Source organism: Paenibacillus sp. MER 180, from assembly GCF_023713665.1.
GTDB lineage: Bacteria > Bacillota > Bacilli > Paenibacillales > Paenibacillaceae > Paenibacillus_B > Paenibacillus_B suaedae.
Genome location: NZ_JAMAVT010000001.1, coordinates 461,374 through 519,044 on the forward strand (window position 1 = coordinate 461,374; position 57,671 = coordinate 519,044).

Below are 57,671 nucleotides of genomic sequence, written 5' to 3' on the forward strand. Positions count from 1 at the left end.
TCTTCTCGATCGTGGTTGCCACGATGATTTTGCCCGCACAGGTTCAGTTGATCCCGCAATATATCATCTTCACAAAGCTTGGGTGGGTGAATACGATTTTGCCGTTAACGATCGGAGCTTTCTTCGGGGCGCCCTTCTTTATCTTCCTGCTGCGCCAATTTCTAATGGGTGTACCGACAGAACTGTCTGAGGCGGCTAAGATAGATGGGGCTTCTGAGATTCGAATTTATATCCGAATTATCCTGCCAATCCTGAAGCCCGCCCTCGTTACCGTGGCATTGTTCTCTTTCGTATGGTCGTACGTGGATTTTATGGGGCCGCTTATTTATTTGAACGACTCAGCCAAATGGACGATAACGCTTGGCCTGCAAGGCTTCCAGCAGGATCACGGGGCTCAGTGGGAGAAGCTCATGGCCGCCTCCACCATTATGACACTGCCGATGATCGTCCTCTACTTCTTCGGGCAGAAATACTTCATGCAGTCTGGCTCAGCCTTAACCGGATTTAAATAAGTGGGAGGGAAATCGAATGAATCGCACCACAACGATGCATAAGCCGCGTACGATCTACATGGCAGGGATATATGCGCTCGCCTTACCGGTACTACAATAAAAATGGAGCTCCGCATGTATGTATCGTGGGCAATCTATCGTTATGGTTGACAAGGAGAATCACTAACGGTTAAGTAAATAGGCTGCCCCCTGCCTTCTAACATTAGGGGCAGCCTATTTGGCTGTGGCGGCGTCACTCCGTTCCATTCGCCAATAACTGATCTCGCACTTCGGTTAGGGCGAATCCCAACAAATTATCGCCCCGCCATTTCATCGGATTCTCCACATCTGGATGATCCTTAGCCATTCCAATACCCCAGATGCGGTCAACTGGGCTTGCCTCCACTAAAATCCGCTGCTTGCTCGCCTTGAGAAACGCACACAGTTCCTCATTTTGCGAAAATTTCGCGAAGTTGCCTCGCTTCACGATGTCATAGCATTCGCGGCTCCACACCTCGTTGTCAAAACGTTTCACGGCGCGCCCGAACGCCTTCATTTGCTTCGGATGCTTCGCGTTCATAATGGCTTCCAGCATCTCGTTATCACCGAACAGCCTTGCCTTTTCTGCCATCATATACTGTTCCGTGCAGCTATATTTATCGCCATCTACTGTAAAGCTAGCTGTCCACCATTGGCTGAAGCAGCTTTGATTGATGCTTCCGTCAGCAGGAGGCGTATGCCCCCAGAAGAATAAGTACTTGAACTTCTTCCCCGCTTGGTGCGCTTTCTGTAACGCTTCAAGATTATATATCATCTCTGTCACCTCTAATAAATCACTCATTCTTATTAAACTTCCCTTTTAAATGCCTATAGATATTCGCAATGTTTATATGGAAACCCTTACCTTCATATTTTGTGAGTGAAATAGCTCCACCGAGAATTTTTTCACTATCCTCGGTTTTATTTTTTAGCGTTTCCGTTAACAAAGACTGTTGAAGTATTGAAGCATCTAAAACTTGTTGCTGCTGATCTATTACTGTTTGTTGATATTGAATAGTACCCCTTTGACTTTGTGTCAAAGCATTTGCAAGTAATATCTGACTCCTGAGATGTTGAACCTGGGCCAAGAGTTGTTGCTCCTTGATTCCAATGTCCATACTTATTAGTTGTATATCCTGCATGCTACCAGGTAGATTGAGGTACATATCTAGTGCCTCCCGAATATGCTGTAAGGCAATATCTTTAGATTCTGGAGTAACCGAAAAAAGTACCTTACCAGCCTCATGAGTAATATCAGTGGCGGCTTTAATCCCTAGATTCCTCAAGAAGTCTGCAAAATAAATAAGGTATTGTTCGCACGGAACTCGAACCTGTTCGGGGAAATCAAAAATGCTTACAACTGCATTTCCTCTTGATTTCTCAATAAGCAAATTGCTGACTTTATTGTATATATCATCTATCAAAGGCCTCTTATTATCTATTGTTTCCTTTATAGTATGGGTACTATTGATATCTTCAATCTCAATACTAAATCCATTATTATCTGGATCCAGACCAGAATACTCTAGTCCATATTCCTTGTGATCATGTATAACTTCCCTTAGCGATTTATCTAACTCCTTAATGCTGAATGAATTTTTCCACTCATCAAGTTTACATTCGTGGGTGAATAAAATGACAAAGTCAGGTCCCTTGATAGGTTCTCTTAATAATAAAAGCCTAGAAAATGTATCTACAAAATTCAATTTATAACACAATTCTAAAGTCTCCAACTCCCTGGGAATTTCAGAAAATCTCATTAAAGATATCTTTTCGGCTAGATGTTCATCAAAAATTTCAACGCTAAAACTAGAACTAGTTCCACTTACTCTGAAGTCCTTCTTCTTTATAACTATTCCATCCACATATAACAAAACACTACTTTCATCCTCGAGAAATTTTATTTCCAACATAATCCATCACTCCCTTTTCTCTCGTGAGCATCGTTATTCAGTTAAACTCGAACTGCTTGGTATTTATTTACTCATCATACCATTCAATACATTTGCTCAATAAGTAAAATAGTATATTGAGGCTCCTTAACCTATCAATTGATAACTTATTTCAAATCTCTTGCAATATTATTAAGCGCCACTTACCATTTGAAAATACAACACTGCAAAAAGATGATAGAGAAGTCTCCCGACTTAAACTTCGGCAACACCTGGGGCCACCCTATCAATCAGCTCTGTATTCGTAGAAGTCATTGTGATCCTCCTCAAATCAATCTCACTCCTATAGACGGGATAACATCTGGAAAACCGTCTTTGCTACCAGTAAGTTTCAAGATAGTTTGCATCAATCCTTCACGGTCACTATTGCATTGCGCATATTTCTTCACACGTAATAGTGATAAAATAAAGTATCCATATATAAAACGCATGTCGTGCGACATTCTTTTATCAACCGAGCCACATCTACATTGCACATACAAAGGAGCGTACAACCATGACAGACGCAACAACTTGGAAGAACGGTGCTCACGGACATAGATTCATTGCATCCTTCAGCGGAGGAAAAGACAGTACATTGGCACTCTATAAGGCCATGCAGGGCGGAGAAGCAGTCGGCTTAATCGTCATGCTTGAAGAAGAGGGCAAACGTTCCCGCTCTCACGGCATGCCGCCTGAGCTTATCCGTGCACAAGCCGAGTCCATCGGGCTGCCTATATTTGCAGGTGCGGCAAGCTGGACAGACTATGAGTCCGTATTTATGGGGCTGTTGGCGCATGCGAAGGAGCAAGGCGCCGAAGTATTAGTGACGGGAGACTTGGACGTACCGGAACACGGCTGCTGGCATGATCGAGTGACAAAGAATGCAGGGTTAGGCTTAGGAATGCCTCTCTGGGAAATGGATCATCTGGGGGCAGTTCAGGAGTTCATCAGTCTCGGATTTGTTACGATGCTGGTGACAGTCAATCTGTCGAAGGGCATGAAGGAAGAAGATTTAGGACGTGTGCTGACTCACGAGTTCGTGGAGGAGCTTCTCGCACGCGGAATTGATCCATGTGGTGAAGGTGGAGAGTTCCATACGACCGTAATCGACGGCCCTCTATTTGAGCATCCGATTCCAGTTCGCAAATGTGAGATCGTAAGGGACGGAGATTATGCATTTTTGCCTTTGGAGCTACAGAATTCGTAGATCAGCAATAGTTGCTTGAACATAAAAAGCACAGTGCTTAGCCACTCGCTAGGCGCTGTGCTTTCTCTATCCATGATTACGCCTTATTCCTGAAAGATCGCCTCTACGACCTGCAGCGCCGAGGCTGCACGCGGCCAGCCTGCATAATACGCAAGGTGTGTTATCACTTCCACGATTTCTTCCTGCTGCAGTCCATTCTCTACCGCTAGTCGCAAATGATAAGGGAGCTGTTCCATCAATCCGCCGGCAACTAGCGCGGAAATCGTAATCAGACTCCGATCCCGCAGCGATAATTGCTCCCGTCGCCACAAGTCCCCGAACAACACGTTCTCCGAGTAATCAACAAATGCCGGAGCTAATTCTCTTAACGACTCGCTTACCTGTGGTTTAATTGCTCGATGTGCCATGCTAATCACCCCTCTTTGTCTGACGATCCAGCATTTGAGCAATGCCATTGCCGAACGACCAATCATCGAATTCATTATCAACAAGCACGACAAATACATCTTCTTTTCTTATACTCACCGTGTTCGACAACTCCTCAGCCAGCATCGCATAAAAGCTTGTTTTTTGCTGTTCCGTCCTCCCCGATTTAAGTGTGATATGGATATAGAGCAAGCCATCGCTCCGTTCAACATTCAAGTAATTCTTGCTGTAGAAAAATTCCCCCGCCCTATGGGCATGAAAGACTTGAAAATAATCATCTTCCGGCACATTGAAGTGCCTTATTAAAGCGCACATGGTTGACTTACTGATTTGTTCAAGTAGGCGGGTGTCATATTGCTCCTCCATGTAACTAACCCGAATGAATGGCATATCCGATCGACTCCTTCTCTGAGATGCCTCCATTGTACGCCCGCTAATTTCATTTGTATAATTGAATAAAATCATGATCTTATTCGATTATTTCGATAGAGGTGACAACAAACAAATGGATCTCAAAGAACTAACCGCATTCAAAACCATACTTGAAGAAGGGACTTTCTCCCGAGCAGCCGAGAAGCTGAATTACGCGCAATCTACCATTACGAGTCAAATTCAACGCTTGGAAAAAGAGCTGGGCATACCCTTGTTCAACAGAGGCTGGGATGCGGAATTGACCCGTGCCGGCCACATGCTGGCAGCGGAGATTGACAGTCTCATTCAGCATTGGAACTATATCTCGGAACAGGCGAAGGCATTGCAGCAGGACGAAATTGGGTCTGTACGGATTGGAGGAATTGAATCCATGATGGAGACGGTGTTCCCTAATGCATTGCGGAAGCTCCGAGTGCATAAGCCGAACATGCAATGTCACGTTGTGGCGGGAAATACCGATTTCCTTTCCCAATCTATCCTGCAAAAGGAGCTGGACTTTGCCATCTGTGGCGAGCCTTCCGACGCGTCTCACTTCTATTTTCAGCCGCTATATCACGAGAGGATCACGTTCATTGCAGATCAGGCGCATCCTTTGTGTGCACAGGAGAACACCTCATTGGAAGAGGTTCTCCATTACCCAATCATAGCTGGCGGACCAAACTGCTTATATTCGCTGCGTTTAGCAAAGCATTTCGCCAGATTCGAATCATCACCTAACCTGAACACTGTAAGTCAGATTTCTTCAATTCCACACTTTGTGAAGAATACTTCTGCCGTGGGCGTCGTATTGGATACTACACCGCTGGCGAAGGAGGTCATAGCAATTGATGTCACCATAGCCGATCCCCTGATTCAAATCGGCTTCTTGCAGAGGCGAGGCGCCCAGGAATATATGCAGTCGTCCTCTGCTAATCTGCTCATGCAGATCATTAGAAAGGAAATTGAGAGAGGCAGCAGACAAAGGTAAGTCTTATCTCAGCAAAATAAAAAAGAGCACCTGCTTTTATCCAAGCAGATGCTCTCCGACTACCATGATTCGTTATCCTTGTGCGAGCAGCTCTTTGAGCTGCTTGATTTGTTTGCGCTCTCCTGCAATCACAAGCGTCATATTGGGCGTAAGCTGTACCTCAGGATCGGGATTGATATACTGTTTTCCTTTTTCAATAGCAGCCAGGATCGTCGCTCCCGTGCGCTGGCGAATTTGCAGCTCGGCAATAGATTTATTAATGCATGGAAAGGACGGCCCCACCTTGCACCATTCAATGACCAGTTCATCAAGCTCCACTTGGATAGTATCCAACGCCTTCGGCTTATAGCTCATGCCGCCGATAATAGACGCAAGCTGTCTTGCTTCTTCATCCTCCAGTGTCACTTGGGAAATGCTCTGCTCTGGATCATTATCTTCGAAATGGTATACTTCTCTTCTGCCATCATCATGGATAACGACGACTACTTTATCCCCCGACGCAGCTTCCATCTGATACTTTTTCCCGATACCCGGTAGTTCCGTTTCCCTTATCGTTGCCATATGGCCTGACATCTCCCTTCAATCCTATTTATTTGGTACGTTTGCTTTTTCTTTGTTATTGCTCCATTTGAATATGCGGTTCAGACCACTATACACATGTTTCGACTCTTTCGCCAGCAGTGGGCCAACTATAGCCAGCACGAGTACATACAGTGCGGAGAAAGGTTTAAGTAAAGGCATCAAACCGGCTGATATACCTAAGTTCGCCACTATAATGGTGAATTCCCCCCGTGCCATAATAGTAAGTCCAATATTCGTCGAAGCCTTATAGGATAATCCTGCCTTACGTCCTGCCATCCAGCCTGCAACCATATTGGACACCACCGTGAGCAGCACAGCCCCTAGTGCCATCCATGCAGCATCACCCAGCGTCAGCGGATCTATGCTTAGACCGAAGCTGAAGAAGAATATCGCACCGAAGAAATCCCGGAAAGGAACAACCAGATGCTCTATTCGTTTGCTGTGCTCTGATTCTGACAATGCAAGTCCAAATAAGAGCGCACCGATAGCCTCAGCTACATGCAGAGTTTCCGAGAACCCGGCAATGAAGAATAGCAGGGAGAACACGACTATAATAAAGATTTCGTTCGATGTGATATTTAACAGCTTGTTCAATACTGGCGGCCCCACTCTTGCGATGATGAAGAATACGAGCATATACCCCATGGAAATCCCTACGGAGAGCAGAACTCCGCCAATAGATGTGGCCCCTCCAAGTAGAAGGCCGGACATAACGGATAAGAACACGGCCAGAAAGAGATCATCGAACAAAATCATGCCCAATATCAGCTCTGTTTCGGAGTTGCCTGTACGTCTAAGATCAACCAAAACCTTGGCTACGATGGCAGTGGAGGATACAGACATCAGCCCTGCAATGATTAGCGTTTCATACAGCGGAAAATTAACCAAAAATCCGTAAGCCATTGCCAGCACAAAGTTCAGTACGACATATACGGTACCACCAAATACAATATTGCGCCCAGACTTAATTAACTTCGAAACCGAGAACTCTAGACCAATGTAGAAGAGCAGGAATAGTACTCCCATCCGCCCGAGAAAAGCTATTATGTACTGACTCTCTATAAAGGTTAAGTCGAACAAGCCAATCACTGGAGCATGCGGTCCGACCAACATACCGAGAACGATGAGGAATGGTATGATCGAAAACTTTAGTTTCCCAGCGATTAGCGAGGCGGCGGTAACTAACAGCAAGGCGGTTCCAACCTGAAAAATCATATGATCCATATGGCGGCTATCTCCTTCTTTCAAAATCCTGTAGCCTTATCCTGCGCAACAATATTCCTTGCTATCCAAATTCGAACAATATGACACCTGTCATCCTAATTCCTTTACAGCTGTGAATATTCCACCGCCCCTCTTCCCCACTACAATAAAGCTGCATGATGAATATGAGGGAAGGATGAGTAATTGTGGAACAACGTCAGGAGAGAATCCGTCTGCTCGATATATTGCGGGGATTCGCAATTCTAGGCACATTGGGGACAAATATTTGGATATTTGCACATCTAGGAGATTTATCTTATCTCACTACGTACGCGTATACGGGCTGGTGGAAGCTCGATGATCTGCTCCGCATGATCGTATTATTTTTCGTAAATGGCAAGATGCTCGGCTTATTAACGATCATGTTCGGAGTAGGCATGGAAATGAAGTATCAGCAGGCGAAACGCGCAGGCAAGGCCTGGCCGGGCGTCTATATGTGGGTGCTTCTTGTTTTGCTATTGGAAGGCTTGCTTCATTTTATTCTCGTAATGGAGTATGACATCTTAATGAGCTACGGCATAACAGGCATGATTGCCGCCTTCATTATTCGTGGTGGCGATCGCGCCATATCCAACACGATGAAAGTGATTGGCAGCGTACATGTCATCGCAATTTTGGGTATGCTTCTGCTTGGGCTAATGGGCGCCAATATGTCACTGGGGAACTTTGATCAGGTGGCCACTCTCTACAAGGACGGTTCATGGCTGGAGCAAGTCCAATATCGACTATCTCATTTCGCACAGCTTCGCTTTGAGCCCATTTTTGTCATTCCGTTGAATGTGTTTCTGTTTTTACTCGGCGTTCGCCTTATGCGCTCCGGAGTGTTCGCTCCAGATGAGAATGGGCAGCGACAACGCAGCAAGCTTTTGAAGCTGGGCATCTACGTCGGGGTGCCATTAAACCTGCTTATCTTCATACCCGGCGGCATTTTCGACATGCCCGTCCGCTATTTATTTGCTCCCTTTCTGTCAATTTGGTATATAGCGCTCATTGGTAAAGTGGTACAATATAACCAATTAGATCGGCTGTGGCGCCTGCTTGAAAACACAGGGAAGATGTCGTTAAGCTGCTATGTTATGCAAAATGTGATTGCATCCGTGCTCTGTTATGGCTGGGGCTTAGCATTAGGCGGCAAGTTGAATTCGTTAACCATTATCGCAATCTGGGTTGAGATCTCCGTGTTCCAGCTATGGTTCGCTTCAAGGTGGCTGCGGATCTTCAAGCTTGGCCCTATGGAGTCTGTCCGCAAGCGTGCGGTAGGCATTTTTCAGTCTAGGTGAATCTGGAGGCTATCGATGAAGATCTACCCAAGAGATCAGATGAAACAGTTTCTGCTCATAGATGTAATTGCGATCGTATATTTGTGCTATTTTGTCCTGAGCACGCGTTCCGATCTTGGTCTCTTGGGATCCCTTATGATCCTAAGCTTATTTTTGATTTCTTTCTATATTGCATTATGGCATCGGAATATCTATCTGCTGGCAGCTGTTGTATCTGGTCTCGGCACGATTGCGGTACTCAGTATCTTTATTGACCCCAATTTTCTCATGTTCGGATTTATATTTGCCGATCTGCTGGGCAGATCGAAATCCAAATGGCAAATCGGCGTCGGAACTGCAGCCATAGCCCTTATGTACGCGTTTGTCGCAAGATGGGGAGTAAGTGATTTCTATGCCAGGTATATAATGCATCTCCCCATTATCATTATCCAGATACTCCTGCCTTCTATCCTATACATAAGAGCGCGAGCAGCCAGCCTGCAAGGCCAGCTGGATTCTGCCAATGAACAGCTTGAACAATATGCCCTGCAGGAGGAAAGACACCGCATCGCACGCGATCTCCATGATACGCTGGGACAAACCTTAACGATGATCAAACTGAAAAGCGAGCTGGCTGCTAGATGGGTAGATAGAGACCCTAAGCATGCCAAAGAAGAGCTGAACGACATCCTCAACACCTCGCGAATTGCCCTTAAGCAAGTACGGGAACTCGTTTCCGAGATGAAGTTCATTTCACTGACAAGTGAGCTGACACATTCGCGCAAGCTGCTGCATACGGCTGGCATTGAGCTTGAAATTATAGAGCATGGCCCTCCCCCGCTGCTATCCAGTGTCGAGGAAACGATGATTGCTCTCTCTGTGCGGGAAGCAATTACAAATACGATTAAGCATAGTCAGGCGCAGCACTGCACGATACAGCTTCAAATGATAGATAACAGGTACACCATATACATAACTGATGATGGTGTCGGGCTAAGCGACAAAGAAGGCGGAAATGGCATCCTGTCAATGAAGGAACGAATGCACGCGCTGAACGGCACTCTTACAGTGGAATGCTTGCCTGCCGGAGGGACTGCGGTTGCAATGATGCTCCCCCTCCATCATCTCGGAAAGGAGAGTGCAGCTACATGATTCGCGTTGTGATTGCTGAAGACCAGCAGATGCTGCGAGGTGCCTTTGCCTCATTGCTGAAGTTCGAAGACGATATTGAAGTATTGGCGGAAGTGGCGGATGGGAAGCAGGCATGGGAAGCCATACAGCAGCATAAGCCTGACGTATGCGTGGTAGATATTGAAATGCCGCACATGAACGGCTTAGAGTTGGCATTGCAAATCAGAAACGCCGGGCTTCCCTGCAAAATTGTGATCGTTACCACCTTTGCACGACCTGGTTATTTACAAAAGGCAATGAATGCCCAAGTGAATGCCTATCTGCTTAAGGATGAACCGATCGACTATCTCATTGAATCCATTCGTAGGGTCATGGCTGGAGAACGGGTGATCAGCACCGATCTGGCTGCAGTGCTCTTCATGAACAACGAGAATCCATTAAGCGAGAGAGAAGCGGAGATGCTGCGGCTTACGAAGGAAGGCATGACGACAAGCGAAATCAGCAAATCCCTCTTCCTGACGATTGGCACAGTACGAAATTATCTATCTTCTGCCATTCAAAAGCTGGATGCTGAATCGAGACAGCAGGCCGCATCCATTGCCGAGGAGAAGGGATGGCTTTGAACCATCCCTACAAAAACTCTCCGACAGGGAGATCAAGATTGATCGTCGTGTTGCGGAGTACCTTCTTATGGGCAATAGCCTTTGCCGAAAACAGGCGCATCAGCACAGCGACCTGCAGCGAGTCGCTCGTCAACGCCCTTTCATCACGACTGCCAATAAGGCTTACATCGGGCACAGCCGGCCAGGAGCCGGCTTGATAGTAAAAACCAGCCAGATCTGGATGGCATGTAAATAAGCCAAGATCCACGCCGCTCTGCTCCATCCATCGGGTAGCGGCAGCGACCGTTTTTAACCCATATCCCTGACCTCGATAGTCAGGGTCAGTCGCTACACAGCTAAGTCCTGATAGCCTGAACTTCTCTCCCTCATGCTCGATCGCTTTGGAGACAACTCCCGTATAGCTGACTAATTTTCCATCTGCATAGGCATAGAAGGAACGCGCATTCAGCGCTTCATGATGGGCAGCCGGTATCGTATCCTCCAGCAATCCATCCTCCTCCGGCCATACGCGATGCAGCAAGACGGCAATCTCTCTCCGTAGGGTTGCAGGTGCCTGATTATAATTTATTGATTGTATGATATCATCCGCCAATAGTAGCTTCTCCTTTACGTGAAAGGTCTGGAGGCGACAAATCCCCACTCCCACTCTATTATCCACGAAACAAAAGGCCCACACAAAGGATGTGTGAGCCTCCATCACATATACGATTATAATTTTACCGCGAACACCTCGTATGGCTTCATCGAAAATGTAGTAACGTCGATTTCAGCGCGATCATAGTTGCTCATAATGATCTCGGATACCTTACCATCGACAGCGATTCCATGCTCCTGCTCGGATATGTTTGCTGCCACGAGCCATTTCTCGCCTTCATAGATGCGGTAGTATGCAAATACCTCTTCAGGCGTATGCTCAATCAGTTCGAAGTCGCCCCATACGATAATCGGATTCTCTTGGCGCAGCTTGATTAAGCGCTGGTACGTATAGAAGATCGAATTCGGGTTGTCGAGATTACGCTGCACGTTAATTGTCTTGTAGTTGTCGTTCACATGCAGCCAAGGCGTACCCGTTGTAAAGCCTCCGTTCTTGCTGTCATCCCATTGGATTGGCGTACGAGCATTGTCTCTCCCTTTGGCATTGATCGAGGCAATAATGTCCTCTGCCGCGTATCCCTTGGACAAACGGTCATGATACATATTGATAGATTCAATATCCTCTACCTCATCAATGCTCGACACAGGGCGATTCGTCATCCCTATCTCTTCACCTTGATAAATGTAAGGCGTCCCCTTCATCATATGGAGAAGCACAGCGAACATTTTTGCACTTTGCTCATGGTATTCCTTATCATTTCCCCATCTGGACACGATGCGCGGCAAGTCATGATTGTTCCAGAACAAGCTGTTCCAGCCCTGGTCCCCTAGCGAAGTCTGCCACTTCGCCAGCACTCGCTTCAATTCCGCAATTTCCAGTGGCTTCAGATCCCACTTATCCTTGCCCTCCTGTTGATCCAATCCGACATGCTCGAATTGGAACACCATCGACATTTCCTTGCGTGCCGGATCGGAATACAGCTTTGCGATTTCCGGCGTCGCGCCCCAAGTCTCACCAACTGTCAAGACGTCATGGGAGCCGAATGTCTTTTCATGCATTTCCTGCAAATACTCATGCAGCTTCGGTCCGTTGCCCGTAATTTCTTGATCCGGAATTTTGCCGATGAGATCGATGACGTCCATGCGGAAGCCGCCGACACCTTTATCCAGCCAGAAGTTCATCATGTCATACACTTCTTGGCGAACCTTCGGATTCTCCCAGTTCAGGTCTGGCTGGCGCTTGCTGAATAGGTGCAGGAAATACTGGCCGCTCGCTTCATCGAACTCCCATGCGGGGCCACTGAATATAGAGCCAAGTCCGTTCGGAACGCCACCGTTCACCGGATCACGCCAAATGTAGTAATCGCGGTACTCATTGTCTTTGCCTTTTTTCGCTTCAATGAACCATCTATGCTCGTCAGAGGTATGGTTTACGACAAGATCCATAATGATCTTGATGCCCGCCTCATTCGCCTTCGCAATCAGCTCATCCATGTCATCCATTGTGCCGAACTCGTCCATAATATCTTGATAATCGCTAATGTCATAGCCATTATCATCATTCGGCGATTTATATACAGGGGACAGCCAGATTGCAGTAATGCCTAGCAGCTTCAAATAATCGATTCGATTGATGATCCCTCTCAAATCACCGATGCCATCTCCATCGCTGTCTTGGAAGCTGCGCGGATAAATTTGATAGACAACGGCGGTTTGCCACCATTTCACGTCTTTTGCTTGTTTCATTGTTTCACTCATCGGACACCAATCCTCTCGGGTTGAAATATGAAGCTATCTGAACTAAACGTAAACGTTTACGTAATACATAAAAATCATCTCTATTTCATTGACGTGCAATTGCACATGGATATACTCGTCATTACTTTGCATTTAATGATTTGACCGACTTGCGTACCACTAATTCATGGGGTATCACTTCGGACTCAATCTGTATCCTATGCTGAATCGCATCAATTAATTTCCGGCAGCCTTCTCTTCCCATCTCATACAAGGGCTGCGCAACTGTCGTTAACGGAGGTATCGACATACGCGACACCTTGGAGTTATCGTAGCCGACCACGGACAACTCCTCTGGCACCCTAATGCCGTGCTCAAAGCATGTCGATATAATGCCGAGTGCAGCCTCATCGCTTGCGCAGAATACTGCGGTAATATCGGCTTCCTCTGCAAGGAACTCCTGCATGGTCTGTTTGCCGGATTCGAAGCTGAAGTCTCCGGGCTTAATCAGGTTCAAATCTACCTTGATCCCCAGATCACGCAATGCATGCGTATATCCATCGATTCTCGGGGCACCAGATATCGGATCTCTTGGATTGGCTCCGGCCATCCCTATCTTCCGGTGTCCATGCTGGGTGAGATACTGAACTGCGGTATATGCAGCACGGAAATCATCCACTTTGAGATAAGGTACATCTTCCCTATCCGACTTGGTAGATAGCAAAATAAAGGGAATACCCAGTGATGACATAGCGTCGATTGCAACCTCTTGCAGATCGATGGACACGATAATGAGTCCATCTACTCTGCGCTCTCCCATCAACTTCAGACAATCTTGAATTCGGGAGCCATGGCTGCCGGCATGAGTTAGAATTACACTGTAACCATGCGCATACGAAGTGTCCTCAATCCCTCTAATAATATCGCCATAAAAGGAAGTCGCCACATCCGGCATAATGACACCTATCGTATTGGTCGACTTCTGTACCAAGCTTCTTGCATTTTCATTTTTTCGATATCCCAATTCCTTGGCAACGGCGATAACCTTCTTCTCCGTCTCTTCGTTATATCCGCCAAGATTATTAATGACTCTCGATACGGTCGCGGTAGAGACACCAGCAACTCGTGCGATATCCTTGATTGTAGCTGCCATCTAACCACCTCTCGTGGGTAAACGTTTTTCATAATTCGAAACTGAATAAGACCAGTGAAAATATTATCTGTTAGTTAAACGTTTACGTAACCAATATTAGTTTCCCAGCGCTGTTAAGTCAATGCTTTTTTTGAAGCGTTTTCAGTCATTGAAATCTATGTCCTTCTTACCTTTATGCCAAGAGATGCACTGCTACTCTAGCTTTAGCATTTGCCGCACATTTCGGTGAAATTGCTCCTTACGATTGCTCTTATAAACTGGACATCTCTGTGTAGGCACATTCGTCATCTGCCGATCCTGATACTTGAGCATGCTCTCCTGTGCGCACAAACATTGTCTTTGCGACAGCGAAGAAGGCTTGTACGGCTGGCGACGTGCATTGGAGAGGAGGACTGGCTAAGGCCACTTTACGCCAACTCGATTGCTTAAGATTACCGATACCGATGTTGGGCTGATTTTTGAACGACAGCTCAGGCCCGATGGTAACACCAAGCCCTTCCTGAACCATGCTGGAGATGGTGTTACAGTCCTGCACCTCGAAGCGGATACGGGGAGTAACTTGAGCTTGCTCAAAAATTTCCTCTACATTTGCGCGATAAAGCCCTTTTGGCATAATAAAGTCCTCTTCCTGCAGGTCATGCACATCAATTACAGCTTCATGCTGAAAGCGATGATCTGCAGGGAAAGCGACAACCATCTTATCCTTGACTAAGGGTACGATATGCAAATTCAGTTCCTTGTTCTGCTGGATGACGAAGCCGATATCAATGACCCCTGTCTCGAACCATTCCAAAATCTCCTCATAGGTTCCTTCATAAAATGTAAAGGCAATGTTGGGATGCTTTTGATTGAACTTCGAAATGATGCTTGGCAAAATATTAGCTGATGCGCTGGGAAAACTGCCGATCCGGATCGTGCCTGCCTCCAGATTGGAAGCCAAGGCGGCTTCTTGCTTGATGATTTCCATTTGGTTCAATATTTCTCGCATCGGTATCAGCATCTTCTGGCCAACCTCTGTCAGCAGAAGACCTCTTCGACGATCACGAATTAATAGTGCAACGCCCCACTCCGATTCCAGACTAGCTACTGCGTGACTTACGGCAGACTGGGTCATATTCAGCTTTCCCGCTGCTTTCGTAAAGCTTCCCTGCTCCACTACATGGGAGAAAACTTCAAACCTGGCTATTGTCATAAGTAAAACCTCATGTCATATATGAATAGGATTTGTTTGATTCATGCTAACACGGGATATATACTGATGCAAGAAATCGATATTCATACTTGGCGCGCGCCCTGACAGTAAAGGAGACCAAGTTGATGAATCGTGTAGGCATCTATTTATTGGCGTTAGGCGCTTTTATTATCGGAACAGTGGATTTTATCACGGTGGGGATTTTGAATATGATAGCTGCGGACATGAATGTGTCCATTGGGATGGCAGGCCAGCTTGTCACTATTTTTTCTATTTCATTTGTTATCGGATCATTGATCCTCGTAGCGTTGACGATCCGATTTGAACGGAAAAAAGTATTGTTATATTCCCTTGCTATCTTTTTGGTTGGCAATCTTACAGCGTTTCTAAGCACCCGATTTGAAATGCTTATGGTTTCACGCGTTCTTCTGGCTACTAGCGGCGGTCTGTTCACCGTCATCGCTACCGTGTTCGCTGCTAAGCTGGCCTCGCCTGGCAAGCAAGGTGCTGCTATTGCTACAGTGACTACTGGCTTTAGCGCTGCACTTGTGTTCGGAATGCCCATTGGCACGCTGCTAACGTCATACATGGATTGGCACTTCATATTCCTTATCATAGGTGCAATCACCGTGCTTCTCTTTATCATGCTTGGACGGATGATCCCGACTGCTCCAGGGCAGGCACCCATTTCGCTAAAACAGCATCTGCTGATTATGAAAGATAAGCGAATCTTCAGTGGTTTATTAACGACATTATTTTGGATCATTGGGTATACGATTACGTTTACTTACATTTCTCCGCTTTTACAGGAGATAGGGCATTTTTCCGTTGAAATGATTAGTACGGCACTCCTTGTTTTAGGGATATTTGCCTTTATCGGCTCTCGCTTCGGCGGCTATGCATCTGACAAATGGGGCACAGCCGTAACGATTCGATCCAGCCTCATCCTGCACGTACTGGCGCTGATTGCTTTGCCTGTGGCGTTTGGTTCGACTTGGGGGGCTATGGTCACAATCATGATATGGGGTTTCTCTTCTTGGACGACAACCACAGCCAATCAAATCTATCTCATTTCCTTAAAATCGTCCGCTTCCGAAATCATATTAAGCTATCAGACAGCCGTATTGAACATTGGCATTTCCTTAGGCGCGGCCGTAGGAGGCGTACTGGTTGAACGAGTGCCGATTTTCCACTTCGGTTGGATTAGCAGTGTAATGGTGCTTATTGCTTTCGTTACAGCGTCCTATTCCTTCCTGTTAAGCGAACGTACGAAGAATCGAATGGGGAAATTCGAATTATGCTGTGAAACCAAATAAGAACATACAGAAGCCCACATAAGCTGTGTTCAGCATATAGTGGGCTTCCTCGTGCGTTTCCAAGAAATTTTCTTCGGTAGATCAAAAAAATCACAAATTGTTCACTTATGTGGTGGTGTTTGCTTTCTCTATAATGACGAAGTCTAAAAAGAAAGGATGATCAAATGCCGACAACAAAAAAAGAGCAGCTCTATTTCGGCCTAATGATGTGCTCCGGGATGGTCGTATTCATGACGTTTTATAACCTATACATGCACGGCCTGCTCGAAACACTGTCTTGGAGAAACATACTGGTTCAACTCATTCTGACCTTCTCCATTGCTTTCATACTAGAATCTTTTATTGTGGGGCCCATAGCGAAGAAGATTGCTTTCTCCTTACCCTATGACAAGTCCAAGAAGTTGTTCGTGATTGTATCTGTGGCTTTCTTTATGGTATGCGGGATGGTTCTCTGCATGTCTCTGTATGGATTGGGAACCGCGTACTTGTCGAATCCATTGATGAGCGGATCTTGGTTGGAAAATTACTATTCACTGGTGTTCCAGAACTTTATTTTCGCATTCCCGCTCCAGCTTCTTATTGTAGGGCCAATCGTTCGATTTCTATTTCAGAAATTCGTGAAAGATAAAGGAGTTGTGAAACCGGATTACTATTAAAAACAAGGGCGGCAAGCCAAGACCGGATAACCGGATCCTGGCTCGCCGCCATCTATAGAGCCTAAATATATGCACTCATACAAGGAATTCTGCCATAATCTGCTCGATATCGAATGGAGTAACTCCTTCGTCTACTGAGAAAATCGTATCCGCTTGATCTGCCGATGCAACGACTTCCCCTCTTGCTTGGGCATGGAGCATGAACAGATCATACAGATTCGGCTTCTGCAGAGTAGTCATCGCCTTGCCGATCAATACCATCCCTTTTTGATTTCCTTCTACATTGTTAGAGAAGTCTGGATGCCTTGTCAGCGAGAGATCGGTCCAAATTACAGTTCGCTCTACCAAATCCAAAATAACAGGAATTGCGATTTTCGTATCAGCTGTGACGTCGATTTTATTGGAAACTGTCGTTGGCTCGAAGATCTCGCCGGAACCGGGCTTTTTGCGCATCATCCAACCTGCGAAGCACTCTGGCAATTCGCAATACGGCTGCATCGTAAAGGAGTGAAGTGAAGCGACAATATATCGGCCGCCATAATCCACAATGGATGGAATGTGCAGATCAATAAATTCACAGGCTCCTTGTGGAGCGGATACGATGTCACCGCTGTGCACAGCTCGGTACTTCGAGGATCGCAGATTCGTGTATGAGATATGCTCGACATACTGCCAATTGTGATCGTACATGACAGCGGACAAATCAATATCCACACGGCCCGTAGGAATGCCGTTCACCTTACCTTCCTTCCACCAGGTGAAGAAGCGAACCGTATCCCCTTCTTCCATCGGCATGCGGCTTCCCCGAACAATCGTGCGCAGCGCCTTGCTCGCCGAACGCTGGGAGAACGGAACATTATACCGCTTCATGCGTTCATCGACATACACCTTTCCGAGCGATGGAAGCGCCGAGAACCGCTCCATAAGCGTCTGTTCGCACAGCTGCACAATATCTTGGCATACCGCTGTATCGAGCTCTGGAAGCGTATTGGGAATCGCTACAGCCTTGGCAACATTCCCTTTCGGGAAAAAGGTACGAAGTTCCTTGGGCTCGTTGCGATGGGTAAAATGGGACTTCACTTGCATGAGCACAGGTGTTGACACTTGATTCGCAATTTCACCGAATGCCAATACCACGTACTCCGCTTGTTCCGCAATGCGCAGCAGGTGATCGAGTCTTCTGGCGAACTCGCCTGGGCGCTTCGTCAACAGATCAATCAGCGTCCACACATTCTGATATTGGAAGGCAAGCTCCACGCTGCTGTTATAAGTCGTGAAGGGCTTGTTATTGCGCAATATATCAAAGGCTTCCTTGCTGCTCGCAAATTGCTGCTTATATTCCGATGGATGCAAAATCTCGCCTAACCGAATCCAGCGCTGCTTATATCTCAGCATATCCTCGGTAATCGCTCCGCATTGTTCCAGCAGGCCGAGCAGCAGCCGTCTCTCCGGCCGCTTGAACTTGCGGAAGCGCGTAGGCTCAGCCAGACTAACGTCGCCAGACGACCAAGCAACCGCGAGGCGCAGGACATCGGTAGCCGTCTTGAAGTACGGGCGGATCACATTCAGGTTCGCCTTGTCATGCTTCAATAAGGAACCGGCCACGAAGCCGACGTTCTCCTTGAATGGAATCTCGTCAGGGAGAATATCCCCCAACTCATCTGCATCCGCATTTTCGATAGCGGCGTCGATATCGTTCTGATCTGTTTCGGAAATGGATCCCTTAGCCTGAATAAGCTGGCGAATCATCCTATGGAACTCTGCTCTGCTGCCCAGACCAATTACCTTCAGATCGATCTGATCGAGCAGAGGCGGTCGATCCGCTGCCTCGTAGCGCGGCACATCCAAGGTCACATAATGATAAATCGCATTCAGGTACAGCTCTACATCATCTTCCTGCATCACCTGCTCCGGGAAATCCGGATACATCGGTGTGTATGCCACATGGGCACCTACCATTACCTTAAGATCCGCGACCAGCTCCTGATAGAACACAGTGAACTGATCCCTGGACAAAGTACGGACAGCATTTATTAATGGCTTGGAGAACGTATACCCAAGCTGCTCTATATTCTTCAACGCCGTAGCCAAATGGGATTTAGAGATTCGATATTCTCCTTGCCCTTGGTTCACAATCAACTTATTCGCTCTTCGCAGATAGATGGTATTCATCATCATAAAAAAAGACTCCAGGAAAGCCATATCCCTAATTTCAATGGAAGATTCAATAGAAGGAAGGAATATGATAGCCTGGATGCCCCCTTTCCTAATTAACATCTTCAGGAAAGCTGCGACCCTAGTTCGCCAATGAATGTAGAAGGAAGGATCGCAATAGCCTGAAAATCAAGAGCTCAAAGCCGAGTGGCTTCAAACCTTTGATGCATCCATCATCACATACTTCACACCACGCGAACAGGGTGAAAGTATTACGACTGCCGCGATTTGGTCATACAAAATGGAAGGTACTTAACCTAAAAAAGTCGCCAGCTCTCTCAATGATGTGAAAGAGCTGGCGTTTTAGATTCTAGACAAGAACTAGAATTACTTATTATGACTTGCACGTATTGATTCGTTTCGGATCTAGCTCGAGTACTCCATCTTCCAATTCTGATAATTTGTCTATTAAGGCATCCATACCGTGCTCTAACTTATAATCCATTTCCTCCTTGTACAGAGGAATCAGGAAATAAGTATGAACGTGATTGCCATCCTTGGTCGGGATGACACTGATTTCCTCTTTTAATTGATAAAATACAACCCCATTCAAGCCTGTCCCATCAGCATAAGGCTCGTAGTCCTGAAAATTCGGGATCGTATGTCCATATCCGAGCCACGTGTTATATTCATGTGGAAAACGAGCCATCTGCTTCATAAGTCGGATCGGCCAGTAATTGTTGTCATCCTTAAAGGCATTTTCGGTTAGCTCCCACGAAGCCGGAAGGAACATCATCACTTCCGCCCGATCGTAATTTCCATCCATTTCCGCTCGTATCTCATCTGGAATCGTCATCGGCAAATCACTCATGCCGGTCGTGTACAGTACCCAGAACGGTTCTTCTTCCGTAGGCTCCATTACATTAACATCAATATGTACAATATCGGATATAAGCTCATGAAAGACACCACTGTTCCTCCCCGGAAATACCTTTTCGAAATGGGCAACGATTTCTTCCATGTATTCCATCGGTGCAGGCGGCTCATAACCATCATTGGCACTTTCGCCATATGTGTAAATGGTAGTGCCGTCATTCGCTTTCTCCCCATTATTCTTGCCGCCGAATACCTTCTTCAGAAACCCCATCTTATTCCCTCATCTCATTAGTAATTGGTAAATATTAATAACACAAGTCTACCATAGGACAGGCCTCTCCTCCATTCATCTACTCTCTTATTGAAACTTCATTTTGGAGTTTTGTAACAATTTCGACGCATATAGACGCATAAAATCAAAGTCTCTTACTTTCGATAATCTCAACGAACTTCGTTGACGCTGGAGACAAGGATACGCTTTTCAAAAAACATATGCCAATGCTTCTCTTCGGGATTTCCTCCACCAATTGAACCTCCTGCAAAATCCCCTTGTCCAAATACTCTTGGGAGAATTCCCTCGTCACACAGGCGACGCCTAAATTAATTTTGGCGAACTCTAATAGCAAATGGTGTGAACCCAGCTCAAAATCCGGCGAAATCTGTATGCCTTTTGACAAGATATAATCCTCAACATACTTTCTGGAATTGGACTTCGACTCAAGGAAAATGAGCGGCAGCTTGGCGATTGTATCTAGACTGATTGGGCCAGTTAACAGATGCTTGAACTTTTCCCCGTATACAAAAATATCTTGAATGTCCGCACACGGTCTTAACTCCAATGCAGGATCCTCCAGCGGAAAATTGCATATGCCAATATCCACCCCGCCTGACTTGATCAGCGCACATATTTCAAGGGTGGTTCCATTAATAATCTTGAATTTAATATTGGGATACCGATTATGGAACTCCTCCAGATAGGGAAGCAAGAAGTATCTTGAAATCGTATCACCAACCCCTATTTTCAACTCGCCTGTTGTTAAATTTTTTAACTCCAGCATTTTTTCCTCGCCGACGTGAATTAGATTCATCGCTGAATTCGCATATTCGAATAGGAGTCGGCCTTCGTTCGTCAAAAATACCCCCTTCGATGTCCGCGTGAATAGACGAGTATCCAACTCCCGTTCCAGCTGCATGATTGCTTGGCTAACGGCTGGCTGCGTCATATACATATCCTGTGCCGCTTTAGAGAAGCTTTCACGTTTTGCAACCGTACAAAATACCTTATATAAATCTAACTTACTCACTACATAAGCACTCCTTATACCTAATATTCGATATATTAATTTCACTTATACCATTAGACGGGTGTATAGTACAAATAGGAACGCCATGTCATGTATTCACTATAAGCGATCTAAGGAGCGATTATATTGGAAAGAGTCGTTGGAACTGTAGTAAGAGGCCTTCGTTGCCCCATCATCAATCAAGGTGACAGCATCGAGGATATTGTAGTAGATAGTGTGTTGAAGGCATCCGAAGCGGAAGGCTTCCACATTCAAGATAGAGATATCGTTACGGTTACGGAATCCATAGTTGCTCGTGCGCAAGGCAACTATGCGACAATCGATCACATTGCGCAGGATGTACGTGCCAAATTCGGAGATGCGACGGTTGGGGTCATTTTCCCAATCTTGAGCCGCAATCGCTTCGCGATCTGTCTTCGCGGTATTGCAAAGGGAGCTAAAAAAATCGTGCTCATGCTCAGCTATCCATCGGATGAAGTAGGCAACCACTTGGTGGATCTTGACCTGCTCGATGAAAAGGGCATCAACCCTTGGACAGATGTGCTGACAGAGCAGCAATTCCGTGATTTGTTCGGCTATAACAAGCATACCTTTACCGGTGTCGATTATATCGATTACTATAAATCGTTGATCGAAGAGTACGGCGTGGAATGCGAAGTTATTTTCTCCAACCATCCAAAGACAATCTTGGAGTACACGAAAAACGTACTGACTTGCGACATTCATACGCGTTTCAGAACGAAAAAGATTTTGAAGGCCAATGGCGGGGAAAACGTATATGGTCTCGACGACATCCTGACTGCATCAATTGACGGCAGCGGATGCAATGAATCATATGGCCTGTTAGGCTCCAACAAATCGACAGAGAACAGCGTAAAGCTGTTCCCGCGCAATTCCCAGCCTATCGTTGACAATATCCAGCGCGTGCTCAAGGAAAAGACGGGCAAGCAGGTTGAAGTCATGATTTACGGGGATGGAGCGTTCAAGGATCCTGTGGGCAAGATTTGGGAGCTTGCTGACCCAGTTGTATCGCCAGCCTACACAGCAGGACTGGACGGTACTCCGAATGAAGTGAAACTGAAATACCTTGCCGATAATAACTTCGCGCATCTAAAAGGTGAAGAGTTGAAGCAAGCAATCTCCGAATACATTACCAATAAAGGTGCAGATCTCGTCGGTGCGATGGAAGCGCAAGGCACAACTCCTCGCAGATTGACCGATCTTATCGGCTCTCTGTCCGATTTAACTTCCGGCAGCGGAGATAAAGGTACACCGATTATCTTTATTCAAGGGTATTTCGATAACTATACGAATTAAAACAACATTATCTTATTAAACCGACCTTCTCCGCCCAAATGGCGGAGGGGGTTTTTGTTTTTTATAGACTAAGTAATATCCTTACACCCTATATCTGTTAAAATATACCTGTCTATATACCATTAAATTTGCTGTTAGGAGGGACAGGCATGTTCATTGGCGAAAATCTAGCCAATTTACGGATCATGCACGGATATTCGCGCAAACAGCTCTCCGACATGTTAGGTGTTACCGAACAAGCAGTCTGGCAATACGAGAACGCGTATACTACACCGAAAATGCAGATCGTGAATGAATTGAAACGAATTTTTAACGTAAAAAGCAAATACTTTTATTCGAAAGACATGCTTGCAAAATATAGCTCACCTGCAAATGTCGACGTCATGAATATTGCTTATCGTTCCAAGGTGTTGAATGTCATTTCAAAAACTCAGGCCGAAGCAAAGCATCTCGAATATCTAGATTCCTTTGTGAACTATATAACGGCTAATGTAAGCCATCCGACCCTCAAAATCATCAAGCTTCGGGACGAAGTGATGGATTATGTAATTCATACGAATGACGATAGATCTGTCCAAATCGCCTATGTTGCTCGTTTAGCGAGGAAACGGCTCGATTTATCAACATCCAGCAATGATGATCTCCTGTTCCAAATCGAGAAAAGCGGTGTGTTCGTGTTTGAAAAGGCCATTGGCGAGGAAATCGATGCTTATAGCCTGTGGACTCGAAATGACCGCCCCTATATTATATTAGGAAATTTGAAACGATCAGCTTCTAGGAGGAACTTTGATCTTGCCCATGAACTCGGCCATCTTCTGCTCCATTACCAGCTTGAGTTCGTCAACTTAGATCGAAAAGAACACAAAAATATTGAAAATGAAGCGAACATGTTTGCCGGAGCTTTGTTATTGCCGGAGGACGAGTTCTCACTAGATATGAAAGATGTGTCCCGTCTTACCAATCCTGATGATTACGTAGATCTGAAGAAGAAATGGAAAACATCGCTGCAAGTGTTAGGATATAGAGCCGCAAATCTAGGGATCATTGGGGCCAAAGAACATCGAAATTTCTATGCGTCATTGCACCGAAAAGGTTATTTAAAAATGGAACCGCTTGATGATACCAATCCGATCCAGAAGCCAATGAAAATCAAAACAATCATTGATTTCGCTTCAAAGAAGGGAATAGTGGATATTGGCCACATGATCGAACACGATTGGAAGGTTGAAGTATCCTTCTTTCATCATTTGACAGGAATTGACCCAAGCTTTTTCGAGAAGTATATGGCTAGAAACTTGGACTTTGATCTGCAAAATGTTACTGAAATTACAGAGCGTATTTCTGCTAATAAAATAAAAGCATAGATATGAATCAGTATCCCCTTTACGCACACTTAACATCAGTCCAGGCCTCCCTGATCAACAAGTGAACGGAAAGGGGATTTTTTATGGGACAGAATGTAAAATGTTTACCCTCCCCCCACTGATCGAATGAGTCATCGTCCCCCTACTTCTTCTCTGTAGCAAAATAAAGGATGGCCACGATCGGGAATGCCATTCCGATCCATAACGCACCACTCCATCCTCTCGTGGCGTATATCCATCCCCCAATTGCGGAGCCGATAGCACCGCCAAAGAAGAAAATGGCCATGAAGAGCCCATTCAGACGACCACGGATTTCCGGGTTCAATGAAAAGATTGCACGTTGTCCAAGCACCAGATTTGCGGATACACCGGCGTCCAATAATATGGCCGAAATGACGAGAACAGCCACTCCTATAGGTGAACCCGTATGGATCATAAGCGGCAACAGAACAGAAACGATGACAGTAACAAGTGCAATCCCTGTTGTGGGTCTAGTCCAACCGCGGTCAGCCAACCGTCCAGCCACTGGCGCAGCTATTGCACCCGCAACTCCGACAAGCGCAAACAATGCGATTTCTTTCTGAGAAAAACCAAAGATCGGGCTGGATAGAAGCAATGGAACTGTTGTCCAGAATAAGCTAAAAGTCGCAAACACACATGCATGATATGCAGCCCGGCGGCGTAAGATCGGGGTTGTTCGCAGCAAATGCCACATCGAACCAAGGAGAGCTGTGTAGGGAGTGTCTAACGAAGGCTTCCTTGCAGGCAACACCTTCGACAGTACGATCGCCAAAATAAGTATAGCTGCAGCGGACAAAGCGAATACGGCATGCCAGCCGAAGAAGTCAGCTACCAGACTAGATACAGGGCGAGCGAGCATGATCCCAAGTAACAATCCGCTCATAACATTGCCGACAACACGACCGCGTGAAGATTCGGGTGCAAGGTATGACGCAAAAGGTACGAGCACTTGTGCAGCGACTGATCCTACACCGATTACAAATGAAGCGGCTAAAAACGGCACAGCTTGCTTCGACAATGCCGTAATGGCAAGGGCAACCGCTGTAAGAAGTAGGGATACGACAATCAGTCTTTTATTTTCAATAATATCCCCCATAGGTACGACAAATAGCAACCCGACTACGTAACCAATCTGCGTTAATGTCACGATAAATCCGGAACTGTTTGCAGACAACCCGATTGAAGAACTAATTACCCCAACTAAGGGTTGCGCATAATATAGATTGGCTACGATGATACCGCATGCAGCAGCCAGAAACATGATTAACCATGTCGGGATATGCTTCTCGACTGTTTGTTTTTTTGAAGCAGACAATGTAGATTCCTCCCCTTTTTTAAATACTGAACGTTTAGTTTAGAAATTTGATAACCAAATAATATACTGAACGTTTAGTTTTGTAAATAGGTGACCTCAACTTTATTTTTTATTCATAATTGGTATACTGAACGTATAGTTTATTTTTCTCGGACAAGATATGTATGGATGAAAGGTGATGATTAGATGAATGGAAAAAGAGGTAGGCCGCGTAATGTAGAAGCGCAAATGTCTATCCTTTCCGCATCTTACGATTTATTGTTGGAGAATGGCTTTCAAGCCGTAACAGTCGATAAAATTGCCGATCGTGCCCAAGTTAGTAAGGCCACAATTTATAAATGGTGGCCTAACAAGGCTGCCGTGATAATGGATAGCTTCCTGCACGCCGCCACGGCCAGATTGCCTCTGCCTGATACGGGTTCGACATTTCAAGATATTCAAATTCATGCAACGAATTTAACCCGGTTTTTAACAAGTCGGGAAGGTATTATCATTACGGAATTATTAGGCGAGGGTCAGTTTGATTCTGGGTTGGCGGAGGCCTATCGAGCTCGGTTTTTCCGTCCCCGTCGACTTGAAGCAAGGGGTATTTTGGAGAAAGGGGTTCAACGCGGAGAATTGAAAAAAAATCTCGACATTGGTATATGCATTGATCTCATTTATGGTCCAATTTTCTATCGCTTGCTTGTAACAGGCGAAGCGTTGGACGAGCCCTATGTGCAACAATTGGTGATCAACGCATTTGAAGGAATCCGATCAATCTGAATCGAATTTGCTACAACATCCAATTAGTAGCGATCGAACAACATTCTATGATCGTTTCTTTCATGCTTTCCATGAACAGCCCTAAGCCTGTAGTGGATCAGTGCGGGGCAAGGACATTAAGCGCCTAAGCCGAAGACTTCTTTCCTTGGCTTAGGCGCTTAAACGTTCTCTTAGGCACTTTTCATTTCCTCTTGATTTAAGTCAATGCTCCATCATCACCCTCTGCTTACAATAGGATTCATAAAGAACACCTGGAGGGATTTGATGATGGTTACGACACACATGCAACGAACCGATCAGCGTACAGCTGCCCTGACTGCTGGCATTGCGCTGATCATCATGACGCTAGCTTCCTTTTTCTCATACGGCTATGTCCATGCTGGCCTTGTGGTACAAGGAGATGCCAGCGCCACCTTTCATAACATTCTGTCATCCACCATGCTATTCAAGGCTGAGATCTTTGGTTGGCTGTTGATCCTGATAGCCGATATCGTGGTTGCCTGGGCTTTCTATATGGTTCTAAAGCCTATCCATCAAGGACTTTCCTTGCTCGGCGCATGGTTCCGACTCATCTATACAGGAATACTTGCGATCGCTATTCTAAACTTACTATTCGTGCTGTTGCTCACGGGCAGTCCAGATCATTCTGCAATCTCCGATCAGCTTCAGACGCAAGCGATGTTGTATGTACGAGCTTTTGACGCTATCTGGTCAATTGGGCTAATTATTTTTGGCGGGCATCTGTTGATTGTCGGTTGTGTGGCCCTGAGATCTGCCAACATATCGAAAATCATCAGTATCTTGCTGCTGCTTGCCGGTACAGGCTACATGCTCGTCCACTTATGCAACGTGTTCTTCCCTCAATATGAGGGAATTAAAACCATTCTTACTTACGTATTTACGATACCCATGATCGCCGGCGAATTAGGCTTAGGTTTATGGATGCTGTTCAAAGGTGGGAAGGACGGAAAGACCCCTATTGCGGCCTGACTATTGATTATTCCTTGCCTTGATGTACCCGCTTCTTGATTCTGCTTAAAGACTCTGGCGTAATGCCCAGATAACTCGCCAGCTGGTGCTGCGGCACACGGTCGATTAGTCCGGGCCGATTTCGCAGCAATGCCTTAAAGCGCTCTTCCGGCGTCGAGGCGATAAATGCAGCATATTCATCTTGGACTTGGCCAAACTTTTCTTCGACCATCTGACGCGTTAAGGATTCCAATTGGCCATATTTTCGAAACATATCCTTTTCAACAGCCAGCTCGCCAACAACCAACACGGTGTCCTCCAGACATATAAAGGTGTACTCGGACGACTTATCCTGCTTGTGAGCATTAATGCTGGTGATGGCTTGCTCCTCGGTATAGAAGTTGATCGTAACCTCTTTGCCCGATTCATGAATCAAGTATTGCCTTACACATCCCTGTAATACAAAATAGCAATTCGTAGGGACATCTCCTTGTCTAAGGAGCACTGTTCCTTTTTTATATTCCTCTAAATGAATATCTTCAAGAACAGCCCGCTGTTCCTCTTCAGTAAGGGATGTATATTTCGCCATGTACTTCACCAATAATTCCTTCATGCTTCTCCCACCTCGTAGAAAAGGTCATCTCCATTTCACTTTACCATTTCTTACAAAAAGGTTCACCCTTCAAGTCATGACGGAACCTGTATTCCCCTCACTTATTTGTACAAGCACTTTCTATCATTCAATACAACCAAACCTACAGCCACGATCAAATAGAATGGGGCCGTAACGACAATAATACGCAAAGGCTCCCCCAATTGAATCCCCATAAAATAATTAAAAAGCTGATGAATGAGAATAGGAATAATCAGATTATGATTCAAATTATAAAATACCGTTATCATGATCGAGACAGAGATAATGGAGACCAAGAAACAGACAATATACAGCACTAAATCCATTCCTGAATAGCCTGTCATCAGCCATAGCGGCGCATGCCAGAATCCCCATGTGACTCCAACTATAATAGCTGATTTTAACGGACTGAATCGTTTCTGCAGTTCGTCGAGTACAAATGCGCTCCATCCCAGCTCTTCCCCAAGCGGCCCCAGAATCAGATTATAGCCAAATACGAGAAGCAGTTTCGTCCAGGAATCAGCTAATTGCTCGCGTATGGGCACATTCCAAACTGCAGTTACTACGGAGAGACTCCCTATTAAAACAAATAATTGGAGCAAAATAACGCTCAGTACCGTTGATAAGCGTATCCTTGCACGAAATTGACCCTTTATACAATCCATCAGGTTTTCTTGAGGCTTGATTTTACGGAACATCGCGATGAACACAAAGGTTGCCGTCCAAGCTGATAGCACTTTTACCACTTCGGCTAATGGTTGAGATTTGATCACCAACATGGATAACCCGATGAGAAGAAGAAACACATAGAATATGCCGTAGGTCCATAGAATATATCTTTTTAATATGCCATTCATATTAATCCCCGCCTGTAACTAGTTTATAAAACAAAAAACCAATAGAACAATTTGCGCGCTCATCCTCCACTGGTTTCCAAATATAAACTATGGTGTTACACCCAGGTCAATAGATCGATCATAAAGTCCCTATTTTCCCTCAACAGGAATATAAATTTCTAAAAATACGCGCTCCATGTTATCCAGATACGTGATCAGACGAGTATTCACAAATGCAACCCCTTTGGGTGTAAGCCCCTGTCCCCGTCCCCAGGTTAATGTATGTTCAAAAACCTGATGCTTAATATCCCCGCTCCCGTTTTGGAACCTGCCATCCTCCACAATCGTGTAGATGCATGAGGGAAACTCCAAATAGCGCCCTTCTTCTGTTGGCTTCGCTTCAAGCTTCTCCACAATGTACATCTTCGTATCCAGAAACCCAGTCTCATCAAACGTAAACTGCCTCATGATTCTACTGAGAATATCGTCCTTCATCGAGTCCGTATGCTCCAATATAACCGGATACTCCTGAAAGGCAGTGAAATCCGATATCTCCCCAATCACTTTATAAGCGGGGAATTCCTTAATGGAATATTGGTTGAGATGGTGTTTGATATCCTCACAGAATTGTTGGGTTTCCTTTATTTTTTGAAGCATGTGTGCTTTCATCCGTATCGTTTCTTCTAATTTGCTGGCTTTATCCCCTAATAAAGCTCCAAGCTCTTCGATTTCGCTGCCTACCTGCAACCTTTTTACTTCTTTGATCGATAAATTTCTCTTTTTGTAAAAGTCAGCCACCATCAAGGTATAGATATCATAGTAGTCATATTGCCTATAGTGATTGGATTCATTTTGCTTTGGGTTCACAATCCCTTGTTCCTCATAGTATCTTAGGGCATCCCTAGTCACTCCAAGGATTTCTGATAATTGGCTTGTTCTGTATGTGTTTCGTTCCTCCACTTCAAGTAGGCCTCCTGATGTCCGTACTCTCCTCTGTTCAGAGCAGCACCCTGTTCTCTAGAATGTTTTTCATACTAATATGGGATTTTGAAACTCCGATCTTTGCAAGATCATCTTGAAACTGGGCAAGCTCCTCGATGGATGCCGTTTGTACCTTGATCAGATAATTGTATTCTCCGCTAATGCGATATAAATCCGTTACTTCCTTGGCATGTTCACAAAAATCAACGACTTCTTGGCACCGTTCCGTTTTTAACAGAATAAACGTGGTCGTCCCTCTGTTCAAATTCCGCAAATTAAATTCAGCCGTATATCCGGAAATGATATTTTTTTCTTCCAGCTTAATCATTCTTTCTTTCACGGATGGCTGCGACATGGACACTTCCTTGCTGATCTGGGAAATCGACATTCGCGCATTCCGCTGAAGTAATTTCATGATCTTTTGATCAATATCATCAAACCCATTTTCCATACGATGCACACCTCAAATACGAGATTTTAATAAAATAAACTCCTCAGCCTGCATAACCTTATATTCACATGCATTCTACTACATGTTCCTCACTTTTCGCATTCATTTTACGAATTCATCCCCCTATAATTAGAACCATCTCTGAAGAGGAGGCTTATAAATGAGTATACAAGGTCTTGCCCATGTGGCAATCCAAGCCAAAGATTATCAAGCAACCATTGCGTTCTATACGGAAGTATTAGGGTTTAAGATCGGCCATCACTGGAGTCTGCCATCCTTTCAAATTAAAGAAGCCTCCATGCTGATTTCACCTGACCAAAGAACTTGTATTGAGGTCTTTGATAACGACGCGGTCATTCCTGCTCAAGGCAAGAAAGCACAGTCTGATGATGAGGTAACTCATGGGGCGTTATTGCATCTCGCCTTCTATGTCCAAGATGTTGAGGATATGTACCAGAAAGCACTCGCATATGGAGCCAAGCCATTTATAGAACCGGCGAGTCTTTCCCTTGGCGAACCGCCACTTGTAGTCAGAAACGCTCTCATTCACAGTCCCAATGGGGAGGTTATCGAATTTATTGAAGATGTAGATTTTGATGTGTCCACAAAAAAACACCTCCAAGGTTATCTCCCCTATTTTACGTAATAGGAGCATTCCCTTGAGGGTGTTTTCTTCTGTTTTCTAGTATAGGGAAAATTCCCCTCCCTAACGGTGAGGCGGCTTCCCCACCGGAATACTTTGGGCAAAGCGAAACACTATATCGGGATCATACTTGCGTTTTACCTGCTTCAGTCTAGGAAAGTTCACACCATAAGGCTAGTGGATCAGCTGCCATAGACTTCGAACTCATAAAGCGAATACCAGTAGCCGGTACCCTGGTTCGTTGCATACATGCGGACATACCTCGCATTTACTGGTTCAAAGTAGATATCGTCAATGCCGCCGTCGCCCATCGATGTGGTATACATATCCGCCCAATTGAGGGCATCGTTCGACATTTGAATCCTGTAGCCCTTCGCATAGGCAAACTCCCAGTTCAGTTTGACATGATTGACGCGATATTGTTGTCCAAGGTCTACGTAGATCCATTGCGGGTTGGAATATAGACTGGACCATCTCGTCGTCGGATTGCCATCTACCGCTTTATCAGCCGTGTATGCGGCTGTCTCGTTGGAAGAAGCTGTTGCCGATTTATTTAGCGCTAGATTTGGTTTGCTGCCATAAACCTGGAATTCATACAAGGAGTATCCGTAGAAGGTGTAAGCCCTTTGCGTCCCGTACATTCGTACATACCTTGCATTCACCGGAGTAAAGAATATATCGTCGATACCGCCAACTCCATTCGTTGTCGTATATACATCCGTCCAGTTGACAGCGTCATTCGATACTTGAATCTTATAACCCTTGCCATAGGCAAGCTCCCAGTTCAATATGACTCGATTAATGTTATAAGACTGCCCGAGGTCAATCGCTACCCATTCTGAATCTGTAAACTGACTAGACCATCTTGTCGTCGCATTGCCGTCCACCACATTGTTCGGCGTAAGAGCTGCGTCTTGGTTGGAAGATGACGAAGCTGTCTTATTTAACGCTAGATTCGCTGTGGTGGCGGACCCAACGCTATCCCCATATACCTGAAACTCGTAAAGGGAGTACCCGTAGATCGTCCCTCGTTCCGTCGCGTACATTCTTACATACCTTGCCGTTGTTGGCACAAAGCCAATATCGTCGACTCCGCCAACGCCAGTTGTGGTCGCATAGACATCCGTCCAATTGGTTGCATCGTTCGATACTTGTATTTTGTAACTCTTGCCGTATGCGGTCTCCCAGTTCAGCCTAACTCGGTTAACGTTATAGGCTTGCCCGAGATCGACGTAAATCCACTCCGTATTTGTATATTGCTGGCTTGACCATCTGGTGCCGAACTTATTGTCGACCGCCTTATCGGCGGATACAGAAGAACTTTGGCTGGAAGAGGCTACAGCCGTCTTGCCGCTTGCCAGGTTTCCTGGAATCGTGTACGTTCCTTTGGTGAATTTGTAGATGTCTTCGTACATTTGTCTACCGTCATAAATGCCGCTTACGCCGTTGTTGTTCTTGTTCTTATAGAGGTTATATATTCCGAAGATATCTTGGTACCAGCCTTTGATCGCCCCTGTCATGTACCCGTATTCTGCGCCAGCCTTTAAATAATTATCGAACCGGTTCTTAAAATCGGGGTCAGACATCGCTCTCTCGTCAAATTCCATTTCGATGCCTTGATTGTAGGTTTGAGCTTGGGTGGTAACATTGGTCATTCTCGAATAGTCTGAACTCGGGACGAAATAGTGGTTGGGCTGCTGGATACTGAAATCAAAGGTATAGTTTTGCGCGCTTTTGCTTTGCCCGGCACCAAAGTATGGAATCCAGCAATATTTCAAGCCAAGCGAGTGCAGATAGTTTCCAGTGTTATTGATCGCATTTACTTCACCCTGATTGCCGGTGTCGATATCTTCGTGGAACCAATAGAAACCCTTTAATTCAAGGTTGCTGTATTGGGCTTGGTTCCATTTGCTTCGTACGGTGTCGATATACCATTTGGTTACCTTGGTCAAGTTGCTGGGATTGGTTTTTAAATTTTCACTGATGCCGTCGTTATCGACATCCCCGAAATTGGTTATTCTACTGTTGGGATAAGGTATCATAATATATACCTTGGATTTGTAGTTTGGTTGGTTTAGCGTGGCTGCAACCTGCTGGGTAGCTTGATTCAGGGCGTCCAGCTGTTGATTGGCAGTGAAAATACGGTTGATGTACCACTCCCAATCCGTCTTGTAGGTAAACTTGGCAGGGTCAGCCGAATCGCCGAAATCCCGATAGTCAGGCGTATTGATTCCTAGGAACAGGAACGAGTCAAAGAAGGTGTCGTCCATCACATTATTGCTGTTGTAGTGCGCAACATAAGGCAACAATGTATTTTTGTCATACGTGCCGATTTCTTTCCCCTCGTATGTCGTTCGTCCGCCGTAATATCCGGTGTACAACAAGGCCACATTTTTCACGTTTCCAGATGCCGCGGTGTTGGGTGGAAAATATCCCGTCGCAGCGGCAAGGTCAAGAGGCTGCTCTATGGCAGGCTGTGGCTGTTGCTCGAGATCAGATTGGGGCTGTTGATTGAATTCAGGCTGTGGCTGTGGATCGGGATCAGGCTGAGGAATTCCCCCTTGCTCCGGCTGAGTAGGAGTTTCAGGCAAAGGCTGTTGATCTCCCTGCCCCTGCGTAGCCTCCGGCGGTATATCCCCCTCTGCATTCAGTACCGATGGATGGACAGAAAAAACAATCGAGAAAATTAGCACAAGTGATAACAACAACGAACCTCGTCTTGGATACCTTTGACTCTGCTTCATTTTTCATCCCCATTTCTTAGATTGAAATGACAATTACGTTTGTACAAGTCTGGTACATGAGCCTGACCCTGACGCCCAATTATTCCAAGTAGCCTCTTCACCATAGATTTTATGAGACATTTTTATGCGCAGTAATAGATAGTTGTTTACTTTGATATACACTTCTTTACATCCCAAAATCACGATGACGATGTACCCCTCTCTCTCGTTTCCTTCGCATGTAACCTACACAGTATCGTTAAATATTGACACATAAAGTAATGTGACGGTATGATCCATATTAATTTCATTTCAATTCATAAAGGTGGCCTATGAAAAAAAAACTACAAATCTACATATCGTCTACTTTTTCTGATTTGGTTGAGGAAAGATACACCGCTGTAGAAGCCGTGCGTAAAGCTGGGCATATTCCTGCAGGAGTTGAGCTATTCTTCAAGGAAACTCCGATGAGCATTAGGAAAAGATGGATCGATGAATCCGATATATATATTCTAATTCTCGGAGGATTCTATGGTTTAACGCTTCCTGATGATGAATCAAAGAGTTATACGCATTGGGAATATGATTATGCGGGCGAAGTTGGTAAACCCAGATTTGCTTTTGTAGTCACAGATGAAGCATTAAGACAAAAGCCATACGACTTTGTAGTAGGGGAGTATTATGAGAGGCTCCAAGAGTTTAAACAATCCGTATTTGAGGAAGTACCTACCTATTATGTTGAAGACATACGGCACATTAAGATGGTTATGCGCGATCAATTGCCAGAGTATGAAAGAAGAGATGATCTGCACGGCTGGATTTCTGCCAAGGATGTCCCAGACGTACAAAAGTTATTGGAAGAGAATGCGAGTTTATTGAGAGAGAATGCTAAATTACAAGCTGAGCTGGAGAAAAATAAAAGAGAAAATCAATGATAGGGAAGTACAGTGCTTCATCGTCAGATGGGGGCTGTACTTTTTTTCTTCCCATAAAAATATCCGTTGAGTACAATAAATATCAAAAGATCTGGGGATAGGCCCATGGAATTCCATTAAAAAGGAGATAAAACATGAAATCCGCATATGAAATTGAAACCGAGCGTCTTGCTCTGCGCGTTTTTGAAGAAGAGGATGTTGAGGCTGCTAAGCGGTTTTGGGGCGATGAGGAAGTGATGCAGTACTGTCTTGGTGCCGCCGCCCATGAGAAGCTGCCTTTGACTCTTACAGCTTACCGCGAATGTCATCAGGCAAAGGGATTGTCCGTCTATGCGGTGGTGGAAAAAGAAACGCGCATGGTCATAGGAGCCGGCGGTTTTAATATATCGGGAGAAGTCCATGAGGTTGAACTCATTTATCATTTTGCCAAGTCAAGCTGGGGAAAAGGATATGCGACAGAAGCGGCAAAGGCTTGCTTAGAGCTTGCCAGAAATCATGGTGGCGTGAAGCGAATCCATGCTTCTGTTGACCCTCAAAATGCGGATTCCAGCAGGATACTTGAAAAAATAGGTTTTACATACGCCGGCACGGAATGGTTCGAAGATACACAGCAGGAAGAAGCCGTTTATGAAATCATGCTGAAATAAAGCAAGGAGGCGTATGATGAAAATTCGCGTACTAATCGCCGATGACAACTCATTCATCCGCGAAGGGATGAAGATTATTTTAACCACATTCGGGGAATTCGACGTGCTTGCCACAGTAGAGGACGGCCGAGAAGCCGTCGAATACTGCCAAGCTCAAGAGGTGGATGTTGCCTTGCTGGATGTACGGATGCCGAATATGAACGGGGTTGAGGCCACCAAGCTGATTAGCGAGCAGACGGCGACCAAACCGCTCATTTTAACGACGTTTGATGACGATGAATATATTCTGGATGCCATCCGCTTCGGCGCAAAGGGATATCTGCTGAAAAACACCGACCCGGAGCGGATCCGCGATGCGATCAAAAGCATACACAACGGGCAGAGCGTCCTGCAGGATGTGGTGCTGGAAAAGCTCAAATCCCAGATGTCAGGGAGCCGGGAGTCGACGGAGAGTAAAATGTCCGCCCCGACTGCATCCATCGGAATGCAGAAAGCAGCAATCAGTCCTGAAAGGGAGCAGAGTTCCCCCAATGACGGGCCTTTCGACCGCAGTTTGTTTACGGAACGAGAGCTGGATGTTATGTCGCTCATCGCGCAGGGCCTATCGAACAAGGAGATTTCCAAAGAAATATTTATTTCCGAAGGAACGACGGCAAATTATATCACAGCAATTTTGAATAAAACCGGGCTATCGCACCGGACACAGATTGCGATTTATTATCTGACGGGCAAAACCCGTTAGAGAAGGGAAAGGCTATCGCATGGAAGTTTGGACGGTTGGCAATAAAATGATCATGCTGCTGTTTGTTGTCATCGCTTCTTATATTACGGCGGCAGTGGCAGACCAATGGCTAGTATTCTTTTTTCTAATTTATTTGGCGCTGAATCTAATCCTACATATCGTGAAGAAGAGCGTCACCAAGCAGATTATTATTATAGGAATTATCATCTATTTGATCGGTTGCACGGTTCACTATCCGTATTTTGCACTGCTGCTTCCGTTTAGCATGAATGAGCTAGCGTCCTTTCATCCGCGAAAAAACGGTTATTTGCTGATCGCCGTATTTCTTCCGATACTGCTGTTGCGCGGTGAAATGATGATTTTGTATGTCTTTGTAGCTGCTTGGAGTTTCTTCGGTTATGTGATGATCCGTCATTATATGGGGAGGGCTATCAAACAGGAGGATGAGCTTGAACGAATGCGCATGGACGTGCAGAAGCTGGCGAAAAGCCTCAACGAAAACCGGGAATACGCCAGAGCGTCGGAATATATGGTCAAGCTGGAAGAACGCAACCGGCTGGCTCAGGAAATTCATGATGGCATCGGGCATGCGATGACCGGCGCCCTGATTCAGATGGAAGCGGCCAAACGCCTTCTGGGCAGCGATGCGGCAACAGCGGGGACGCTGCTGCAAAACGCGATCGGCATCTCCAAGGAAGCAATTGAAGAAATCCGGATTACGCTGAAACATAACAAACCCCCCATGGAGCAGCTTGGGCTTAGCCGCTTGAAGACTGCGGTTGAAGCTTTTGCAGGCCAAACGGGACTCATGACCTCGGTCGTCCATGAAGGAAACATCGATCAGATCACACCGCTTCATTGGAAAATTATTTATGAAAATGTCACGGAGGCTTTGACCAACAGTGCCAAATATTCCGGCGCTTCGGCCGTTCATGTGGAAGTCCGGGTATTAAACCGTTTTATTAAAGCCGTCGTAGCCGATAACGGCAAAGGTGCCTCCAAAATCGTCAAAGGCCTCGGCTTGATCGGGATGGAGGAGCGGACTGCACACGTCAACGGGACGGTCGTCGCCGACGGTACCCGCGGTTTTAGCATCACGACCCTGATTCCGTACGGTGACTAATGAAATTTCTCATTTGCCGTTAATCCTTCTCCTAACAAAATATGAATTTTCTCATGTAAAAAGGATGAACTTATGCACTGACATAAGAGCATCCTTTTTTATTATGATAAAGACATCAAAAGCACAACGAAACGGAGTGAAAGATAGATGAACGTATTGGAAATCCGGGGGCTTACAAAGAAGTTTGGCGATTTTATCGCTGTTGATAATATGTCGCTGTCCATTCGGGAAGGTGAGATTTTTGGTTTTCTCGGATCTAACGGAGCTGGCAAAAGCACAACGATCAATATGGTTTCGTCGCTGCTGCGTCCGACTGGTGGGGAAATCCGGATTCTGGAGAAGGACATCATGAAGCATAGCCGCTTTGCCAAAATGAACCTCGGTGTTGTTCCCCAGGATTTAGCGATTTATGAGGATATGACTGCGTATGAGAATGTAAGCTTTTTTGCAGGGCTGTACGGTTTGCGGGGGACCGAGCTGAAGGAGCGGACAGAGGAAGCGCTGACGTTTGTCGGTCTCGGCGACAAGGCCAAAAGTTTTCCGAAAAATTTCTCCGGCGGGATGAAACGTCGCCTTAACATCGCCTGTGCTATTGCGCATAAACCAAAGCTGATTATTATGGATGAACCGACCGTAGGGATCGATCCCCAATCGCGCAATTATATTTTAACCTCGGTGCGAAAGCTGAACGAATCCGGCTGCACCATTATTTACACAAGCCATTACATGGAGGAAGTTGAGGAGATTTGTTCCCGTATCGCTATTGTGGATCATGGAAAAATCATCGCCGAGGGAACCAAGGAGCAGCTGAAATCGACGGTCACTGACGTCAAGGAAGTTCGAATTGAATTGAAATTGGCCCAAGGTGGGGAAAGCGAAGGTTTAAAAACCATTCCAGGGGTGCGTAATGTACTTCAGGATGAACAGGTAATTCGGATTCAGAGTGATGCCGCGGTGGATAACCTGAACCGGATATTGAAGCAGCTTATGGATAATGGCAAAGAAATCCGCGCGGTTGAAGAACAGGAGCCTAATTTAGAAACGGTATTCCTTACATTAACCGGGCGCAATTTACGGGATTAATATATCGCGGAAAAGGAGGTTGCCACGGTGAATATATTATCGATTGCATTAAAAGAAATAAAGCAGGATCTCCGCGATCGGCGTACGCTGGTGTTCATGCTGGGTTTCCCGATCGTTCTCATGTTAATCCTGGGTATGGCGCTGAGCAATGCATTCAGTTCCGATGTCAAAATCGGAGATCTGAAGGTTTTGATGAAGGATTCAACCGGCGGCGGAGAGCTTTCTCAAGCGTTTAACGCTTTTACGAAGGAAGTAGGCAAAACGGGAGTGATATTTGAGTCTCTTCAGTCTGGGATGGATGGACGAACGGAAGTTGAAAATAACCGTTATGTGGATTATGTCGAGTTGACTCCGCAAGGAATTTCCCTTTATGGCAGCAGCCGCGATACGATCGCAAGCAATATTGTGCAGGGGATGCTGGCTTCTTTCACGGATAAATATAATGCGGCTGTGGCGGTAGCCAAGATCGAACCGGCCCAAACCGAGGCGGTGTTCGCGAGCGGCGGAACAGACTACATCAAAGAAATGTCCATAACGCCGAACCGAACGCCAAGCTCCGTCGATTATTATGCGCTCGCCATGACCGTGATGGTTGGCATGTGGGCGGCCATGTCGGCAGGCGGGCTGATCCAGAGCGAGATCAGTCGCGGCACAGGGAATCGACTTATCATAGCTCCGGTAAGTAAAGGCGAGATTTTTACGGGCAAGATTTTGGGCGGAATGATGACGAATGTATTGTGCGTGGCAGCGATGATCCTGTTCAGCAAATATGTGTTTAAAGCTTATTGGGGCAGCCATATGGGGATCGTCGCCATCGTTCTGCTGTCAGAGGTCATCATGGCGATGGGCCTTGGCCTTGCATGCGGCTATATGATAAAAGGCAGGGCGGGCCGCAATGTCGTCAGTTTGATCGTTCAGCTCATGTCTTTTTTCGGAGGAGCCTATTTCCCCATCGGCAATGATTCTGGTAGCGGCTTGATGGGATTCCTCATCAATTTGTCACCCATCCGCTGGGCTAACCATGGTCTGACGCAAGTGATTTACGGAAATGACGTATCGGCAGCCTGGCCGGTTGTTTGCATAAACATCGGCTTCGCCGTATTGTTTCTAGGTGCATCGATTATCGTGATGAGACGCCGGGAGGGATTGTAACATGTGGAGTGAGATCTGGTTTCTAGCTACCAAAACGCTGATTGCGACATTTCGCAAACGCAGTGCGCTATTAATATACTTCGGTCTGCCGATTATCGGTATTTTGGGTTCCATACTGTTGTATGGCCAACAAGGACAGACACAATTACGGGTTGGCGTGGTTAACGATGATCAGGGTCAACAGATTGCGGCGGATACGATCGGTTTTGTGCAGCGTCTCGACCATGTGCAAATCGTAAGCGTCACGGCAAGCGAGCTAAAGGAACAGCTGGCTGCGAGCAAATTGGACAGCGGCTTAATTATCGACTCGGGTTATTCGGAGAGCGTGCTGAACGGGAATCCGGGCCATATTTCCATCGAGTCGGTGAAAGGAGCTCAAGTAACAGCGTACATGAAATCGATGCTGCACGGATATATCGATAATGTCGCGGCAATGGCGAAAATTTCTGGAGGCGACCAAGCCAAATTCCGGCAGCTGTATGATACTTACCATTCCTCGGACTTTAAGCTGACGTCCCAATCCGTAAATGATACATCTGTAACCAAAGCAATGTCATTTCAATCCATCGGGTTTCTGCTCTTGTTTATGATGAACTCTGCGACAGGGCTATCGGAGCTGATTTTGAAAAACCGGGAGAACCGAACCTACTACCGCATTCTCTCTTCTCCGATCAATGCGAGGACCTATGTGCTGGCAAATGTTTTGGTGAATATTATCGTCATGATCGCGCAAATTATCGTCGCTTTGTTCTTCATGCGGGTCGTGTTTAATCTGGATCCAGGAATCCCAATGGGGGAAATGCTTATTATTCTAACGCTTTTTGCGCTCGTATCCGTCAGCGTGTCGCTGGTGATCGTAGCTTTCTCCAAAAACTCGGCGATGGCTGGAGCGCTTCAAAATCTGATTGTGACTCCAACCTGTCTGCTCGCGGGCTGCTTCTTCCCGAGAAGCATTATGCCTGAAATGCTGCGCCGCATTTCCGACTTCATGCCACAGAGTTGGGCGCTGCAGTCGATCGACAAACTACAGTCCGGAGAAGCGATGGGCAATATCTGGTTTCAGCTAACGATTTTATTCGCCTTTGCGGTTGTTTTCTTCCTGATTGCAACGTACAAATTCGGACGTAACAATGATACGAGAAACTTCGTTTAGCTTTCATGGTTTGCAGTGAAATATATTGGGGCATAAAAATAGCAAAAGAGGTTGTACCTGGGTAAGCCAGCGTGCAGCCTCTTTGTCTTCATTCACAGCGGGTCAGCAGTCTTGCAGTATCATAGCTGTCGAGCAGGTTAATGGTGACCCCTTTATCCGATATATCCCGACCTGCTGCTCCACCGGAATACTCTGGGCAAAACGAAACATATTATGCGGATCATACTTTCGTTTCACCCAAAGCCGATTCATTTCATGCTGATACCTTTATTGGATTGAGTTCATCAACTCAAAGAAATATTGGGGTTTATGGGTCTTATTTAGACTATACCAAGCATCTAATGTTGTTTCTGAAAACACACCTAATGCTCTCAAGATGTGTGCAGAAAATTCCAATGGTGCTACTCCAGATGCCGTGATCAATTTCCCATCCGTTACAACTGACTCCCTCCTGTAATGCTGTTCTCCTGCATAAGTGGGACAGACCATCTTCAGGTATTCCAGATCATTGCTTGTGTGCTCGCGAGAATTCAACAATCCTGTCTGGGCCAATCCTATCGTAGCACCGCAAATCGCGGCAACCAGTATGCCTTCCTCTACACATCTCTGGGCAACTTGTAAGATCGGTTGGTGAATGGGTGCTGTCCATGTATCTCCACCAGGCAAAATCAATACATCTGTACTTGCTATGCAGCACTCCTCCAGACAGATATCAGGGAGTACCTTCAATCCACCCATCGTCGTTACAGGGGTCTTTTCATTTCCCACGGTAACTATTTTTGAGGGGGTTATCCCCTTTTTATAAAATCTTCCCGAATTCAATTCGGCAGTTACATAACCGATCTCCCAGTCTGCCATTGTGTCAAATACATACAGATATACTGTATTACTCATGTGTACGTTCTCCTTCTCTACCCAATATTCAACGGATACTCATCATCTATCGGTAATCCATGATTGTCTTCATAATAAAATAACTTCACTGACAACTGCTGTCAGTGAAGTTATTTTCGTTGATAATATTCCATTAATTCCGATGCAACAGCAATAAGTTTATCCTTCAACTGCTGTGGCTCGATAACTTGAATCGATTTCCCATAGGATAAGAGAAGATGAGGAACATAAGTATCCATTGATTCTTCCTCAAGTACAAAGATTGCTTGATTTGCCGTCCTCTCTTGCAGATAGTGCCCCAAGAACCCGTGCAGACATAAGTCGTCCAATGCCTCTGCTCTGCCCTCGATAATTACAGAAAACGCTCTGTCTTTGCCCACCAAATCAGGCAGCAAGTTTTGCTTAACAAACTCACGAGCTGAAAAGGCTTCGGGACGCTTAAATCGGATGGACGTCCGCTCGATTTGTACAATCCGTTCTGCCCGGAAGATGCGGAGCTCATTCCTTAGGTGGCAAAATGCAACGGTATACCATTTATTGTTCCAGTTCACTGTCCCATAGGGGTCTATGACCCTATGCTTGGGTTGCTCCTCCCGGACTGTGCGGTAATCGATTTCTAGAGAGCATTCCTGTTCTACAGCCTGCTCCAATTCCAGCAATACCGGCTGAATAGAAGGGGCTCCCCCTTGGTTGATCACTTCAAACCCTGCTAACTGGCGATTAAGTGTGCGTTCCTGCTCCTGGTTCGAATACTTTTTCAACTTCGATGTCGCATTGTCTAATACTTCGCTCAGAGGATATCCCGCTTCTTTTGCAAAGATGGCAGCATGAAGGAGCGCCTTTTTCTCCTCCATATCAAATAGCAGAGGGGCTCTGATAAAATGATTGAGCAAGCTATATCCGCCATAATGACCTGAATCAGATACGATGGGCACTCCACTGGCACATAGTGCATCAATATATCGATAGACAGTCCTAATATTTATTTCGAGCTTTTCGGATATTTGTTTGGCAGTCATTTTGGCGCCCGAATTCAGCAACCACAATATTGCCAGCATATTATCGTTTTTTGGCATCGCATAACCCTTCGTCCACTCAAGATTTAAGGACTAACACCTTACATATTTCCGTTTGAAGCCGATCTGCCCCTTCTCTACCGCCTTTTGAATATTCATGGATGCATTCAAGAACTTGCTCTTTCCAGAGTCGCGATTGACCTCTACCTGGCCCACTTCCTTTGCGATCTCGACTGCCTTATCATGAAGCGGCTGATAGGATACTCCCACGGTGTAGATAAAATTATTCATCGCGTACTTCGCACGTTCAGGAGCATCATGAATCGTATTTTTTACAAGTTCCAGCATATCCGCAATTTTGGCTTCAGAGAATTCACTGTCCGGGCGATTTCCGAGCATCCAGCAATAACAGCTCCAGCCTGCCGACCTTTTAAGCTCTATATCGCTTGTAATCCATTTATCGGAGACTTGTTGTGCAATATCTGTCTCTGCGAGCGTTACGGCTACCACATAATCAGATAGCATATAGAAATAGGCTTGATCAATCCACCGCTCAAAATCCGCCGCAGACATTGCCTCAGGATCCGCGATTACCCCGGCAAAGTACATGGCGTCGTAATTCCCTGTAGCATAGAGCTCCTCCGCTAATGGCTGATTGCGTTTTATTTTCCGGAAGATAGGCTTCATCTGACCTGTAGCTACTCCAAAAAGCGGCTCATGCGCGCCATTGGATAGGTATATTTTCTTGGTGCGTTCCTTGCCGAGAGCTTCAAGCTCTTGCATGACCGTCTCTAGATTCATGATTCATACTTCCTTTGCAATGGGTTGTCTTACGGAATAAGCTCTTCTTCACTTCAATATATCATAAAGCAGCCTGGATCCAATGAAATCAGAAAGAGAACTATCTTATCCGTTATCGCTGAGACTTGTACAGTATTCCCCATTATTTGGCTCCACCTATTCCCCATATTGCGCTCGGAACTGCAGCGGCGTCATACCGGTCACTCGACGGAACGTATGGACGAAGTGACTATCGCTTTGGAAGCCCACAGATACAGCAATCTCCTTCACAGTAGGGCATCTCCCAGAGAGGAGCATATCCTTCGATTTCTGAATGCGAAATTGCAGCAAATATTGATAGGGACTTATTCCCCAGCTCTTGCGGAACAATAAATTCAGATACTGTGGACTGACCCGCAGTGTATTCGCCATCCGTTCTAGCCCGAGATCAGGGTTCCCGTACGCTTCTTCAATGAGCAAATAAATAGGAGCGAGCCTCTCATGACCTTCAGATAAGGAGGGTTCATTGCCAGCTTGTCCGAACTGCTTGATAAGCGTCAAAAAGGCATACACCTCAAGTGAACCATTGACCCCCGCAAGATCGAAGCTATGATTGCATTTATGATCGTATTGCAGGTGAATTTCTGCGAGCGGCGAGTCAGAACCCCAGCTCAGCGGCTGCATGTGCTGAAGATCCAGTGACGCTGTGATGGGATTGGCGAGCGCCCCATCGAAGGTCATAAACCATGTCGACCAGACGCTTGTGTCCGCACGATAGCTATGGCTCACATTCGGCTTGAGCAAGATGCCCTGATTCGGATACAACTTCACCGTTGTGCCGTTCACCGAGAATTCACCGACTCCCTCTACCGTATGCAGCCAGTGGAAAGCGTGATAGCCGTGTTCCCGATAAATGGATCCCTGGTGCGTCATCAAGCCGACACTGCCCAGGTGAAGCGGCAGCCCCCGGTCACGCTCCGTTGTTATGAAATGCCTGCCATAGCTGATATCCATAACCGCTCCTCCAGTTTCATTTTTCGATATTGAAAGCGCTATATCTGATATTTTATTACGGATTGGGTTCGATTAGAATAACTTACAAAGTTGATATTTATTATATCCTTGAAACGGGAGTGATCACGATTATGACGGTGAAGCTTGGATTTATCGGAACCGGAGGAATCGCCAATCATCATATCCGCAGCTTAGCTCAAATCGAAGGCGTATCCTTGACTGCATTCTACGATGTTGACCTTGGCCGTGCACAGAAAGCGGCTTCCGAGCACAATGATGCAAAAGCGTACGCAAAGCTGGACGACATGCTAGACGACAATAAGCTAGATGGGGTCTACATTTGCGTTCCACCGCTGGCCCACGGGGATGCCGAACGGCAATTAATCGAACGATCAATCCCTTTTCTTGTAGAAAAGCCGATCGGCATCAACCGCGACACCCCCGCCGCCATCAGTCAGGCGATCAAGGACAAAAAGTTGATCACGTCCGTCGGGTATCACTGGAGATACAGCGAAACGGCACACTTAGCTAAGAAGCTGTTGGCTGAGAGGACTCCCGGCATGGCACTCGGCTACTGGATGGGCGGAATGCCGATGGTGCCTTGGTGGAGAGTGATGACAGGATCGGGCGGACAGTTCGTCGAACAGACAACGCATATCGTAGACATGCTTCGCTTTTTGTGCGGCGAAGTGAACGAAGTATATGCCGCATACGCGCTTCAAGCAATGGGCAAGAAAGTCGAAGGAACCGACGTTCCCGATGTCGGGACGGTTACGATGAAGCTTGCGAACGGCATGGTGGCCACCATTTCCAACACCTGTATGATGCCCGTCGGCCACCACGTCGGACTCGATATCTACACGGACGAAGGTGTGCTCGAGGTGCGTGACACCTCATTGAAGGTGATCGAGACCGAGGGCGTTCAGACCCACTCCAATGGGATTGATCTCACTATCGCTGAAGATGAAGCGTTCATCCATGCGATCCGTACTGGCGACACCTCCCGCATTAAGTCCAATTATGAGGATGCCCTCCGAACTCACGAAATTACAATTGCGGCCACTGAATCTGCCGTCTCTGGCAAACCTGTATTGATTGGTTCATTCTAGTGATTGGAGGGGATCGACTGTGAAGTTCTCATTGTGCATCGGCGCTTATAGCGGGAAAGACGTCATTTATCATTTGGAGAAAATTAAGGAGCATGGCCTGCACGGATTGGAGTATTATTCGTGGTGGAATCTTGATGATCTGAAACAAATCGCGAGGGAGCAAGGGCGCATCGGGGTGGGCATCAGCGCGACCTGCACGAAGTTCTTCAATTTAGTCGATGAATCGTTCAGAGACAATTATATCGCTGGGATACGCGATACGATTGAAGCGTGCAAGATTCTGAATGTCACTTCAATTATTTCTCAGACAGGCAACGAGCTGGAAGGCTTGCCTCGCGAGGATCAGCGCTCCGCTATGGTGGAGACACTCAAACGCTGCGCGCCACTGCTCGAAGAAGCCGGAATTGTCTTGGAGGTGGAACCGCTCAACGGGCTCGTCGACCATTACGGACATTTCCTTCAGCGTTCGGATGAATCGGTGGAAGTGATTGATCGGGTAGACAGCCCGAACGTCAAGCTCGTCTTCGACGTCTATCATCAGCAGGTCACGGAAGGCAATGTCATTCGCAACGCTACCCATTATATCGACCGAATCAATCATTTCCACATTGCAGACAATCCAGGCCGCAATCAGCCAGGCACGGGCGAGCTAAATTACGTAAACATTCTGCGCGCAATTAAAGAAACCGGATTCTCCGGGTTCGTCGGATTGGAAGGCGGCTATACGATCGACACTGACGTAGCGGTGGAGCAATTTAAGCGGGACATTGTTACGCCAGTGTTCGGAAGCTTGCAGGCATAAGCTTATCGGAATCTGCGCGCAACAGGACATAGCGGTATGATTGATCCGTTATGTCCTGTTCTGCTTCATCTTCGAGAATGATCATCCTATTTTTGTCATTCTATAGACTAGCGTGTTGAAGTCTCCTCCCACTTCTCCTTTAAGCCTCTCAAATCTTCCACGAAGATCCTTAATAGATTGGGCCTCCTCCTTACTGCAAGCGGATGATAGCTGAAGCTTATGGGTGTACCCTGAAACTCACACCAGCTGCCTCGTAATTCTTTGCACTGACACTCTCCTTATCTGGAAATAAGGCCTGTCGCTACGACATTGCCAAATCCGAATAATACAAGCGGCTGCTTCTGAAGGAGCTGCATCTATAGGTGAGGCAGACATGCTGCTCTAGCCACAGGCTTATTGTAAGCACGTAGCGGTCGGCACTTAAGCAAATAAGTGACATAGACAGCATTTACATCTATACCTGCCTCCCTCATGCCAAGTTGGATTGTTTCTCGGGTACCGCATAGAAACGAATTTCCTTGCTTATCTTCCCGGGCTCCGGGATTGTCCAGAATCATCATAAGCGGGGCCCTCGGATTCCCCTCACCCCAGATGATTCGCTGCTCGGATAATTGGCATAGTTCACAATGCTCTTTACCTTCAGGAGTTTGTTCTTCAGGCAAAACTACAAAGGGGTGATCCATTTTGCGTCATACCGCTCCTTCCCTTCATACACAATAAATCCATTATGCCCACCTAAAACGTCAGGTACGCGCAATGTTTAAACCGTTCCACCTACATCCTCGCGGCGCGCCCCTTCGACAACTGCTTGCCACCGAATACCTTCGCAATGCTGCCTGCAATAAACAACTGCGCGGCGAAGTACGTCAGCATAATCCAAATGCCTGATGCTGGCACGTCGCTGACGAACTTATTCCAGGCCAAAATCGAGTCCGACGCAGCGAACAAAATCGCTCCGACCGCCGCATACCAGTTTCGGCTCATGATCGCGGCCCAGCACATTAGCGAGATGACGCTTACGTAAACGGCGACAGGCAGCCATAAGTCGCTATTACCGCTGTTAGCCATGATTCCATTGTTCAGCTGCCAACCGATAAGCCACGAGTATAAGCCGATTGGTATCACGCACACCAATGTTAACAACGAAAATTCCCAACGCCTTATCATGGCCGCTACATAAAACAGATGCCCTACCAAAAAAGAAAACAATCCGAGCATAAACCACTCATTTCCGTTGTTCAGCAGCAACGCGTCTCCAGCTATGCTAAAAACCAATCCAATCACGACCAAAACCTTATACATCTTCAACTTGTCCGCAGGCTGCGAGCTGACAGCGAGCACAATAATCAGCACCATCGGCAGAAGCTTGAAGATCCAGTTTAGTACGCTACTGTCCAAGGACAGCGTCGCCAAGTGAATCATACCCGTTACGAGAATTGCAACAATCAGCCATTTCCGAAGCATACATCAAGTTCCCCCTATCATTTTGGGTATTTGCTTGAACCTCCGATTCTGACTGATACGTATGCCTATTTTCGCGCCCACATTACTCAACTGGCTGTCTGATGTGACTGTGGTGCTATTGGCAGATCATATAAAGCAGCCTGCAATATGTTATTGCTAAAACGTCATCGGCCGATATTTAGGTATTGCTTTTTTCGATTCACTGCAATTAAGAGGAAGGTTAAGAGACCGTTAGCTGCCAATATCGCGATCAGACATTGAATGAGGAATTCGACATCAGGAAGGAAAAGCCCCACCGTCCTCCACGAAACACCCATACTATAAGTGAATAATGGAGTCAGTCCGGCAGCGAAAATGACGGAGAGGATCCCCATAGATACCCATAACTTTTTATTTATCGTGGTTCTGCGTTTTAAACCGATTAAACTAATTAAGGATATAATCGCCAATAATAATACAACACCAAGCGTAATCCATTGTGTGCTGACATTTAGTTGTACCAAATCCGTACTTTTACCGTTCATAATGGATCTAATCCCCTCCATTATGCTTAAGTATGAAACAGCTTCTAGTTCATGGTATTTATTCATCAAAAGAACAGCGCCCAGATCTTGTTCGGGAATAAAGAATATTTCCGCTTTATATTCGGGAGTTGCACCCGTATGGTAAGGATATTTATTTCCTGATCTTGGGAAATGCCAACCCAAACCATATCGTTTACCTTTTTCCGGAGGAGATATAAATTGTTTTAGACTTTGTTCGGTTAATAATTCTCCACCGTTTAGCATGAATTTTATAAATTTGGTAAGGTCACTGGTGGTCGAAGTCATATAACCATAGGGAGCTCCCGATTGATCATACAACCCATCGGCTTTAACAGGTTTACCAAACCATGAATGGAAGCCAGGCACAAACCCTTTATCCACCGCGCTTTCATAATCGGCAGTAGTGTTATTCATGCCAAGACGAGAGAAAATATGAGTATCCATAAATGCTGAGAATGACTGGTTGGACACCGTCTCAATAATAGCCCCTAGGAGCAAATAGTTGGCTGAATTATATTCATATGCCTCACCCGGATCACGGCTTAACTTTACCCCGCTCAGTGCTGTAACGGCTTGAGTTATGCCTTTCTCCTTATCACGACCTTTTTGATCTGTTACTTTCATTCCATCATAAGCGCTAATCCCGCTTGTTTGTTCTAATAGATGACGTACTGTTATTTTTTTTGCGCCATCTGTTTGATACTTAAACCACGGGATATAAGCGTCTATCGGTTCATCTAATGTAATTTTTCCGTCTTCCACCAACACCATAACAGCAAGAGATGTCAAAGGCTTACTTACCGAACCTATAAGGAAAGTCGTGTCTTCCGTTACTGCTAACCCGTCACTCATTGTCCCCCAGCTATTTAGAAAGATGGTCTGATCGTTATGTACAACTGCTAGCGAAGCCCCAGGAATATGATATTCTTTCATCGCTTCTTTCATAAATGTTTCGATTCGTTGAGCCGTATCGTGGCCTTGAGCTGCTAGAGAAAGTGAAGGTGCAATGAGCAGAAAGATGAATAAAAGAATAACAATTTTCTTCATATGATTTCACCTATTGTGTTAGATTAGTTGTTAGTAATCATTATTAGATTACAGAATTGGATTTGCTTACATACAGTCCAAAGAGTTCAATCAATAGTCTATACGAGTGATCAATATCAAATTCATCATCAACAATTTTCTGAAGCGCTAGCCCGTCGAAGCAAGCCAAAAGTATACTGGCAAGCGCAGAAGCATTATGCGAGTTGCCTACTAATTGCTGCAACGGCTTGGAAAGACTATCTCTCCCATCTTTGAGAATAGACGCAACTTGCTGTTCAAGATGCCCACTTCCGTTTTTTATCCCCAAAGAATAAATTTCATATCTCCAACGATACCAGTCTGGATTGTTTTCTACTCTGGATTTAATTTCAAATAAGAGTTCCTCGTGGCTTACAGCGCCATCCGACTGTCTGTCATATTGCCTTTGATAATGCTTTTGTATTTCATCTTGTACGGAAAGCAAGAGTTCTTCTTTATTTTTAAAGTAATAATGAACAAGTCCCGATGTTATATCAGCTTCGTTTGCGATATCTTTTATCGAAGCGTTGACATATCCTTTTTCTACAAATACTTTGTAGGCTGCATCGATTAATCGTTTTCTTTTGTCCTGTGTGCTCATACAATCCCGCCTTTTTTGGTTGGTTGACCAACAAATTATAATGGCCTTATAGAATAAAGTCAATTATTGGACGTTGTTTGATTTCATGAATCCAAACCATTTATTTGCCAATTCAACACTCGTTAATTGCTCGAATTCTCTCATGGCTCCCTCTCCCATTGCCGGAACCTCCGTTACCAGATTCGCCATTGCAAGAACCCTAGTAAAACAAATTATGATAATAAAAAAGAAGCAGACCCTAAGGCCTGCCTCTTATTTTACTTTTGAAACGTAACAATCTCACTCGCACTACCCAGCTTCACGCATGTCTCGCTCGGTTTTGTCTCGGCAATGATCTTACCGTTACGGAAAGAATAACGTACCGCAGCCTGCTTGCGAATGGCCTCATACTCATTCTCCGCATTCAATACGATAAAGTTGGCTGGCTTGCCTGCCTCAATCCCGTATTTATCCTCAATTTGCAGCGTCGTCGCGCTGTTCTTCGTAATCATATCGATGCTGTTCACGATCTGCTCATAGCCCATAAGTTGGGAAGCATGAATCCCCATATGCAGAACTTGAAGCATATTGCCTGTCCCAAGCGGATACCATGGGTCAAAGATATCATCATGACCAAAGCACACATTAAGTCCTGCTTCTTGAAGCTCTTTGACCCGTGTTAAGCCTCTGCGCTTCGGATACGTATCAAAGCGTCCTTGCAAATGAATGTTCACAAGTGGATTGGATACAAAATTGATCCCCGACATCTTCAGCAGACGGAACAGCTTGTACGCATATGCATCATTATAGGAGCCCATCGCTGTGGTATGGCTGGCCGTTGTACGTGCGCCGATGCCGCGTTCGTATGCTTCCTTGGCTACTACCTCAACGAATCTGGATTGCTCATCGTCAATCTCATCGCAGTGGATATCGACGAGACGATCATATTTTTCGGCGAGATCAAATACGATTCTCATCGAATCTACGCCATATTCGCGTGTAAACTCGAAATGCGGAATGCCGCCAACCACATCGGCCCCCATTTTCATCGCTTCTTCAAGCAGCTCTACTCCATTTGGATAGGAGAGAATACCTTCCTGTGGAAACGCAACAAGCTGTAGATCCACATAAGGAGACATCTCTTCCTTCACTTCCATCAGCGCCTTAAGCGCTACTAGAGTAGGGTCTGTCACATCCACATGGGTTCTCACATGCTGGATGCCCTGAGCGATTTGCCACTTAAGCGCAGTCTTCGCTCTCGTTTTGACATCCTCGATTGAAAGAGTTTCCTTCCGCTGCGACCAGCGCTGGATGCCTTCAAATAGCGTACCGCTCTGATTCCACTCTGGCTCCCCTGCTGTTAAGGTTGTGTCCAAATGAATATGCGGCTCAATAAAAGGAGGAAGCATCAAGCTCCCGTTCACATCAATGACCTCATGTCCTTCTGTGGGAAGCGAACTTTGGGTAATCGTTTTGAATGCACCATCTACAATCTCAATATTCCATAAACCTTCGCTACCTCTAAGCTTCGCTTGTTGAATAATCATTGCTCATTCCCCTTTTCTCGTTTACGTTAAACTGTTTTTCCGGGAAACACTTCATACCTATAACATACAACACAGCTGTACCGATCAAGCCATTAATAGGCGGGATGCCAGGTACGAACTGAGCAATCAGGATGCCTCCGAGCCATGCCAATATCGCAATCCAGTTCACGGATTTGAAGCTCATTTCCTCAAACTTCTTATAGGAGCCGCGATTCAGGATATAGAAGTCCGCTAGCAGAATAGCGCCAATCGACGGCAAAATCGAGCCAAGTACTGTCAAGAAGCCTACGAAGTTATTGTACAGCCACATCGCCATGATCGTACCTACTGCTCCATTAAAGACAACAATGATATTCTTAGGCAGCTTCGTAATATTGGCGAAGCCCAGACTGGATGCATACAGCGCATTTTCATTCGTCGTCCAAATATTTAACCCTAGCACAATGATAGCCGGCATAATCAAACCTTGCAAAAACATAACATCTGAAATATCCGCTTTTCCATATACAATCGCGCCTACTGCTCCAAATAGAAACATCAACGAATTTCCAAGGAAGAAGGCAATGACCGTCGACACAACCGCTGAACGAGTCGTTTTTGCAAATCGTGCAAAATCCGGTGTCAGCGTACCACCACTGATGAAGGAACCGATACAGACGGTCAATGCTGTAGCAAGACCCATCATTTCCTTCGGCTGATAATTCATTAATCCTTGCAATCCGCCTGCTGTTGAAGTTGCTTCGAAGACTGAATAGCTTCCTAATATCGCAATCGATGGTACAGCTACGATGCCGAGTACCGCCAATGCTTTAATTCCATAGATCGCGGTCACCGTCATTAGGATTCCTGCAATCGCAATCAAGACATACACGTTCATTCCCGTTACTTTCTGAACTGGAACTGCGAACATCGCTACCCCCACACCAAACCAGCCTACCTGCGTAAAACCCAGCAATCCTGAGGATAAATAGGAACCTTTCGTGCCAAACGCATATTTCGTCAGCAAGTGAGTCGATAAACCCGTCTTTGCCGCAATATAAGCCAGCGCTCCTGTATAAACGCCCAAGATCAAATTCCCTGCCAGTACAATTCCGATAAAAGCGCTAAACGTCAATCCATTTCCTAGCGCTCCGCCTGACCACATGCTTGCCGAGAAGAACGTAAATCCAAGCATTACGGCGAGTATTTTCCAAAATCCATTCCGATGTGCTTGTGGTACAGGTTGCAATGAGAATTCCAAGTCTACTTTTTCCATTATCCATCCTCCAGATCGTCTAGATACCGAGTATGCTCAAGATGGAACAGGCGGGAATGATCGATGGCTTTCAGAAGCAATAAAAAAGGCTTATTGCCCAGTTGCCCTGACAATAAGCCGTTTACGATCACAGGTAAACAATAGGTACACGTGCATATACACACGTATCCCTATAAAGATCATACATTCCGCTGTCCTTGTCAGCCTCACGGGACTGAATTAAAGGTATCTTATTAAATTGTCACTATTATAAATCGATATATCGATATCAACAAGTGTAAATATTGGTATTTATGAATCCAAACCATTCATTTCACGGTTTCATCAGAGGATTGTCCCGTCACTAAGTCATAGATTTTGCGAATTTTTTCGTCCAGCAGATCCAGATGCACGATTCTTGCTTCACGTATATATTCTCTCCCCTCCACATAAAGCAATAGAACAGGTGCGGTGAAGACAGAAAAGCTCCCGGCAACCGCCGGAACTTCTTGTGCATTGATCGCCCCCAGTTGGATTTCCGGGTATTTGGATAATAAAATCTGCACCTGCGGCTGCAATGCATGACATACACTGCACCCTGTCATACTGATATAGAGAAACGATAATCGATGGCGACTTATAAATTCATTCGCCATTTCGACACTCGTTAATTGCTCGAATTCTCTCATGGGTACCTCCAAGTGTAGGAATCTATCATGTTCAACAAGAGATGGGATATATCCCCCCTACTTGTGATACGGTTCTACATAATATCTATAGTACGAAATATAAGGGCACCCATTTGGGTACCCTTTATAGTTGACAGAGTTCAGGATGGAAAATTGCAACTGTGTAAATCCACAATTCTCCAACTCATGGCATTAATCCAAACTTCAGCGGTATTAGGGTTTTCCCTCTCAATCCAACTGATCGTCCAACATAGCATCAATGACTTTCAATATCCTCTTTTGCTCATTTATACTTCTGCTTCGGAGCCTATCCACAATTTCTGCAAGTGTAGAATCGTTCCCCTCTCCACTCACAGGCTGGATGTAACTAAAGAACTCCACCATCGAGAGGTTGAGCGCACTCGTAATTCTAGCCAGTACTACGACGGAACATACCTTCTCAGAACGTTCCAACTTGCCAATATAAGTCTCGTGTAGCTCAGCCTTACTTGCAAGTTCCTCCTGGCTTAGTCCGCGTAGTTTCCGAAAGTGTCGAATGCCTTCCCCTACCATCTTCATAAAATCACTCACAGCAATCACCCTAAGCAAACCATAGACTAGCCATTTGCGCACTCCAAGATACTATAGGGTTTATTTCCTAAATATATACCCTATAGGGATTTATTTTTGATATAATAAGATTGCCCTGTTTTTTAAAAAATAAACTAAAAGGCATAAAAAGAACACTTGGAACTTTACTAACTCAATCATTTCAACAAGGTTCCCCTACCGGATATATGATATATAAAAAAGGAAGGGATGAGTCCAATTAGAGTACAATGCATATTCCCCGACAATTCAACTGCGGATGTCTATGTTTCCGAAATTGGAGAATTTCTTCGTCTCACGAAATTAGTAAACGGGATAACAATGGAAGGAATCAATTATAATGTAGTTCATACAGAGCTAATTGTAGAAAAAGAAACTTTCTATATTTCAGTGCTATTGAAGCATAGGCATGTACAATAACCTCGTTAGGTTAGTAAGCTGGTACCTCTTACGTACCTGTATATCCTCCTAATTTCCGGTTAAAAAATTCAAACCTGGACTATATTGATTCATTTCGAGGGATTTAAAAAATGAATTGATGGGAACGTGCGTTCTATGTTAAACTATAAAAAGAATCGATCAACCATATGTGTTATTATAGTTACACATGAGTTGAGCATCTTGGAAAGGAGCTAACGACAGTATGTCCAGAAGAGTCTATAAAACCATCGACTTATTTTCGGGAGCAGGCGGACTTTCCTTGGGATTCAGTGAAACGGGACGGTATAAATCAGTCTTTGCTGTAGAATTTGATAACGCTGCTGCCCGAACATATGCAAGGAACTTTAATCATCAGATTATAGAAAACGATTTGCTTAAAAACGAGATGCTTGACATCACAAGACCGGGCTATGTATTTAATGATGACATTCGGAAACTCGGAACAGTGAGTTTAAATGCAGACATTATCATTGGGGGTCCTCCATGTCAGGGATTTTCACCACTGGGTAAGATTTCCCCTCGCGACGAGCATTTAAAAATGAACCAACTTTGGCAAGAGTATATGCGGGTTGTTGCACAGGTCAAACCTTTGGCCTTTGTCATAGAAAATGTACCGGAGCTGCTAAAATCGAGGGAGGCAGTAGCGATTAGAACGTTGGCTGAACGTATGGGGTATACAGTGAATCACGGGGAATTACGAGCAATTGAATTTGGCGTTCCTCAACGAAGAGTCAGAGCCTTCATAATCGGGATGCTTGGAGCACCTTATCCCGCTCTTCCTACACCACTTGCCGTACGCCGAAACGTTCGCGACGCTATTTCGGATTTACCTCTATACCCTGATACAACAACTTTGGAGCCTCCTCCTTTGGTTGGATCAAGGGAATTCCAAAATTTACACTTCGGGAGAAATCCTACGGATCTGTCACTTAAGCGTTATCGTTTAATTCCGCCAGGAGGGAACCGTTTCGATCTTATGCGTCAAGCACCTGACATTACGCCAAGATGCTGGTTGGAAAAGCCATCTGGAAGCACGGATGTCTTTGGCCGATTGCGTTGGGACGAACCAGCTTATACAATCAGAACTGAGTTTTTCAAACCTGAGAAAGGATGTTATCTACATCCGGAAGCACATCGGCCCCTCACTCACAGAGAAGCGGCACGTTTGCAAACATTCGACGATAAATTTGTATTTGAAGGTTCCAAGACGGAGATCGCCAAACAAATTGGGAATGCAGTCCCCCCGTTGTTGGCTCAAGCCATTGCAAAAAATCTAGCCCGACAATTAGATAGGTTGTCTGCCCAGGAGGTAAGAATCGACCGATATCGAATGACTAACGGTGACTACAATAAACTGCTTAGTGATGTAGTTAAAGAGGTTTATTCAAAAACAAGCATGCAAACTGAAATAAAAAATGATGGAAATCATGTTTCGGAACTGCAAAGTATTGCACGTTGAATAATAAAAGGCTGCGTACGTCAGCCTTTTATTTGGGATCATGAACGGCAACAAACTCATCTTTTTCAATCGGATCCATACCGCGTTCAATCAATTTATCGTTGTCGTATTTTCCTGAATAGATACTTATTCCTTCTGCTTTAAGCCACTTTCGTGCATCACGCACCCTTTTAGATGAATCCTTTTGCTTGGCAACCGACTCAATTGCTGCTCCATTAAAAATCATTCCTGGACAAGTACGAAACAATTCGTTGATTCGCTCTTGCCCAGATTTTTTTGAGTAAATTCTCTCAATCGTCTCTTTGCTCAACTTCAATAAACCGTTTACTGGAAGGGAACCCTCAGGAACAAGCCATGAAATTGAGTTTCTGCCTAATGAATTTATGCTTCTCTTGCTATCCCTGTTTCTCCCCTTATTTAATACCTCAGATGTTATCCGTAAACATCCAACCCGAAATATCGATTTATCGTCATCAGCCGAAATAAGTAGACAAATGTGGCCGTCTGCCTCTAACGGTATCGTCCAGTTCTTATTTATTGTGAATTTTACATCAACTTCAATACCCTCAATTAATGCATCCATAACTTTCCCATAGGGCAACTCAAGTTCATGCTGAAGCATATGTTGAACACGAGTGCCGATGTAAGTTTTCTCAGTTTTGTCCAACTGTGCGATATCATAACGCCCTGTAAATCTTCCGTTGACAACCTCATCTATTGATTTTCTGAGGATTTGGCCCATTTTTAATTCGAAATTTGGAATATTCTCCAAAAAAGCAATGACACGAATCAGTTCATAGTCCTTATTGTCTGTACTATCTGTATGTTGTATTTCTTTCACCTGGTATGTCTGCTCCCTTTTTGTATAGTCTCATTAGAAGGTCATCCTAATTAGGATGACCTTCACAAATAAAACCTTCTTGAATTCGAGTTTATTTTGCAATTAGATTCGCTTTTTGAACAAACTCAATTAAACCTTGAGTTGTCTCTTTTCGCTCAAATATTTTCCTATCCTCTGAAATATCATCTATCCCTTGGGACACAAGATAATCTTTAATATAAGATAATGCCATTTCAATTGTTTTTAAAGATTTTATGTCATCAATCATATTTTTTTCGATTATATAAGATAATTTTTCTGATTGTTTATCAATGCTTGTTATTATCTTTTCATCGGTATTTAGGATATATTTAAGTAGCATGATCAAGTGCCAGCGAGCTCTCCTATATTTTTTACCTTCTTCATTATTTCTTATAAACGTTTCAACTCTGTACCAACTCAATCCACTGACATAATAACTATTTAAAAATTTTATATTTTGAAATAGTTGGCCTCTGGTACTCTGTTCAACCTTACCATACTGACCAGAAACCTCATGAGGCAGATCTAAAAATAGTGCTGATGTTGCCTTAATCTGAAAGGGAATATTAATTATTTTAGTTTTTTGAATGTCTTCATTCCTGTACTGCTCAGTCCTCCTCTCATAATATAAATCAAATCTATTTTGAGTCCTTTTTGCAGAGTAATATTCTTCTAAAGATTTTTGTTCCTTAGTTAATGCAATAAGCTGTTCTGGTTTTAATGCTGTCTGACTATTTGTTGCTTTAATGATCGCATTTTTTGTTTCCTCATCTGTTGTTCCAATTAATTTGATTGGTATATAAATGCTGTTTGATGTAATTTCTGACATACACTCATATATTACATTACTGGTTTGACATCCATTTACTATTTGATAATTTGTTAACGTTACTTCTGTTGTTACAATGCTTACCTCATCAGCAATAATAGTAATACCATTGTTTAGTAGTCCAAATAAATGTGCTTTGTCACTGGTAATTTGCTCTTTCATATCAGCATTAACTTCAAACTTTTCACTAGATCCCAAATAATCCCGGATATTATCCTCGAAAATACCTTTTCTTAATTTCTTTTGTCCATTTATATCATCTGAAAGTACAACCAAAAGATCATTTAAATTAATTAATCCAAAGTACCCAGATGTTATACGTCCAGTCGGATCTTTAGGATACGGAACTGGCTGCTTATCAAGATTAAAATTTATTTCCAAATTGTTGGTATTCTTCTTATAAAGATCCATTATCTCTCTTAACCCTAAAAATTCAATACATATATTCTTTTCATCAAACATAACTTTATTCCGTAGATTTTCAATACCATGATTTATCTCCGCTTTCATATGTACATCATCGTTTTGTATTTTTTCTGGAGATAAGGTCACAAAAAATAATG

58 protein-coding genes and 1 pseudogene (2 of these 59 only partly in view) are annotated in these 57,671 nt (G+C 45.1%); 23 read left to right on the forward strand and 36 right to left on the reverse strand.

All coding sequences use genetic code 11. The features are described from left to right. Positions 1-512, forward strand: the 3' portion of a protein-coding gene (locus M3661_RS01930; protein ID WP_251481823.1) for a carbohydrate ABC transporter permease. It extends 316 nt beyond the left edge of the window; the window shows 512 of its 828 coding nt (coding positions 317-828); its start codon lies off the left edge, out of view; its stop codon occupies positions 510-512. A gap of 232 nt (positions 513-744) precedes the next feature. On the opposite strand, the gene M3661_RS01935 is transcribed toward M3661_RS01930, so the two are convergent. Together M3661_RS01935 and M3661_RS01940 are read right to left on the reverse strand one after the other, a co-directional pair. Then, complete coding sequence (locus M3661_RS01935) at positions 745-1,305, reverse strand: riboflavin biosynthesis intermediates N-glycosidase (protein WP_251482126.1); 561 nt, start codon at positions 1,303-1,305, stop codon at positions 745-747. 19 nt (positions 1,306-1,324) lie between these two features. After that, positions 1,325-2,443 (reverse strand): hypothetical protein, encoded by a 1,119-nt coding sequence (locus tag M3661_RS01940; RefSeq protein ID WP_251481828.1) that lies wholly within the window; start codon positions 2,441-2,443, stop codon positions 1,325-1,327. 535 nt (positions 2,444-2,978) lie between these two features. On the opposite strand from M3661_RS01940, the gene M3661_RS01945 reads away from it, so the two are divergent. Further along, the gene (locus tag M3661_RS01945; protein ID WP_251481830.1) at positions 2,979-3,671 is read left to right on the forward strand and encodes a Dph6-related ATP pyrophosphatase; all 693 of its coding nucleotides are present in this window, start codon (positions 2,979-2,981) and stop codon (positions 3,669-3,671) included. Positions 3,672-3,754: 83 nt separating this feature from the next. Here the strand turns inward: M3661_RS01945 and M3661_RS01950 are convergent, their stop codons facing one another. Continuing rightward, a complete protein-coding gene (locus tag M3661_RS01950) occupies positions 3,755-4,078 on the reverse strand; it encodes a carboxymuconolactone decarboxylase family protein (RefSeq protein ID WP_065290974.1) in 324 nt (107 codons plus the stop codon). Between the two features lies 1 nt (position 4,079). Next, positions 4,080-4,487: a tautomerase family protein gene (locus M3661_RS01955; RefSeq protein ID WP_065290973.1), complete on the reverse strand. Its 408-nt coding sequence runs from the start codon at positions 4,485-4,487 to the stop codon at positions 4,080-4,082. A gap of 115 nt (positions 4,488-4,602) precedes the next feature. On the opposite strand from M3661_RS01955, the gene M3661_RS01960 reads away from it, so the two are divergent. Continuing rightward, complete coding sequence (locus tag M3661_RS01960) at positions 4,603-5,496, forward strand: LysR family transcriptional regulator (RefSeq protein ID WP_251481832.1); 894 nt, start codon at positions 4,603-4,605, stop codon at positions 5,494-5,496. A gap of 72 nt (positions 5,497-5,568) precedes the next feature. On the opposite strand, the gene M3661_RS01965 is transcribed toward M3661_RS01960, so the two are convergent. Then, positions 5,569-6,057 (reverse strand): cation:proton antiporter regulatory subunit, encoded by a 489-nt coding sequence (locus M3661_RS01965; RefSeq protein ID WP_065290971.1) that lies wholly within the window; start codon positions 6,055-6,057, stop codon positions 5,569-5,571. A 24-nt stretch (positions 6,058-6,081) separates the two neighbouring features. Continuing rightward, positions 6,082-7,302: a cation:proton antiporter gene (locus M3661_RS01970; protein WP_065290970.1), complete on the reverse strand. Its 1,221-nt coding sequence runs from the start codon at positions 7,300-7,302 to the stop codon at positions 6,082-6,084. Positions 7,303-7,487: 185 nt separating this feature from the next. Here M3661_RS01970 and M3661_RS01975 point away from each other — a divergent pair, with 185 nt between their 5' ends. The 3 genes from M3661_RS01975 to M3661_RS01985 are packed head-to-tail and all read left to right on the forward strand — an operon-like array spanning position 7,488 to position 10,354. Then, complete coding sequence (locus M3661_RS01975) at positions 7,488-8,621, forward strand: DUF418 domain-containing protein (protein ID WP_251481834.1); 1,134 nt, start codon at positions 7,488-7,490, stop codon at positions 8,619-8,621. A gap of 15 nt (positions 8,622-8,636) precedes the next feature. Next, complete coding sequence (locus M3661_RS01980) at positions 8,637-9,752, forward strand: sensor histidine kinase (protein WP_251481836.1); 1,116 nt, start codon at positions 8,637-8,639, stop codon at positions 9,750-9,752. Then, positions 9,749-10,354, forward strand: a complete 606-nt coding sequence (locus M3661_RS01985; RefSeq protein ID WP_251481839.1) for a response regulator transcription factor — start codon at positions 9,749-9,751, stop codon at positions 10,352-10,354. Before M3661_RS01980 ends, M3661_RS01985 begins: the two co-directional genes overlap by 4 nt. Before the next feature lie 7 nt (positions 10,355-10,361). Here M3661_RS01985 and M3661_RS01990 read toward each other — a convergent pair whose 3' ends face one another. The 4 genes from M3661_RS01990 to M3661_RS02005 all read right to left on the reverse strand — a co-directional run bounded on the left by M3661_RS01990 (position 10,362) and on the right by M3661_RS02005 (position 15,030). After that, complete coding sequence (locus M3661_RS01990; protein ID WP_065290966.1) at positions 10,362-10,946, reverse strand: GNAT family N-acetyltransferase; 585 nt, start codon at positions 10,944-10,946, stop codon at positions 10,362-10,364. Positions 10,947-11,062: 116 nt separating this feature from the next. After that, complete coding sequence (locus M3661_RS01995; RefSeq protein ID WP_251481843.1) at positions 11,063-12,706, reverse strand: glycoside hydrolase family 13 protein; 1,644 nt, start codon at positions 12,704-12,706, stop codon at positions 11,063-11,065. 121 nt (positions 12,707-12,827) lie between these two features. Further along, positions 12,828-13,838: a LacI family DNA-binding transcriptional regulator gene (locus M3661_RS02000; RefSeq protein ID WP_251481846.1), complete on the reverse strand. Its 1,011-nt coding sequence runs from the start codon at positions 13,836-13,838 to the stop codon at positions 12,828-12,830. A 250-nt stretch (positions 13,839-14,088) separates the two neighbouring features. Then, entirely contained in the window at positions 14,089-15,030 is a 942-nt protein-coding gene (locus M3661_RS02005) for a LysR family transcriptional regulator (protein WP_251481851.1), read from the reverse strand. Positions 15,031-15,155: 125 nt separating this feature from the next. Here M3661_RS02005 and M3661_RS02010 point away from each other — a divergent pair, with 125 nt between their 5' ends. Together M3661_RS02010 and M3661_RS02015 are read left to right on the forward strand one after the other, a co-directional pair. Continuing rightward, complete coding sequence (locus M3661_RS02010) at positions 15,156-16,346, forward strand: MFS transporter (protein ID WP_251481854.1); 1,191 nt, start codon at positions 15,156-15,158, stop codon at positions 16,344-16,346. A gap of 164 nt (positions 16,347-16,510) precedes the next feature. Further along, positions 16,511-17,002 (forward strand): DUF2798 domain-containing protein, encoded by a 492-nt coding sequence (locus tag M3661_RS02015; RefSeq protein ID WP_251481857.1) that lies wholly within the window; start codon positions 16,511-16,513, stop codon positions 17,000-17,002. A 75-nt stretch (positions 17,003-17,077) separates the two neighbouring features. On the opposite strand, the gene M3661_RS02020 is transcribed toward M3661_RS02015, so the two are convergent. The 3 genes from M3661_RS02020 to M3661_RS02030 all read right to left on the reverse strand — a co-directional run bounded on the left by M3661_RS02020 (position 17,078) and on the right by M3661_RS02030 (position 21,336). Then, entirely contained in the window at positions 17,078-19,177 is a 2,100-nt protein-coding gene (locus M3661_RS02020; protein ID WP_175400492.1) for a TerD family protein, read from the reverse strand. A 373-nt stretch (positions 19,178-19,550) separates the two neighbouring features. Beyond that, complete coding sequence (locus M3661_RS02025) at positions 19,551-20,303, reverse strand: suppressor of fused domain protein (protein ID WP_251481861.1); 753 nt, start codon at positions 20,301-20,303, stop codon at positions 19,551-19,553. Positions 20,304-20,448: 145 nt separating this feature from the next. Then, positions 20,449-21,336: a LysR family transcriptional regulator gene (locus M3661_RS02030; RefSeq protein ID WP_021257456.1), complete on the reverse strand. Its 888-nt coding sequence runs from the start codon at positions 21,334-21,336 to the stop codon at positions 20,449-20,451. Positions 21,337-21,462: 126 nt separating this feature from the next. Between M3661_RS02030 and M3661_RS02035 the strand changes: the two genes are divergently transcribed. Both M3661_RS02035 and M3661_RS02040 read left to right on the forward strand, forming a co-directional pair. Then, complete coding sequence (locus tag M3661_RS02035) at positions 21,463-22,653, forward strand: coenzyme F420-0:L-glutamate ligase (RefSeq protein ID WP_251481865.1); 1,191 nt, start codon at positions 21,463-21,465, stop codon at positions 22,651-22,653. 149 nt (positions 22,654-22,802) lie between these two features. Continuing rightward, positions 22,803-24,017 (forward strand): spr1629 family repressor/antitoxin, encoded by a 1,215-nt coding sequence (locus tag M3661_RS02040; protein ID WP_251481870.1) that lies wholly within the window; start codon positions 22,803-22,805, stop codon positions 24,015-24,017. A gap of 142 nt (positions 24,018-24,159) precedes the next feature. Here M3661_RS02040 and M3661_RS02045 read toward each other — a convergent pair whose 3' ends face one another. Continuing rightward, entirely contained in the window at positions 24,160-25,353 is a 1,194-nt protein-coding gene (locus M3661_RS02045; protein WP_251481873.1) for an MFS transporter, read from the reverse strand. Positions 25,354-25,539: 186 nt separating this feature from the next. Between M3661_RS02045 and M3661_RS02050 the strand changes: the two genes are divergently transcribed. Beyond that, the gene (locus M3661_RS02050; RefSeq protein WP_251481876.1) at positions 25,540-26,118 is read left to right on the forward strand and encodes a TetR/AcrR family transcriptional regulator; all 579 of its coding nucleotides are present in this window, start codon (positions 25,540-25,542) and stop codon (positions 26,116-26,118) included. A 267-nt stretch (positions 26,119-26,385) separates the two neighbouring features. Further along, positions 26,386-27,108, forward strand: coding sequence for a DUF4386 domain-containing protein (locus M3661_RS02055; protein WP_065290957.1), 723 nt, complete (start codon positions 26,386-26,388; stop codon positions 27,106-27,108). Positions 27,109-27,115: 7 nt separating this feature from the next. Here the strand turns inward: M3661_RS02055 and M3661_RS02060 are convergent, their stop codons facing one another. The 4 genes from M3661_RS02060 to M3661_RS02075 all read right to left on the reverse strand — a co-directional run bounded on the left by M3661_RS02060 (position 27,116) and on the right by M3661_RS02075 (position 29,989). Beyond that, a complete protein-coding gene (locus M3661_RS02060; protein WP_251481880.1) occupies positions 27,116-27,700 on the reverse strand; it encodes a Crp/Fnr family transcriptional regulator in 585 nt (194 codons plus the stop codon). Positions 27,701-27,801: 101 nt separating this feature from the next. Beyond that, positions 27,802-28,578 carry a CPBP family intramembrane glutamic endopeptidase gene (locus M3661_RS02065; protein ID WP_251481884.1) on the reverse strand — a complete coding sequence of 259 codons (777 nt, stop codon included), beginning with the start codon at positions 28,576-28,578 and terminating at the stop codon, positions 27,802-27,804. A 129-nt stretch (positions 28,579-28,707) separates the two neighbouring features. Next, a complete protein-coding gene (locus M3661_RS02070; protein ID WP_251481888.1) occupies positions 28,708-29,517 on the reverse strand; it encodes a MerR family transcriptional regulator in 810 nt (269 codons plus the stop codon). 37 nt (positions 29,518-29,554) lie between these two features. Continuing rightward, positions 29,555-29,989: an Lrp/AsnC family transcriptional regulator gene (locus M3661_RS02075; protein ID WP_251481891.1), complete on the reverse strand. Its 435-nt coding sequence runs from the start codon at positions 29,987-29,989 to the stop codon at positions 29,555-29,557. 160 nt (positions 29,990-30,149) lie between these two features. On the opposite strand from M3661_RS02075, the gene M3661_RS02080 reads away from it, so the two are divergent. Further along, the gene (locus M3661_RS02080) at positions 30,150-30,635 is read left to right on the forward strand and encodes a VOC family protein (RefSeq protein WP_251481895.1); all 486 of its coding nucleotides are present in this window, start codon (positions 30,150-30,152) and stop codon (positions 30,633-30,635) included. 60 nt (positions 30,636-30,695) lie between these two features. Here M3661_RS02080 and M3661_RS02085 read toward each other — a convergent pair. Together M3661_RS02085 and M3661_RS02090 are read right to left on the reverse strand one after the other, a co-directional pair. Continuing rightward, a pseudogene (locus M3661_RS02085) lies at positions 30,696-30,803 on the reverse strand (BBE domain-containing protein); the annotation flags it as partial. A gap of 11 nt (positions 30,804-30,814) precedes the next feature. After that, positions 30,815-33,376 (reverse strand): discoidin domain-containing protein, encoded by a 2,562-nt coding sequence (locus tag M3661_RS02090; protein ID WP_251481899.1) that lies wholly within the window; start codon positions 33,374-33,376, stop codon positions 30,815-30,817. Between the two features lie 311 nt (positions 33,377-33,687). On the opposite strand from M3661_RS02090, the gene M3661_RS02095 reads away from it, so the two are divergent. The 7 genes from M3661_RS02095 (at position 33,688) to M3661_RS02125 (ending at position 40,190) form a co-directional block, all read left to right on the forward strand. Further along, positions 33,688-34,290 (forward strand): DUF4062 domain-containing protein, encoded by a 603-nt coding sequence (locus tag M3661_RS02095; RefSeq protein WP_028533272.1) that lies wholly within the window; start codon positions 33,688-33,690, stop codon positions 34,288-34,290. Positions 34,291-34,424: 134 nt separating this feature from the next. Further along, positions 34,425-34,937 carry a GNAT family N-acetyltransferase gene (locus M3661_RS02100; protein ID WP_251481903.1) on the forward strand — a complete coding sequence of 171 codons (513 nt, stop codon included), beginning with the start codon at positions 34,425-34,427 and terminating at the stop codon, positions 34,935-34,937. Positions 34,938-34,953: 16 nt separating this feature from the next. Beyond that, positions 34,954-35,679 carry a response regulator gene (locus M3661_RS02105; protein ID WP_251481907.1) on the forward strand — a complete coding sequence of 242 codons (726 nt, stop codon included), beginning with the start codon at positions 34,954-34,956 and terminating at the stop codon, positions 35,677-35,679. A 19-nt stretch (positions 35,680-35,698) separates the two neighbouring features. Beyond that, the gene (locus M3661_RS02110) at positions 35,699-36,802 is read left to right on the forward strand and encodes a sensor histidine kinase (protein ID WP_251481910.1); all 1,104 of its coding nucleotides are present in this window, start codon (positions 35,699-35,701) and stop codon (positions 36,800-36,802) included. A 147-nt stretch (positions 36,803-36,949) separates the two neighbouring features. Next, on the forward strand, positions 36,950-37,885 hold the full coding sequence (locus M3661_RS02115) for an ABC transporter ATP-binding protein (RefSeq protein WP_065291037.1): 936 nt from the start codon (positions 36,950-36,952) through the stop codon (positions 37,883-37,885). A 27-nt stretch (positions 37,886-37,912) separates the two neighbouring features. Then, positions 37,913-39,037, forward strand: coding sequence for an ABC transporter permease (locus M3661_RS02120; RefSeq protein ID WP_251481915.1), 1,125 nt, complete (start codon positions 37,913-37,915; stop codon positions 39,035-39,037). 1 nt (position 39,038) lies between these two features. Then, complete coding sequence (locus M3661_RS02125; RefSeq protein WP_251481919.1) at positions 39,039-40,190, forward strand: ABC transporter permease; 1,152 nt, start codon at positions 39,039-39,041, stop codon at positions 40,188-40,190. A 102-nt stretch (positions 40,191-40,292) separates the two neighbouring features. Here the strand turns inward: M3661_RS02125 and M3661_RS02130 are convergent, their stop codons facing one another. The 5 genes from M3661_RS02130 to M3661_RS02150 form a co-directional block, all read right to left on the reverse strand. Continuing rightward, positions 40,293-40,442, reverse strand: coding sequence for a BBE domain-containing protein (locus M3661_RS02130; protein WP_251481922.1), 150 nt, complete (start codon positions 40,440-40,442; stop codon positions 40,293-40,295). 15 nt (positions 40,443-40,457) lie between these two features. Further along, positions 40,458-41,084, reverse strand: coding sequence for a type 1 glutamine amidotransferase family protein (locus M3661_RS02135; protein WP_065291040.1), 627 nt, complete (start codon positions 41,082-41,084; stop codon positions 40,458-40,460). 110 nt (positions 41,085-41,194) lie between these two features. Beyond that, the gene (locus M3661_RS02140) at positions 41,195-42,160 is read right to left on the reverse strand and encodes a helix-turn-helix transcriptional regulator (RefSeq protein ID WP_065291041.1); all 966 of its coding nucleotides are present in this window, start codon (positions 42,158-42,160) and stop codon (positions 41,195-41,197) included. Positions 42,161-42,193: 33 nt separating this feature from the next. After that, the gene (locus M3661_RS02145; protein ID WP_251481925.1) at positions 42,194-42,901 is read right to left on the reverse strand and encodes a DNA alkylation repair protein; all 708 of its coding nucleotides are present in this window, start codon (positions 42,899-42,901) and stop codon (positions 42,194-42,196) included. Between the two features lie 156 nt (positions 42,902-43,057). After that, positions 43,058-43,894, reverse strand: coding sequence for an AraC family transcriptional regulator (locus tag M3661_RS02150; protein ID WP_251481929.1), 837 nt, complete (start codon positions 43,892-43,894; stop codon positions 43,058-43,060). A 131-nt stretch (positions 43,895-44,025) separates the two neighbouring features. Here M3661_RS02150 and M3661_RS02155 point away from each other — a divergent pair, with 131 nt between their 5' ends. Together M3661_RS02155 and M3661_RS02160 are read left to right on the forward strand one after the other, a co-directional pair. Then, entirely contained in the window at positions 44,026-45,003 is a 978-nt protein-coding gene (locus M3661_RS02155) for a Gfo/Idh/MocA family protein (RefSeq protein WP_251481932.1), read from the forward strand. A 19-nt stretch (positions 45,004-45,022) separates the two neighbouring features. Continuing rightward, the gene (locus M3661_RS02160) at positions 45,023-45,805 is read left to right on the forward strand and encodes a TIM barrel protein (RefSeq protein ID WP_251481936.1); all 783 of its coding nucleotides are present in this window, start codon (positions 45,023-45,025) and stop codon (positions 45,803-45,805) included. A 356-nt stretch (positions 45,806-46,161) separates the two neighbouring features. Here M3661_RS02160 and M3661_RS02165 read toward each other — a convergent pair whose 3' ends face one another. From M3661_RS02165 to M3661_RS02200, 9 genes are all read right to left on the reverse strand, one after another. Further along, positions 46,162-46,488, reverse strand: coding sequence for a uracil-DNA glycosylase family protein (locus tag M3661_RS02165; protein WP_251481939.1), 327 nt, complete (start codon positions 46,486-46,488; stop codon positions 46,162-46,164). Positions 46,489-46,579: 91 nt separating this feature from the next. Beyond that, positions 46,580-47,269 (reverse strand): lysoplasmalogenase, encoded by a 690-nt coding sequence (locus tag M3661_RS02170; RefSeq protein ID WP_251481942.1) that lies wholly within the window; start codon positions 47,267-47,269, stop codon positions 46,580-46,582. Positions 47,270-47,433: 164 nt separating this feature from the next. Further along, positions 47,434-48,861, reverse strand: a complete 1,428-nt coding sequence (locus M3661_RS02175; protein ID WP_251481944.1) for a serine hydrolase domain-containing protein — start codon at positions 48,859-48,861, stop codon at positions 47,434-47,436. A 43-nt stretch (positions 48,862-48,904) separates the two neighbouring features. Then, positions 48,905-49,480, reverse strand: coding sequence for a TetR/AcrR family transcriptional regulator (locus tag M3661_RS02180; protein ID WP_251481946.1), 576 nt, complete (start codon positions 49,478-49,480; stop codon positions 48,905-48,907). A 63-nt stretch (positions 49,481-49,543) separates the two neighbouring features. Next, the gene (locus tag M3661_RS30185; protein ID WP_285852712.1) at positions 49,544-49,669 is read right to left on the reverse strand and encodes a hypothetical protein; all 126 of its coding nucleotides are present in this window, start codon (positions 49,667-49,669) and stop codon (positions 49,544-49,546) included. 68 nt (positions 49,670-49,737) lie between these two features. Further along, positions 49,738-51,006, reverse strand: a complete 1,269-nt coding sequence (locus M3661_RS02185) for a cytosine deaminase (protein WP_251481949.1) — start codon at positions 51,004-51,006, stop codon at positions 49,738-49,740. Continuing rightward, positions 50,981-52,261, reverse strand: a complete 1,281-nt coding sequence (gene codB, locus M3661_RS02190; protein ID WP_251481952.1) for a cytosine permease — start codon at positions 52,259-52,261, stop codon at positions 50,981-50,983. The genes M3661_RS02185 and codB overlap by 26 nt, the downstream gene beginning before the upstream one ends. A 308-nt stretch (positions 52,262-52,569) precedes the next feature. After that, a complete protein-coding gene (locus tag M3661_RS02195; RefSeq protein WP_251481955.1) occupies positions 52,570-52,929 on the reverse strand; it encodes a thioredoxin family protein in 360 nt (119 codons plus the stop codon). A 228-nt stretch (positions 52,930-53,157) separates the two neighbouring features. Further along, entirely contained in the window at positions 53,158-53,499 is a 342-nt protein-coding gene (locus M3661_RS02200) for a helix-turn-helix domain-containing protein (RefSeq protein ID WP_251481958.1), read from the reverse strand. 661 nt (positions 53,500-54,160) lie between these two features. On the opposite strand from M3661_RS02200, the gene M3661_RS02205 reads away from it, so the two are divergent. After that, positions 54,161-55,417 (forward strand): DNA cytosine methyltransferase, encoded by a 1,257-nt coding sequence (locus M3661_RS02205; protein ID WP_251481960.1) that lies wholly within the window; start codon positions 54,161-54,163, stop codon positions 55,415-55,417. A 28-nt stretch (positions 55,418-55,445) separates the two neighbouring features. On the opposite strand, the gene M3661_RS02210 is transcribed toward M3661_RS02205, so the two are convergent. Next, a complete protein-coding gene (locus M3661_RS02210) occupies positions 55,446-56,258 on the reverse strand; it encodes a NaeI family type II restriction endonuclease (protein ID WP_251481964.1) in 813 nt (270 codons plus the stop codon). Between the two features lie 91 nt (positions 56,259-56,349). After that, positions 56,350-57,671: the 3' portion of an AIPR family protein gene (locus M3661_RS02215; protein ID WP_251481967.1), read on the reverse strand. It continues 481 nt past the right edge of the window; 1,322 of the gene's 1,803 nt are visible here — the last part of the coding sequence; the start codon falls outside the window, past its right edge; it ends in the stop codon at positions 56,350-56,352.

Bases quoted from the DNA above. Each gene is read 5' to 3' on its own strand.
- M3661_RS01935 (WP_251482126.1), bottom strand. From the start codon at position 1,305: ATGATATATAATCTTGAAGCGTTACAGAAAGCGCACCAAGCGGGGAAG.
- M3661_RS01940 (WP_251481828.1), bottom strand. From the start codon at position 2,443: ATGTTGGAAATAAAATTTCTCGAGGATGAAAGTAGTGTTTTGTTATAT.
- M3661_RS01945 (WP_251481830.1), top strand. From the start codon at position 2,979: ATGACAGACGCAACAACTTGGAAGAACGGTGCTCACGGACATAGATTC.
- M3661_RS01950 (WP_065290974.1), bottom strand. From the start codon at position 4,078: ATGGCACATCGAGCAATTAAACCACAGGTAAGCGAGTCGTTAAGAGAA.
- M3661_RS01955 (WP_065290973.1), bottom strand. From the start codon at position 4,487: ATGCCATTCATTCGGGTTAGTTACATGGAGGAGCAATATGACACCCGC.
- M3661_RS01960 (WP_251481832.1), top strand. From the start codon at position 4,603: ATGGATCTCAAAGAACTAACCGCATTCAAAACCATACTTGAAGAAGGG.
- M3661_RS01965 (WP_065290971.1), bottom strand. From the start codon at position 6,057: ATGGCAACGATAAGGGAAACGGAACTACCGGGTATCGGGAAAAAGTAT.
- M3661_RS01970 (WP_065290970.1), bottom strand. From the start codon at position 7,302: ATGGATCATATGATTTTTCAGGTTGGAACCGCCTTGCTGTTAGTTACC.
- M3661_RS01980 (WP_251481836.1), top strand. From the start codon at position 8,637: ATGAAGATCTACCCAAGAGATCAGATGAAACAGTTTCTGCTCATAGAT.
- M3661_RS01985 (WP_251481839.1), top strand. From the start codon at position 9,749: ATGATTCGCGTTGTGATTGCTGAAGACCAGCAGATGCTGCGAGGTGCC.
- M3661_RS01995 (WP_251481843.1), bottom strand. From the start codon at position 12,706: ATGAGTGAAACAATGAAACAAGCAAAAGACGTGAAATGGTGGCAAACC.
- M3661_RS02000 (WP_251481846.1), bottom strand. From the start codon at position 13,838: ATGGCAGCTACAATCAAGGATATCGCACGAGTTGCTGGTGTCTCTACC.
- M3661_RS02005 (WP_251481851.1), bottom strand. From the start codon at position 15,030: ATGACAATAGCCAGGTTTGAAGTTTTCTCCCATGTAGTGGAGCAGGGA.
- M3661_RS02010 (WP_251481854.1), top strand. From the start codon at position 15,156: ATGAATCGTGTAGGCATCTATTTATTGGCGTTAGGCGCTTTTATTATC.
- M3661_RS02015 (WP_251481857.1), top strand. From the start codon at position 16,511: ATGCCGACAACAAAAAAAGAGCAGCTCTATTTCGGCCTAATGATGTGC.
- M3661_RS02020 (WP_175400492.1), bottom strand. From the start codon at position 19,177: ATGATGAATACCATCTATCTGCGAAGAGCGAATAAGTTGATTGTGAAC.
- M3661_RS02025 (WP_251481861.1), bottom strand. From the start codon at position 20,303: ATGGGGTTTCTGAAGAAGGTATTCGGCGGCAAGAATAATGGGGAGAAA.
- M3661_RS02040 (WP_251481870.1), top strand. From the start codon at position 22,803: ATGTTCATTGGCGAAAATCTAGCCAATTTACGGATCATGCACGGATAT.
- M3661_RS02050 (WP_251481876.1), top strand. From the start codon at position 25,540: ATGAATGGAAAAAGAGGTAGGCCGCGTAATGTAGAAGCGCAAATGTCT.
- M3661_RS02055 (WP_065290957.1), top strand. From the start codon at position 26,386: ATGGTTACGACACACATGCAACGAACCGATCAGCGTACAGCTGCCCTG.
- M3661_RS02060 (WP_251481880.1), bottom strand. From the start codon at position 27,700: ATGAAGGAATTATTGGTGAAGTACATGGCGAAATATACATCCCTTACT.
- M3661_RS02065 (WP_251481884.1), bottom strand. From the start codon at position 28,578: ATGAATGGCATATTAAAAAGATATATTCTATGGACCTACGGCATATTC.
- M3661_RS02075 (WP_251481891.1), bottom strand. From the start codon at position 29,989: ATGGAAAATGGGTTTGATGATATTGATCAAAAGATCATGAAATTACTT.
- M3661_RS02080 (WP_251481895.1), top strand. From the start codon at position 30,150: ATGAGTATACAAGGTCTTGCCCATGTGGCAATCCAAGCCAAAGATTAT.
- M3661_RS02090 (WP_251481899.1), bottom strand. From the start codon at position 33,376: ATGAAGCAGAGTCAAAGGTATCCAAGACGAGGTTCGTTGTTGTTATCA.
- M3661_RS02095 (WP_028533272.1), top strand. From the start codon at position 33,688: ATGAAAAAAAAACTACAAATCTACATATCGTCTACTTTTTCTGATTTG.
- M3661_RS02100 (WP_251481903.1), top strand. From the start codon at position 34,425: ATGAAATCCGCATATGAAATTGAAACCGAGCGTCTTGCTCTGCGCGTT.
- M3661_RS02105 (WP_251481907.1), top strand. From the start codon at position 34,954: ATGAAAATTCGCGTACTAATCGCCGATGACAACTCATTCATCCGCGAA.
- M3661_RS02110 (WP_251481910.1), top strand. From the start codon at position 35,699: ATGGAAGTTTGGACGGTTGGCAATAAAATGATCATGCTGCTGTTTGTT.
- M3661_RS02115 (WP_065291037.1), top strand. From the start codon at position 36,950: ATGAACGTATTGGAAATCCGGGGGCTTACAAAGAAGTTTGGCGATTTT.
- M3661_RS02125 (WP_251481919.1), top strand. From the start codon at position 39,039: ATGTGGAGTGAGATCTGGTTTCTAGCTACCAAAACGCTGATTGCGACA.
- M3661_RS02130 (WP_251481922.1), bottom strand. From the start codon at position 40,442: ATGAATCGGCTTTGGGTGAAACGAAAGTATGATCCGCATAATATGTTT.
- M3661_RS02135 (WP_065291040.1), bottom strand. From the start codon at position 41,084: ATGAGTAATACAGTATATCTGTATGTATTTGACACAATGGCAGACTGG.
- M3661_RS02140 (WP_065291041.1), bottom strand. From the start codon at position 42,160: ATGCCAAAAAACGATAATATGCTGGCAATATTGTGGTTGCTGAATTCG.
- M3661_RS02145 (WP_251481925.1), bottom strand. From the start codon at position 42,901: ATGAATCTAGAGACGGTCATGCAAGAGCTTGAAGCTCTCGGCAAGGAA.
- M3661_RS02150 (WP_251481929.1), bottom strand. From the start codon at position 43,894: ATGGATATCAGCTATGGCAGGCATTTCATAACAACGGAGCGTGACCGG.
- M3661_RS02155 (WP_251481932.1), top strand. From the start codon at position 44,026: ATGACGGTGAAGCTTGGATTTATCGGAACCGGAGGAATCGCCAATCAT.
- M3661_RS02165 (WP_251481939.1), bottom strand. From the start codon at position 46,488: ATGGATCACCCCTTTGTAGTTTTGCCTGAAGAACAAACTCCTGAAGGT.
- M3661_RS02170 (WP_251481942.1), bottom strand. From the start codon at position 47,269: ATGCTTCGGAAATGGCTGATTGTTGCAATTCTCGTAACGGGTATGATT.
- M3661_RS02175 (WP_251481944.1), bottom strand. From the start codon at position 48,861: ATGAAGAAAATTGTTATTCTTTTATTCATCTTTCTGCTCATTGCACCT.
- M3661_RS02180 (WP_251481946.1), bottom strand. From the start codon at position 49,480: ATGAGCACACAGGACAAAAGAAAACGATTAATCGATGCAGCCTACAAA.
- M3661_RS30185 (WP_285852712.1), bottom strand. From the start codon at position 49,669: ATGGCGAATCTGGTAACGGAGGTTCCGGCAATGGGAGAGGGAGCCATG.
- M3661_RS02185 (WP_251481949.1), bottom strand. From the start codon at position 51,006: ATGATTATTCAACAAGCGAAGCTTAGAGGTAGCGAAGGTTTATGGAAT.
- codB (WP_251481952.1), bottom strand. From the start codon at position 52,261: ATGGAAAAAGTAGACTTGGAATTCTCATTGCAACCTGTACCACAAGCA.
- M3661_RS02195 (WP_251481955.1), bottom strand. From the start codon at position 52,929: ATGAGAGAATTCGAGCAATTAACGAGTGTCGAAATGGCGAATGAATTT.
- M3661_RS02205 (WP_251481960.1), top strand. From the start codon at position 54,161: ATGTCCAGAAGAGTCTATAAAACCATCGACTTATTTTCGGGAGCAGGC.